This is a genomic window from Paenibacillus athensensis (assembly GCF_004514475.2).
GTDB classification, from domain to species: Bacteria; Bacillota; Bacilli; order Paenibacillales; family NBRC-103111; genus Paenibacillus_AL; species Paenibacillus_AL athensensis.
The window spans coordinates 57,324-114,994 of the sequence record NZ_MYFO02000004.1; the positions used below are offsets into that span (position 1 = coordinate 57,324).

Here is a 57,671-nt window from a genome sequence, read left to right on the forward strand (position 1 = left end):
CGAGCATTTTGACGCCGTCGGCGTTGGTGGCGACGAAATACGTCGGCTTGCGCGGATCGCTCGTTTTGGCTTTGGCATACGTCTCAGCCGTAAGCAGGGGCGACTCCTCGTGGTTGAGCTCCGGGTTGAGCTCGTGCAGCTTGCCCGCTTCATCGTAAAGCGCAATTGCCGTAAATTCATTGGCGCGCAAATTAAACGGCGCGTTCCCCCCGTCCTTGCCGCCGCGATGCTGGCCTTGACCCTGGCCCTGAGTGCCTTCGCGTTTCATCGGGCTGCGCCCGGCAGCATCGTCCATGTCGCGCGGATCGCCGGAATGGCCCTCCAACTGCTCCTCCCAAGCTTCGGGCGGGATGGAACGCAGCTGGCTTTTAAGCCCAGCCGCCTTGTCGCGGTACGCATATTGCTGAATCAGCACATATTGGGAAACCCCGATCAGCAGCAGCAGCACCGATAAAATCAGCAGCGAGCGCGACAGCAGCTGAAAATGCAGCGAATGCGGCGTCACGAATTGTCTGAATCGGCTCAGCCACCGGGGCGCGCGCCCTTGCGGCCGGGCACTCATAACAGCTCCACCCGGTAACCGGCTCCGCGAATTGTGCGAATGACTTTATGCTCCTTGTCCTGGAGCTTTTCACGCAGCGAGCGGATGTATACCTCCACGATATTTTCTTCGCCGCCAAAATCGTATCCCCACACCTTGTCGAGAATCATCGCTTTGCTGAGCACAATGCCGTGATTGATCACCAGGTATTTCAGCAGCTCGTACTCCGTGGGCGACAGCTCCAGGGTACGCTCGTTATAGACGATTTCCCGGCGCTTGTCGTCAATCCGTATCGGTCCTAACGTAACCTCGCTCAGCAGGTGCGGAAACTGGTTGCGAACGCGGGCAAAAATACGCGCCAGCAGCTCCTGAAAGCTGAACGGCTTGGCCATATAATCGTCGGCGCCCAGCGTCAGGCCCTTGACGCGGTCTTCGACTTCTTCGCGCGCTGTCAGCATAATGACAGAGGCGTTGCCGATTTTTTTCAGCATCTGGCACACCTCGAAGCCGTCCATACCGGGCATCATCACATCCAGAATGACAACATGCGGATGAAAATCCTTGGCCAGCGTAATGGCCGCCATGCCGTCGGGAGCGGTAGCGACCTCGAAGCCTTCGTTTTGCAGACCCAGCTCAAGAAATTGCAGAATATGCGGCTCGTCGTCCACGAGCATGATTTTGATGCCTTGTGTTTGCTGCATGACCCATCACCTGCTTTTTAGGTTTGTGTCCCCATTATAATGGCTCATCTGCCAGCGAACAATTTGCCGGACGACATTTTCAGCAAACATTCAGTCAGCATTAAGTTGCGATTCAGGTAACGCGCCCATAATGAGAATCAGGAAACCAGCCCACGGGAGGGCTGATACCGGACCAACCCACGATCAGGGAGAGATGCGGCATGAAAAAATCAAAATGGACCAAATGGCAAGTCGGCGTAGGCGCCACCTTGCTTTTGATCGTCTTGTTTCAGCAGGTCAAAAGCACCCCGCAATTCGCCGCCGCCCGGCAAGCGGCAGTCGCTTCGGCGCAGCCGCAGCAGGAGCTGGCCGCGAGCAGCGAAGGGACGCTGCCGGAAGCGCCGACAGGCCGCGGACCGCGCCTGAATGACGGCGGGGACAGCGGGGACAGCGGTGCAGCGCAGCCCCAGCGGCAGGAGCGCATGGAGCGCGGCTCGCGCCGCGGCGGGTTTAACGCCGAAGGCGGCCGGCGCGGGGGCCGGAGCGAGCTTGGCGCGCAGGGACAAGGCGGAGCCGGCGGCGATTCGCAAGCTGCGCCGCGCGGCGGCACGGGCGGCTCAAGCGATGAAGTGACGCCGCAGGCGCCATCCTCGTCGCAGTCGCAGTCGTCGACGTCGCACAGCAGAAGCCGGGCGTCTTAAACGACGATTCAATTAAGCAGCATCGCACAACAGCTGCATCGCCTGAGAGCAGCAGGAGGGATCGAGGAGGATGAGGATGGAAAAGCAGCTGGACACCATCGCATTCCGCGCCATGAACAGCGAGATGGAGGTCATAGCGGAAGCGGCTGAGGAACGCGATGAGCTGGAGCTGTATGCGCGGCAGTGGTTCGAAGCGGTCGAGCATCGCTTCAGCCGCTTTCGCTCCGGAAGCGAGCTGTCGCGGCTCAATGCAGCGGCTGGCGCACGGTGCCTGATTTCGCAGCCGATGCTGGAGGTGCTGCGGCTGGGCGAGGATTACCGCGCCTTGACCGATGGCGCGTTCAGCTTGTTCGTGCACAATGCGCTGCACGAAGCCGGGTACGCCGAATCGTTTGAGCGGCTTGCAACAGCGGCTGGTTCTGCACCGGCATCCGTGCCGGCTGCCGCGCCTGCGCCTTCACCGGCGTCGGCGCCGAGCGCGAGCCTCGCGCTCGACCCGGCCATGCGATCGCTGCGCATGGCCCCCGGCTGCCGCCTCGATGTCGGCGGCATCGCCAAAGGCTGGGCGGCACGCCAGCTCGCCGCCGGACTCAGATCGCAGTGGGGCATGGACCGGGGACTGGTCAATGCCGGCGGCGATCTGGAGGCGTGGGGCGGCTCGTCTGCCAGCGAGCCGTGGATAGTCGCCGCGGCCGCCCCGTGGCCGGGCGCGGCGGAGGCTGAGCCGCGCCTGCGGCTGTGGCGCGGCGCTGTCGCTACCTCCAGCGTGCTGCGCCGCCGCTGGAGCACCGAGCGCGGGACGATGCATCATCTGATCGACCCGCGCACCGGCCGTCCGGCCGCCAGCGGCGTTGTGCAGTCCACCGTCATCGGCAGCGATCTTGTCGAATGCGAGATTTGGGCCAAGACGATGTGCATTGTCGGTCTGGAGGAAGGGCTTGCCCATCTGCGTCGCAAAACACGCGGCTTGGAGGCGCTGATCTATACGGAGGACGGTCGTCTGCATTATGCTGGCGAGCGGTCTGCGGACCGCGAACGCTGGGTGCATTTGCCCGCCGATCATCTATACAAGCTGCAGGAAGCATAAGCTGCCGGCAAGCTAGAGGAGGACAACCCAATGGAATCATTTTTTCATTTGCCGGTGTGGGCGCTGATCCGGGGCCTCGGCCTCGCCGCCTATGTCAGTTTGTTTGCGGGAATGGCCTGCGGCATCATGTTCAGCTTCCCGTTCTGGATCCCGAAAGAAAAAGCCCGCCTGCTACGCTGGCATAACGCCGCCAACTATACGGGCACCGCGCTTGCGCTGCTGCACGGTCTGCTGCTGTCCATCGATGCGTACGTCACCTTCTCGTGGCGTGAAATTTTCGTGCCGTTCACAGCGGCGAGCCATCCGGTTTTGAACGGAATCGGCACCCTTGCCATGCTGGGGCTTGTGCTCGTCCTGCTGACGACCGATTTGCGCAACAAGCTGAAGCGGGCGCTGTGGCTGGCGTTTCATTTATTGTCTTATCCCATTTTTCTGCTGGCGCTTGCGCATGGGCTTTTCCTTGGTACGGACAGCGGCAATACGCTCGTAAAAAGCATGTACATCGTCACCTTTGCCGCTTTGCTGCTGCTGACAGCTATGCGGATGATATGGCGGGTGCGCAAGATCAGGCCCCGGATCGGGCATGTGAATGAATTGTAAACGACAGCCGCGTCGCGTTTTGCTAAAATGGAAGGCGCAAGTTTTTATTTGAAGCAAAAGGAGCGTGCAGCCGGTTGCAGCGGATTTCGGCAACAACGATATTTTGGACGGCTTTGCAGTTGGGCTTGACCTCCTTTGGCGGGCCTGTCGCCCATTTGGGCTATTTTCGTGAAGCGTATGTGGTCAAAAAGCGCTGGCTCGACGAGGCCGACTTCGCCGAGTTGGTGGCGCTGTGCCAGTTTTTGCCCGGCCCGGCGAGCAGTCAGGTAGGCATTGGCATCGGGCTGTTGCGCGGCGGCTGGGCGGGCGCAGGGGCCGCCTGGCTCGGCTTTACGCTGCCATCTGCCGTCGCGCTTGCCTTGTTCGCCTGGCTCAGCGCGGGCTTGGGCGGCACGGATTTTGCCGGCACAGGCTGGCTGCACGGATTGAAAATCGCCGCCGCCGCTGTAGTGGCGCAAGCCGTTTGGGGAATGGGCCGGACCTTTGCGCCCGACCGCAAGCGGCTTGTCTTTGTGTTCGCCGCCGCAGCGGCGGCGCTGCTGGGGAGCTCGGCCTGGCTGCAGCCGCTGCTCATTGCACTGGGCGGCTTGGCCGGCTGGCGCTGGTTGAGCGCCGGGCAGCCTGAGATCGCTGCCGCCCCTCCCGGCCGGCCGCCCGCCTCCGCGCCGCCCGCCGCGCCGCCTGTCCCGGCCTCCGTCGCCGTGGCTCCTGCCGCGCCCGCTGCCGCCCCTGCCGTTGTCACAGTGGCCCCCGAGCCGGCCCCCGCGCCCACAGCCGCGCCGCCCAACTCCGCCGTTGTCGTTCCAGCCGAGCGGCCCGCCCCCGCCTCCGCCGTTGTCGTTCCAGCCGAGCGGCCCGCCCCCGCCTCCGCCGTTAGCGCCCCCGCCGAGCCGCCTGCCCGCGCCTCACTGCAGCCGCCGCATTCGCGCCGCACCGGCGCGGCGCTGCTGCTCGTGTTCGCGGCGCTGCTGGCGGCGCTGCCAGCAGCCAGCGCCCTGTCAGGCGCGGCCTGGCTGGCGTGGGCCGACGGCTACTACCGCGCCGGAGCGCTCGTCTTCGGCGGCGGGCACGTGGTATTGCCGCTGCTGGAGCAGCTGACCGTGCCCGGCGGCTGGGTGACGCACGACCAGTTTCTCGCCGGCTACGGCGCAGCACAGGCAGTGCCGGGACCGCTTTTTACATTTGCCGCCTATCTGGGTTATGCAACCGGCGGCTGGTTCGGAGCGGTCGTTGCGCTGGCTGCAGTGTTTCTCCCAGCCTTCCTGCTCGTCGCAGGCGCGATGCCGTTCTGGAGCCGGCTCAGTGGCCGCCGCGGGGCGCGCGGAGCTCTCGCAGGCGTCAATGCGTCTGTCGTCGGGCTTTTGCTGGCGGCGCTGTACGATCCGGTCTGGGTGTCGGCTGTCCGCTCCCCGCAGGATGCGGCCCTTGCGCTGACTGCGTTTGCCCTGCTGATGTACGCCGCAACGCCCCCTTGGGCGGTCGTTGCCTTTTGCGCGCTTGGCGGAGCAGCCTTTTCCTGGCTTTCCTGAGAGCGCCGGCTGGCGGACCGGATGTGTTTTCCGCGCTGCTGCGATATAATGGATAACACTGGCAATCGAGGGGAGAGAAAGTGTGCAATGAACGATACCATAGCGCTGCTGCTGCAGCACCGATCGATCCGCAAATTTACCGCCGATCCGCTTGCGCCGGAGCAGGTTGGTCATATCATCGCTGCCGCGCAGCACGCGTCAACCTCCAGCAATATGCAAGCCTACAGCGTTATTGGAGTGACCGATGAAGCGGTCAAGCGGCAGTTGGCCGCGCTGGCCGGGAATCAGGGCTATATTGTCGAATGCCCGCTGTTTCTCGTCTGGTGCGCCGATCTGTACCGCTATGCCCAAGCGGCCGGACGGCATACGGATACGCCGGTGACCGGCAACGCCGAGAATTTGATCGTCGCTACCGTCGACACGGCCTTGGCTGCGCAAAATGCCGCCATCGCCGCAGAATCGATGGGGCTTGGCATCGTCTACATCGGCGGCATCCGCAATCAGCCGGACGAGGTATCGGCGCTGCTGAAGCTGCCCGAGCTCGTGTATCCGGTGTTTGGCATGTGCGTCGGCGTACCCGATCAGGAGCCGCTGTCCCGACCGCGTCTGCCGGAGCAGGCCGTCTATCACAGTCAAGCGTACAATACCGAAGGACAAGCCGAGGCCATCGACGCTTACGATCAGACTATAGCGCAGTATATGAGAGAACGGACGCGCGGCAAGATCGCGACGTCGTGGTCCAAGGAAATGGCGGCCAAAGCGGCGCGTCCCCGCGAGCACATGCGCGCTTTTTTGCAGAAAATGGGCTTTGGTCTGGAATAGCCGGCAGCGCGACTTGCGTTCATAATTGATGAACTTGTCTCATATACATGGGACAGGGAAGATCAGTTGGGCGAAAGGAGTGCTAATCCGTGAAAGGGCTGAAAAACGTCGTGTTTATGAGTCTCGCGCTGGGCATGCTGATCTATTCGGTGCCTCAGCTTGACTTCCGCAACGGCTCGACCTTGCAGACGGCGTTTAGCGTGGTCTGGGCGATCATGTCGCTGCTGGTTGTCGCTGCGCATCTGCATCAGATTTTGGGTGTGGACGAGGAGACGAGAAAAGAGCTTCGCCGTATCAACAGGATGAAAAAGTGGCAGATCGAGCAGGCGCTCGGCGGCCGCCGAAAAATTTTGCAAATTCGCAAATAACCTCCGCGCAAGCTCCGGCCCTCAGGGACCGGGGCTTTGTTGATTGTTTTGGCAAAACGTTCCGGGAGTATGCACCTGACGTCGCTTGACCGCTGCGAACCGGCTGCGTTCAGAAAATGTCGTTTTACGCCATAAATTTGTGCGTAACCTGCTTTACAAACGATTTCTTGTGCTGTAAAATAAAAACATAACGAACATTTGTTCTTAAATGGTGCGAATCGCATGTCCCCGTTGTTCTGCGCACGTTCAACCACTATAATAGTGACACGGACGAATACAGAAATTCAGGTCGGGGTGTATGAATGACTACGATGGATGATGAGGATTCGCTGACGAAGCATGAGCAAATCTTGCGGCATATTGAAAGCCTTGCGCTCGGCAGCCGGATTTCTGTCAGGAAAATCGCCAAGCATCTGGATGTAAGCGAAGGAACCGCGTACCGGGCGATCAAGGAAGCGGAGAGTCAAGGACTTGTCAGCACGAAGGAGCGGATCGGCACCGTTCGCGTTGAGAAGAAGCTGCGCCAGAACATTGACAAGCTGACGTTTGCCGAAGTCGTCGACATGGTTGACGGCGAAGTGCTCGGGGGCGCGTCCGGGCAGCAGAAGACGCTGCATCGGTTTGTCATCGGCGCGATGGAGCAGGATGCCATGATGCGCTATATCGAGGCGGGAAGCCTGCTGATTGTCGGCAACCGGAACGAAGCGCACATTTGCGCGCTGGAGCAGGGAGCGGGGGTGCTGATCACGGGCGGATTCGATACGAGCCCGGAGGTGAAGCGGCTGGCCGACCAGCTGGAGCTGCCGATCATCTCCAGCAGCTACGATACGTTTACCGTTGCCTCCATGATCAACCGCGCCATTTACGATCGGCTGATCAAGAAAAAGATCATCATGGTCGAGGACATCCTTGCATCGGGAGCGCCGGTTGCTTCGCTGAAGGCGAACAGCACCTGCAAGGACTGGAAGCGGTTGTCCGAGCTGACCGGCCAGAGCCGGTTTCCCGTCGTCGACGAATGGAACAGGATCATCGGCGTAGTTACCGCCAAGGATATGGCCGGGGCCTCCTCCGAACAGCCTGTGGACAAGCTGATGACACGCAATCCGCTTACCGTGACCCTCCAGACGCCGGTAGCTTCTGCCGCACATATGATGGTGTGGGAGGGGATCGAGCTGCTGCCTGTTATCGATGCCAACCGTAAAATGATCGGCGTCCTCAATCGCGGGGAGGTGCTGCAGGCGATGCAATACATCCAGAAGCAGCCGCAGAACGGAGAGACGTTTGAGGATCTGATCGGCTCTGGCATGGAAGAGGTGCGCGACGCCCAGGGTGGCTTGAGCTTTCGCGGCGTCATTACGCCGCAGATGACGAACCATCTGGGGACGGTGTCCGAAGGCGTGCTGACCACGATGATGAAGCAGGCGGCATTTCGCATCGTCCAGGAGCAGAAGCGGGGCGATCTGGTCATGGAGAATATGTCCACGTATTTTCTGAAGCCGGTCCAGCTTGACAGCCGAATCGAAATAAGGCCCACCATCATAGAGGTGAGCCGGAAATTCGGTAAAATCGACGTTGAGATTTATCACGCGGATGCGCTCGTTTGCAAGGCGATGCTGAACGCCCAGGTCATCGAGCAGATCTGAAGGATTCGCAGCGAAGGTCGACTACTCCGGCATCCGCTGGAAATGGCTGTAGTTGCGAATTCCGGCAAACAGATTGAACAAGCCGATCAGCAGAAAGATCGTGCCGAACGTGCGGCGCAGCGTCGAATCCGTAAAGAAGAACAACTGTGTAACGGCAAGCAGGACAAGCATCAATCCCATGCACATGTTCATTCTGGCCGAGAACAGTCCGCGTCTTTTGGGATCGCGTTCGCGGCGAAAGCGGAAGCTGAAATAAATCGAAAGCGCGAGCATAAGCACAATAAGCAAAAACATTCCAACCTGAACGGTTTCCAGCATAAATCAAGTACCACCTTTGACGTTTATTCCTTATTAACTCTAGCGAGTTTTGCACGGAAATGCAATGCGCCGCACCTGTCAGGCAAAATAAAAGCGCCGGCTCCGGACAGCGGGAGCGGCGCAATTAATTGGGACGGCGTTGTTCATCTATTTTTTTCGAAATGGATTCCCAGCTCATCTTTACGCTAATCTCGGATAATCGAAAAGCGCCTTCGAAGCTCTCGTGCACGGCTTCTTCAAAGAGGTGTTCAAACAGTTCTTCCAACTTGTCTTTAGCCATGTGTTATTCTCCTATGCTGATGTTTTGGATAAAAATGTATACTTTTATATTATCTTTAAACGTGAAAAAGTTCAGCGCAATTTTTGTTGCGCACGAACGCAAATAAATTGCGCGGGAGGAGATTTTATCGAGTTTCGAGTGCAAGTTTGGATGGAGAAGATCATTCAGAGCTATTATCCGACGCAGGATTTGCAAGAGCTGCTGCTGGAATGCATCGCCGACAAGGCTGCCGAGCCTACGCTATGGTCGGGCATGACGCTGCTTGTCCACCGCATGCTCGGCGGAAGCAATCCCCATATAGACCGACTATGCGCGCTCACAGAGCTCGCTATTTTGGCGTTGGACATCATGGACGATCTACAGGATCAGGACAATTTGCAGAAGGTGTGGATGCAGCGGCCGCAGCCTTATGTGCTGAATGCAATGGTCGGTCTCTTGATGGCGGTGTCGGCGGAATTAAGCGCGCTCCGCGCCGCTGATCCGCAGCAACGTTTTCCTGATGCCGGCGAGTTCGGGCGTCTGATTGCTGTTGCGATTAACGGGCAGCAGACCGATCTGGCGCTGACGGTGCAGACTGAGCACGAATATGTGGAGATGGTTCATAAAAAGTCATGCATGCTGATCCGCATCGCTTTTTATTTCGGTCTCGGCGCGTTACCCAAGGAAGCGGTCGACGAAGATAAGGAGCAAAGCTTGTACCAGATCGCCGACCATATCGGCTTGATGGCGCAAATCCGCAACGACACGGCGGATGTGACGCGCTGCGACACCAAAAACGATTTGCTTGGCAAGAAACGGACCTTGCCGATTTTGTTCATGCTCTCCGATCCCGAGCTGGAGTTGCCGATTTTGGCCGATTATTATGCAAATACGGTCAGCCGGGAGCAATTTGCCGAGCAGTTGGATGCGTGTCTGGACTATGTGCAGCGTTCCGGCTGCATTCCGTATTGCGAGTTTATTCAGCAGTTGCAGTACAAACGCGCGTTGGACATTTTGAAGCAGCTGCCGCTTGTTGCCCCTTGGAAGACGAAATTTCAGACCGAAGTGCTGGATATGTTCGGCGGTTAGGGAACGTTTCGGCACAGCGAAGGAGCAGCCGCTTGGTTCGCCGTGCCGGCGTTTTATGTACGTTTTTCTTTTGCCGTGATCCAGATGCTTAGCTCGGTTTGCACGAGCACGATCGATTTGACTTCGATGACATAATTTTTTTCATGAATGCTGTACAATTTTTGATGAATCAGCTGCTCGTACAGAGGCCGCGCGTCTCGAACAGAGGCGGCTTTTTGTCCTATGACAAGTTTAAGATCGTTTTTGACGTTGCCTTCAATTTCCTTCTGGATGTCCTCGCTGGGCAGCTCTTCGAGCTCACCGGGTACAAGATATACATTGACGACGTTGATCAACGCCATTTTGTTGCGCGTCTTGTTCAGCGCATCGACATCGCGCCGCAAATCGGCATTCTCTTCCATATATTTGTGGAGCTGGACGTACAGCAGGTTATAGTTGTGCTGAAAAATACTCATATAAACCGCGCTGCCGATGATCGCTCCCGAGACGAGCAGGCCGAATCCGGCCAGCAGCCGGCGATATCGCTCGAATTGCGGCACCCTCAAGGCTGCTGCCCCCCTTTGCAGATCATCTGAATCAGCGAGGTGCCTAAGTGAGCCCCGATAAAGGCGACAACGATCAGCATGATCTGCTTGATCGCCGGGCTCAAGTGTCCTTCGGCAACGTGGCTTTCGATGTAGCGGATCGGATCGATTGTACCGCCGACGGCCGCGACCATTGCCCAGATTTTGATATTTTCCGAAATGGCGAGCATTTTTTCGCTGGGTGATTGCAGTGTCAAGACGGCTCCAAGTCCGCTTAACATGCTGCCTCCGAACACGACGCCAAACGCCACGCAAAAATAGACGACCATATTGCCCCAAAAGCTGTACATCGCTTCTCATCGCATCCTTCCGCTTTGCGGCCCTTCAGCGCCGCTGCATCTGATACATTGTATGGGAAACCATGTCCACAATATGATAAAATAGTGGGAAATGCTGCGAGATTAGGAGGAAGTCCATGAGTTCATTTGTCCATCTGCACGTACACAGCGAATACAGTCTTCTGGACGGCGCAGCGCGCATCGACGATCTTGTCGACAAAGCGGCCGCACTCGGGATGACTTCTCTCGCATTGACCGATCACGGCGTCATGTATGGCGCGATTTCGTTTTACAAGGCGTGTCGCGCTCGCGGCATCAAGCCGATTATCGGCTGCGAAGCGTACTACACGGCGGGCTCGCTGCGGGAGAAGGTCTCCCGTCAGGAGCAGCCGATTTATCATTTGATTTTGCTGGCCAAAAATCTCAAGGGCTATCAAAATCTGATGAAGCTGATTTCGATTGCGCATCTGGAGGGCTTTCATTACAAGCCGCGTCTGGACCATGAACATTTGGCCCGTTATGCGGAAGGGCTGATTTGCCTGAGCTCTTGTCTGGGGTCGGAGGTGTCGCAGCATTTGCTGCATGATCGTCCGCAGGAGGCGCGGGCGGCGGCCGAGCGTTACCGGAGCATTTTCGGGGACGATTTTTTTCTGGAGCTCCAGGATCACGGGCTGCTGGAGCAAAAGAAGGTCAATCTGGCGATGGTCGAGCTGAGCAAGCAAACCGGCATTCCGCTGATTGCGACCAATGACGTGCATTATGTCCAAGAGCCGGATCATGTTGTACAGGACATTCTGATTTGCATCGGCACCGGCAAAACGGTGGACGATACCGAGCGCTTGCGCATGGGTACAAGCCAGATGTATTTGAAAAGCGGCGAAGAGATGCAACGGTTGTTCGCTTACGCGCCGGAAGCTTTGAGCAATACGCTGGCGGTTGCCGAGCGCTGCGAGCTGCAGCTGGAGTTCGGTCAATCGATTCTGCCGCGCTTTCGTCCGATTCCCGAAGCGATGACTGCCGGCGCTTACTTGCAGCAGCTCTGCTTGGACGGGCTGGAGCAGCGCTACGGAGAACGCGCCGAATGGCGGGACGAAGCGTCGGGGCAACGCAAGCTGGCTGAGGAGCGGCTGCTGTACGAGCTGGGCGTCATTGAACGGATGGGCTTCTCCGACTATTTCCTGATCGTCTGGGATTTCATCCGTTTCGCTCACGAGCGCGGGATTATGACCGGACCGGGACGGGGCTCGTCGGCCGGGAGTCTTGTCGCTTACGTGCTGCGAATCACAAACGTCGATCCGCTGGGCTACAAGCTGCTGTTTGAACGTTTTCTCAATCCGGAACGGATCAGCATGCCGGACATCGACATTGACTTTAGCGACGAGCGGCGCGATGAAGTCATCGAATACGTCGTGGGCAAATACGGACGCGAGCATGTTGCGCAAATTATTACGTTCGGGACGATGGCGGCGAAGGCTGCGGTTCGCGATGTCGGACGGGTGCTCAATATTCCGTACGGCGAGGTGGACCGCGCTGCGAAGCTGATCCCGCATCAGCTCGGCATGACGCTGGCCGAAGCGCTGGAGATAAGCCCCGAGCTGAAGGCGCTCGCCGTCAAGCAGCCCAAGACAGGGGAACTGCTGGACATGGCCAAGCGGGTGGAAGGCATGCCGCGCCACGCTTCGACGCACGCCGCCGGCGTCGTGATCTCGCGAGAGCCGCTGACGGAATACGTGCCGCTGCAGGCCGGAACCGAGCAAACGGCACTGACGCAATATACGATGGAGCATCTGGAGTCGATTGGCCTGCTCAAGATGGATTTTCTCGGGCTGCGTACCTTATCGATTATCGAGCGCGCGCTCAAGTGGATTGAGGAGCAGCGGGGTCAGCGGATCGATTTGAACCGGCTGGATATGGACGACGATGCCGCGACCTACGAGCTGCTGACTCGCGGGGAAACGACGGGGATCTTTCAAATGGAGTCGGCGGGCGTGCGTCGCGTGCTCAAGGATTTGAAGCCTTCGGCGTTTGAAGACATTATTTCCGTGCTTGCGTTGTACCGGCCGGGCCCAATGGAGTTTATTCCCAAATTCATTATGGGCAAGCACGGCGAAATCGCTATCGAATATCCGCATGCGGCGCTGGAGCCGATCCTTCGCGATACGTATGGCATTATCGTGTACCAGGAGCAGATCATGCAGATCGCTTCCACGATGGCCGGCTTCAGCCTCGGCGAAGCGGATCTGCTGCGCCGTGCGGTATCCAAGAAAAAACGCGAGGTGCTGGACGAGGAACGGACGCATTTTGTCGCCGGCAGCGAGCGCATGGGCTATGCCGCAACCGATGCGAACCGCGTCTACGATATGATCGTGCGCTTTGCCGACTACGGCTTTCCGCGGGCCCATGCCACGGCTTATGGCGTGCTGGCGTTTCAAACCGCCTATTTGAAGGCGCATTATCCGGTTTATTTTATGGCGTCGATGCTGACGGCTGTGATGGGCAACCACCGCAAGGCAGCGGAATACGTCGACGAATGCCGACGGATGAAGCTGGCGGTGCTGCCGCCCGACGTCAACGGCAGCGGCGTCGTTTTTACGCCGGATGGCAGCGGAACGATCCGCTTCGGGCTGGCCGCGATCAAAAACGTCGGCACGCATGCCATCGAAGCGATTTTGCAGGAGCGTCGCAACGGGCCGTTCGAGAGCCTGCTCGATTTTTGCCGGCGCGTCGATTTGCGCGTCTGCAACAAGCGGGTGATCGAGTCGCTCATTCAGGGCGGGGCGTTCGATTCGCTTCCCGGTCATCGCGCGCAGCTGCTGGCGGTGCTGGACGAGACCATCGCATCGGCGACGAAGTGGCGCAAAGAGCGCGATGACTTGCAGCTCCATCTGTTTGGCTTTGTCGAGGAGCCGAATTGGGAGGTCGAATTTCCCGACATTCCGCAGCTTGCTCAGGCCAAACAACTGGAGCTGGAGCGCGAGCTGCTCGGCATGTATATTTCCGGGCATCCGCTGGACGCTTACCAGGAGCGGCTGGCCGCGCTGGAAGCGGACAAGCTGCACGAGCTCGGCGAGCTGGCCGATCACAGCGACGTGCTGGTGGCCGGAATGGTGCTTGCCAGCAAAACGATCGTCACGAAGAAGGGACAGCCGATGGCGTTCATGGAGCTGGAGGATCGCATCGATAAAGTCGAGGTCGTGCTGTTCCCCGAGACGTGGAAAACGGCTGCGCCGTATGTGCAAAAAGGGCGGCTCCTGCTCGTGCGCGCCAAGCTGCAGCTGCAGGATGAGGATCCGCCCAAGCTGCTCGCGGAGCAGCTCGCTCCGCTGGACGACGCCGACGCCGTCCAGCGCTTGCGCCGGCCGCCGCAGCGCCAGGCGGCGAGCCGCCCGGCCGCGCCAACGCGCGCGGCCAAACCGGCCGCCGACGCCGCAGCGCGGCCCGGCGGCGGCGGCCCCGCGGCCCCGGCTGCGCAGCCGGGCCGCCAAGCCCCGCGCGCGCAGGCAACGCCCGCGCGCGACGCCGCCCGCGGCCCCGGCCAAGCCGGGCCGCGCAGCTCCGCCGGCCGCGGCACGGCCGGGCCGGCGTCGACGCCGGCGGCCGCATCGGCTGCGCCGGCCGCCGGACGTACACCCGCTGCCGCGCCGGAGCAGCGGGTGTACGTCAAAATCTCGGCTGATAGCGAACAGCCGGACAAGCTGCTGCAGCTCAAGACGCTGCTCAAGCTGCACCCTGGCCCGCTCGCTGTCGTGCTGTTCTACGAGCAAAGCGGCAAGCGGCTGGCGCTGAGCGACAGCTATCGGGTCAAGCCGTCCCCGGAGCTGCTGCGAATGATCGAGACGATCATGGGCAAAGATTCCGTCAAAGTGAAATAATGCCGCATCCCCGCGCATACAATTCAGATACCCGAAGTATTCGGAGATGACATGCAAAAGCCGGGGAGGATATCGATGACGGAACAGCATATGATCCAACTGTTGAACAAACGGGGAGTCACACTGGAGCAAATCGCGGAAATCGTCTGGAAGCTGCAAAGGCCCTACAACGACAAGCTGACCGTGGAGCAATGCGCCGAAAGCGTACTGGCCGTGCTGGGCAAACGCGAGGTGCAGTATACGCTGTACACGGGCATTGCGCTCGACGAGCTGGCCGAGCGCAAGCTGCTGCCGGAGCCCCTGCAGGCGATTCTCGATGCCGACGAGCCGCTGTATGGCGTCGACGAGACGCTGGCGCTTGGCATCGTCCATGTCTACGGGATGATCGGGCTGACGAGCTTCGGTTATTTGGACAAGGATAAGCCGGGCGTCATTCGCGAGCTGAATGACAATCGCGCCGCCGTGCACGTCTTTCTCGACGATCTGGTGGCCGGGCTGGCGGCAGCCGCTTCGGCGAGAATCGCCCATCAGAATGAGGCCGCTCCCGACTATACGAGCCGTTCCGGGCCCGAATAACGGCATTTTCGGGCTTGTTTGCTTTTTCAAACTGGTTTGTTGCGGGAAAAAGAGGAGTTATGATATCATTAATCCATTGTGTATGCCTATGCCTATAGGAGGTTTTTTTTCATGTGGACGGTGATTTACATAGCTCCTACCGCAAAAATAGCCGAGCGGATCAAGCAGAAGCTGACTGAAGAAGGCTTTCTCGTGCAGGTGCGCGGAGTCAATCTGTCCAAGAATCACTATGAAATTCAGGTACCCGAAGGCGAGTTGGAGGAAGTCCAGGAAGTGCTCAATACTATTTTACATAGATAGCTTTTGATAAAAGAGGACTTGGCTTGTTAGCTTCACGATAAAAGCCGGCGAGGTGGAACAGGTGTCTATAAAGGATTTATTTCAGAAACGCAAATACGCAACGATTCCTTCCGAAAGAACAAAACGGGAAATTCCCGAAGGACTTATGAATAAATGTCCCAAGTGCGGAACGATTCAAACGAGCAAAGAGCTGGAGAAGAACCTGAAGGTATGTACGGCGTGTGGCTATCATTATCGGCTGAACGCGCTGGAGCGCATCCAGATGACGCTGGATGAGGGCAGTCTCGTCGAATACGACAGCGATATGATTTCCGAGGACCCACTGGAGTTCCCGGATTATATAAACAAGCTGGAGAAAGCGAAAAGCACCACGAATCTCAAAGATGCGATTGTGACAGGCGAAGGGACGATCGGAGGCTTTCCGGTCGTAGTTGCGGTCATGAGCTTTGACTTCATGGGTGGCTCGCTAGGCGCCGTTGTCGGAGAGAAAATCACGAGAGCGGTGGAAAAGGCGCTGGACAAGCAATGTCCGGTTATCGTTTTTTCGACCTCCGGCGGGGCACGGATGCAGGAAAGCATTCTCAGCCTGATGCAAATGGCCAAAACAAGCGCGGCGCTGGCCAAGCTTGGCGAGCAGGGCGGGCTGTTCATTTCCGTGATTACCGATCCGACCTTTGGCGGCGTTTCCGCCAGCTTTGCGATGCTGGGCGATATCATCATCGCCGAGCCGGCAACGTCGTTCGGCTTTACGGGCCGACGCGTCATCGAGCAGACGATCAAACAAAAGCTGCCTGATAATTTCCAAACGTCCGAGTTCAACCTGGAGCACGGCCAGTTGGATAAGGTCGTTGCCCGCAAGGAGATGCGGCCGACGCTGATCCGGCTGCTGGACATGCACGGCACGAAGGAGGATGCGAGCTATGGCGGGTGAAATGCCGTTTGAGCAGCCGCTTGCGGAGCTGCGAAGCAAAATTGACGAGCTGCGCAAATTCGGCAGCGAAAAGCATATTGATTTTTCGGAGGAAATTCGTCGTTTGGAGGAGCGGTACGCACAGCTGGAGGAGGAGTTGTACAACAATCTCTCCTCGGCCAACAAGATGCAGCTGGCGCGGCATCCGCAGCGTCCGACGACGATTGACTATATACAAGCGATTTTTACCGATTTTATCGAATTTCACGGCGATCGGCTGTACGGCGACGATCTGGCGATTGTCGGTGGTCTGGCCAAGCTGAACGGCATTCCGGTTACGGTCGTGGGGCATCAGAAGGGCAAAGACACCAAGGATAACATTGCCCGTAACTTCGGCTGTCCGCATCCGGAGGGCTTCCGCAAGGCGCTGCGTCTGATGCGGCAGGCGGACAAATTCAAACGCCCGATCGTGACGTTTATCGACACGAAGGGCGCTTTTCCCGGTAATGCTGCGGAAGAGCGTGGGCAAGGCGAAGCGATCGCCAGGAATTTGCTGGAGATGGCGTCTTTTCGCGTGCCGATTGTTTGCGTCGTCATTGGCGAAGGCGGCAGCGGCGGCGCACTGGCGCTTGGCGTAGGCAACAGGGTGTTAATGCTGGAGAACGCCATCTATTCGGTCATCAGTCCCGAAGGTGCGGCCTCCATCTTGTATAAAGACGCTTCCAAATCCCTGCAAGCGGCAGAAGCGATGAAAATTACAGCCGATCACATTCAGGAGCTGAACGTGATCGACGGCGTGATTCCCGAGCCTAAGGGCGGGGCTCATCGCGACCCGGCGGCGCAATCGGAATCCATCAAAGCCGCTGTATGGGAGCATCTCCAAGCGCTGCTTGGGATGTCGGAGCAGGAACTGGTCGAGGATCGATACCGAAAATTCAGAGATATCGGTAGGTTCACATTCATTCAGGAGGGAAACCATGCGTAAAACGAAAATTGTCTGTACGATTGGACCGGCAAGCGAATCACTGGAAAATCTGAAGAAGCTAATGGAGGCGGGGATGAATGTCGCCCGTTTGAACTTCTCCCACGGCGACTTCGAGGAGCACGGCAACCGAATCCGCAACATTCGTCAAGGCTGCAAGGATACGGGCAAAACCGTAGCGATTCTGCTTGACACTAAAGGTCCGGAAATTCGTACCGGCAAGCTGAAAGAAGAGCCGATTGAGCTCGTGCAGGACAACCACATCATTTTGACAACCGAAGAGATTTTGGGCGATGCCAATCGGGTTTCCGTTACATATAAGGACTTGCCGCGCGACGTGAAAGTCGGTTCGACGATCCTGATCGACGACGGCTTGATCGGCTTGACGGTTGTCGAAATCCGCGGCAACGATATCGAATGCCGCATTGTCAATGGCGGACCGATCAAAAGCAAAAAGGGCGTGAACGTGCCGGGCGTGAAAATCAGCCTGCCGGGCATCACCGAGAAAGACGCCAACGACATCATCTTCGGCATCGAGATGGGCGTAGACTTCATCGCCGCTTCGTTCGTCCGCAAAGCGAGCGACGTGATGGAAATTCGCGAGCTGCTGGAGCGTCACAACGCTTCGCACATTCAAATCATCAGTAAAATCGAAAACCAGGAAGGCGTGGAAAACCTCGACGAAATCCTTGAAGTTTCCGACGGTCTGATGGTGGCGCGCGGCGATCTCGGCGTAGAAATTCCGGCTGAGGACGTGCCTGTCGTGCAAAAACAAATGATCAAAAAATGTAATCAAGCCGGCAAGCCGGTCATCACCGCCACCATGATGCTCGATTCGATGCAGCGCAACCCGCGCCCGACTCGCGCCGAAGCAAGCGACGTGGCGAACGCTGTATTTGACGGCACGGATGCTGTCATGCTGTCCGGCGAAACCGCTGCGGGCAAATATCCGGTAGAATCGGTACAAACGATGTCCCGCATCGCCGAGCGCGCCGAAAGCGCGCTGGAATATAAGGAAATTTTCCTGCGTCAAGCGCAGGCGCAGCAAACGACGGTTACCGAAGCGATCAGCCAAGCTGTAGCCAACTCCGCGCTGGAGCTGGGCGCGAAAGCGATCCTGACGGCAACGGAAAGCGGCTATACGGCAAGAATGGTATCCAAATACCGTCCGAAAGCGCCGATTGTTGCTGTAACGCCAAACGAACAAATCATTCGCCGCCTGTCGCTCGTCTGGGGCGTCATTCCGGTGAAGGGCGTAGAAGCCAAAACAACGGACGAGCTGTTCAACCTGGCTGTTGACAGCAGCATTCAATCCGGTCTTGTCACACTGGGCGATATCGTTGTCATCACGGCTGGCGTGCCGGTTGGCCGCTCCGGAACGACAAACCTGATCAAAGTTCACCATGTCGGCGAAATGATCGCCAAAGGTACAGGCATCGGCACGCAAACAGCTACGGGCAAAGTCGTAACGGCCCGCACGCCGGAAGAAGCGGCAGCGAAAATGACCGACGGTGCCGTTCTCGTTACCGTGTCGACGGACCGCGAATACATGCCTTCGATTCAACGTGCAGCTGCTCTGATTACGGAAGTGGGCGGCATTACGTCGCACGCCGCAGTCGTGGCGCTGAGCCTTGGCATCCCTGTCATCGTTGGCGTCGAGAACGCAGTAGAAGTGATTCAGGACGGCGTCGAGGTATCGATTTATCCGGAAGTTGGCGTGATTTACTCCGGTCGCGCGCGCGTACTGTAAAAGCGAATTGGCATCCGAGTGAAGCGAGAGAGTTCCTTTCGCTTCACTTTTTTCATTTAGTGGAGTATTCGGAAACGGAAGGGGAGCATGGAGATGTCAAGCTATCGCTGGTTTCGCCAGCAAGTGCGGGTGCGCTACGAGGAAACCGATCAGATGGGCGTCGTCTATCACGCCAATTATTTAATCTGGTTCGAAATTGGCCGGACCGAGCTGATTCGCCAAATCGGTTATCCCTACCATCGGCTGGAGGAGCAGGGAATGCTGCTGCCTGTGGTCGAAGCCGAGCTGAAATACAAGCGTCCGGCGCGGTATGACGATGTCATCAGCATATATACCCGCATAGAGACGCTGAAAGGAATCCGCATCGGCATGGCTTATGAAATTCGCCGCGAGGAAGAACTGGCTGCGCCGTGGGAGGAAGGAAGCGAGCCGCGAGGCGAGCTGCTGGTGGTTGGCTCTACGCTGCATACGTTCATCAACAAGGATTGGAAATTTGTCAACGCGGAAAAGGAAGCGCCTGAGCTATGGGCGCGGCTGCGGGACGCGGCGCAGTTGTAGTAACCGCTAGATAGCATTCAACGGAAACGGGGACCGCAGGGTCGTCGGTTATCCGGGGATGCTTTTTTTTTGCAGAATATTTCCAAAAAGCGTATTGAGATTAATATTTTAAGGAAATTAATAATTTACACATTTTTACTAGCTAAACTTTTTTTCGTATATACTAAACAATTGTTAGGAGATATCGATGAGAGAAATTTATACGGGAGGTATGGCTGTGAGCAATGATCATTTGCGGATCACGAATGTTGCGAAAGGCATCTTGAATACGTCATACGGTGCATTTTCGCTATACTGCTTTTCTATGATCAACGATTTTGAGCATCAAGGAAGGGTTACAGAGCATTTGGCTTTGGTGAAAGGTGAAGACAAGGGCTGGGTCGGTCCCGTATACTACCGTTTGAATTCTTCGTGCATTACTAGCGAGGTGTTTGGCTGCGAACGCTGCGACTGCAAATGGCAATTGGATAAAGCGATAGAGTATATAGCGGAAAAAGGCAGAGGAATTATCACGTATCACACGAGCCACGAAGGAAGAGGTTTCGGTCTTGCAGCCAAGCTGGAATCGTATAATTTGATGGATTTGGGAATTCGCTCGTCAGAATCCTATATTCAGTTGGGATTGGGGACTGAAGATCGAAGAGATTTTCGGGTGGGCAGCAAAATATTGCAATATTTTGGCGTTAACGAAGTAATCCTGCTTGGAAATAACAAAAAAAAGCTCGATGCGCTTGAAAATGCCGGTATTAGCGTCGTACAAAGAAAATCTTTGATTTATGACGGTAATCAGGAAAAGGTAAAGATGTATCTCCGACATAAAGCTCATGATCCAGAGCAAGATTTATTGAAAGTAATTGGCGGAGGCAGCTATTGAAAACAATATTAGTAACAGGAGCCAACGGAGATATCGCGGCTGCCTGGATATCACGACTTGAACGTCAGCATCACCGAATTATCGGAATGGATCTAAAGCCGAGCCGTTATCCGTACCTGCAGACATTTTTGTGCGATTTATCTGACGAAAACGAAATTATCAACTGTCTGCGGCAGGGAGAGGGCGGTTGGTTGGAAGAAGTTGATGCCATTGTCCATCTGGCTGGTCTATATCCCAACCTACCCTTGGAAAGTTATGATAGCCAGCTCTGGGATCGTGTCCATGCAGTCAATGTGAAATCGTTGTATCTTATCGTTCAATACATGGTTGCTCGTCCATGTGTCAAGTTGCAAAACATCGTGATTACGTCTTCTACGGCCGCCAAAACGGGCAGCAGGGACCCGGCATACGCTTCATCCAAAGCGGCTTTGATTGGTCTGGCCAAGAGCTTGAGCGTTTCCCTTGCTGATCGACATATTCGGGTGAATACAATCCTCCCCGGCATTATAGAAACGGCAATGTCTCACGTACAATCCGAAGAGAGAAAACAATTTCACAAGGAACGGACACTGGCGAAATATATCGGACAGCCTGAAGAAGTAGCGAATGTCATTTCATTTTTACTGGACGAGCAATCTTCCTACATTTGGGGAGCAGCAATTGATATTAATGGAGGAATGACCTTATGAGCAGTTTGTTAATCGCGTTGTGTGGCCTGGACGGGTCAGGAAAAACAACGCAAATCTCCATGTTAAACCGCTGGTTTCAGGACAACGGCGAGAGAAGTTTGGTAACGAAGCAGCCAACCGATTACTATCGGCATGACCCGCGAGTGCGAGCATATTTGGATCACGGTATTTGTCCCAGTATGGAGACGATTGCGTTGTTGTCCGCGGCGGATCGTCAATGGCATATGGCAAGTGAAATCGAACCAGCTCTTTCCGAAGGAATTCATGTAATTTCGGACCGGTATATATATAGCTCTTATGCTTTTTTTAAGGCCAGAGGGCTTGATTACAGCTATTTGAATCATATCTATGGAAGCTTGAGGACACCAGACTTAACGATTTTCCTGGACCTGCAGCCGGAAGCGACCTTAATGCGTGTTATGCAACGGGATGGAAAAGAACAATTAAAATATGAAGAACAAGGTACGGAGGTTTTTGAAAAGGTTCGTGCTGCGTTTATCGACGTGCTTCCACAAGATACGTTGATGATCGACGCTGAGCAAAGACCCGATGCGATTCATGAGCAAATTGTGCAGCGAGTTAAAGCGCTACAGAAACGGAAGGTGACGGCATGATCAGCATGAATGATTTCATGAGCCGTATTGTTCAGACCGGAGCGTTAACCGATCCGAGCCAACAAGCAAAGCTGTGTCGGTTTGTTCAAGAGCATGCCGATCTGGAACAGGTATTAAATTGGTTGGATCAGATTGTCACCAGTTCTGACGAGGAGCAGTTACAAAAGTTGTCGACCCTTATGGAAGTACATCCGCTCGGCTTTGAGAAATACGTCATTTGGAACGAGCAGTTGGATGGTCCCCGTATGAGACTGCATTACTGGCCGCAAAACAAATGGCCGTTTGAAAGTATCCACGATCACCGTTTTCACTTCTGTTCCACAATTTTATGCGGCAGCTACACCCATGAAACCTATGAGGTCAAACAAACCGATGGCGAACAAGTCGAGCTTGAACTGACAAGCAGTACGATCATGTGCAGCGGGGATGTGTATTATTTTCCGGCGGGCCACTTTCATCGCGTTTTGCCAAGTGAAGAACTGACGTTATCGTTGATTATCAGAAGCGAAGCGGTGCTGCCTTATTCGAGAGTGATTGACCCGAAAACGAGAATCCTGCGAAATGCGTTGGGGGCAAAAACTAAATTTTGCAATAAACTGAGAAATTTAAGTGTGGAATTACAAGTAAAGGAGCAGATATAGATGGAAACGCATCGTGAGCTTTGCCGGGAGCAGCAGTTGATTATTTTATTTAGCCGCCTTACGTTTACGCCAGAACAAACGGAGCGGGTCGCCGAGTTGATTAGCGAAGGCATTGACTGGTTTTTGCTGTTGCGGTATTCAGTGAAAAACAAAGTATTGCCGCTGGTGTGGCATCATTTGCAATCGCAAGGCTACAGGCAGGAGGTCCCGTTGCGTCTGGGACAGATCATGAATTTCTATAAGCTTGGCACAGCGGAGCGTAACCAAGTGTATTTGCGCGAGCTTTCGCTTGTCGCGTCAGCGTTTGGGAAAAACGGTATCCCTTGTGTCCCTCTGAAGGGGGCATACTTGATCCCGCAGATGTATAAGGATCGCGGCATTCGAACGGTTAACGATATGGACTGTTTGATTCGAAAAGGTGACGTCAAAAGCGTGCGTTCGATTATGCAGGGGCTAGGTTATGTCGAAGGTGAGTACGACAAGAAAACAAATACAATTACTCCGGTAAACCGCGAGAGAGCCCTTCTTTGGCAAACGAATATGAATAATTTATTGCCGTTTCTGAAGCTTCACGACTCGGAATACGCTCCGGTCACACAAATCGATTTTTCTTTTAGTCTGGATTTAGAGCTTCAGAAAGAGCCTGTTGAAATAATGATTACAGGGGCGGTCAAGGATGCGGATTCCGGTTTTCATTATTTAAATCCCGCCCATTTTTTTATTCACCAATGCTGCCATCATTACAAGGAAGCAAGCAACGCGTCCTGGGTGGCTTTGAATAGCGATTTGAATCTGATTAAATTTTGTGATGTCCGCGAATATATTCTTCGTTTTATGAATGAAGAGCAGTTGCGCAACGCCGTTGCTTTTGCCAAAGACACCGGTCTGGAGAAGGCCGTTTATTTCACCTTGTATTATCTTAAAGAAATTTTCGATGACGGCTATGAAGAGCAATTGCTGCAGGAATTTGAATTTAGTGATACAAGCTTTCTGTATACCTACGGACAAAAGGATTATGGGCATACCGTCGCTTGGAAAAAAGGCTTCTGGGAGAGGTTGTTCTCAGATACGAATAAAGACGAGCTGCAGAAGGATGCCAAGTATGCCGCCATTCTGCAAGAATCGTAAGGAGATCACGAATATGCCATCTTTTCTTTTCGCGCAGCCGGATTGCGTTACCGTCCAGCAAACGGCGACGACTCTCCATCAATTGTTTATCGACCAAGCTGGCCGGACTCCTGATCAGATTGCGGTGCAATTCGAAGCATCGACGTTGACCTATGACGAGTTGCATCGCAAATCGGATCAGCTGGCCCAGCAGCTACAACAATGCGGGGTTGGTCCAGAGTCAGTGGTCGGTATAGTTTGTTATCGTTCATTGGAAATGATCGTAGGGTTACTGGCCGTTCTTAAAGCCGGAGGGGCTTATGTGCCGCTTGACCCTGATTATCCGGAAAATCGCCTTGCTTTTCTGATTGCCGACAGCAAGCCAACTGCTATTTTATGTCAAAAACGGTTGAGAGGCAAAATAAAAGCTCCAGATGCTCGCGTTATTTGCTTGGAGCAAGCCGGAACAGCAGGTCCCGCTCCTTTGGTTTCTGCAGCTCAGCCGAACAATCTGGCATATCTGATATACACGTCCGGGTCGACGGGAGTGCCCAAAGGTGTAATGATTGAGCATCAGTCGATCGTCAACACGATTGCCTGGAGAAAAGCGTACTACTGTATGTCATCTGTTGATGTTGTGCTGCAGCTGCCGTCAATTTCCTTTGACAGCTCTGTTGCCGATATATTCACCGCTTTGGCGTCAGGCGCGAAGCTACTGCTGATTAACCAAAGTCAGCGATTGAACGTTAAATATATGCAAAAGCTGATCGCCGATGAGAGTGTTACTCACTTTTTGACGGTGCCGTCTTTTTATAAAGCTTTGCTGAATGAAAACAGTCATCTGTTGGAGCACATGAGATTTGTGACGATTGCAGGGGAAGATTTTACCCCGCATCTGGTTGACGAGCATTTTCGCAAATTGCCGCAGGTTCAGCTTTATAATGAATACGGTCCGACGGAAAATAGCGTATGTTCCACCTGTTATCAATTTCAACAGCATGATGGAAACGGCATAACGATCGGCAAGCCTATAACCTATACGGAGGCTTTGGTACTCGATACCGATGGGAATCAGGTGGGAGAAGGCGAACTTTATTTGTCCGGGGCAGGTTTGGCGCGCGGTTATTTGCGTAACGCCGAGCTCACCGGAGAAAAGTTCATTGCTCATCCTTTTCAACCCGGCGCGCGTCTGTACCGGACAGGCGATTGGGTCAGACGATTGCCTGACGGTAACTACAAATATTTAGGCAGAATGGATCATCAAATTAAAATCCGCGGTTTTCGTGTTGAACTAAAAGAAATCGAGTATCACATGTTAAAAAGTGGCCTTGTCAAAGATGCTTTTGTTACTATGCGGGTGAATGCTGAGGGGAACAAAGCTTTGGTCGCGTATGCGGTTGCGGACGCTGCTCAAGGCGGAGCCTTATTAGCGGCGCTTCAGGCCAATCTGCCTGAATATTCGATACCTTATCATTTCATCTACGTGAACGAGTTGCCGTTAACGCCTAACGGCAAAATCGATATTCAAAGTCTGCCAACCCCGGAAACTCGCTTTCTTGCCGATTCGTCTGCCGATTCCTTTTCTCAAAAAACGAAGCTGGAAAACATCATAGGCAGCATGACTGGGAGGGCTGTACGGCTTGACCCCGCAAGTTTGCATCAAGACCTGATCAAACTTGGTGTTGATTCATTGGCTTATATCAAGCTTTTGGTGCAAATTGAAAATGAATTTGGCTTCGAATTCGATTATGGCGATTTGATGTCCTCTGCGAATGTAACAGCTGGCGACCTTCTGTCTATTATCGAACGTAATGCTGCGCAGAAATAGTTCAATTCCAGAAATGACCCTGATACAAAACAGACGGTCTTGCCACCAGCGGATGCTACCTCCTTCTTGTCTGGATGATTCCTTGGCCACTTTGGCGACGTGGTTGGGTTCAGATTATCAAGGTATGTTTATTGAATCATGGGAATTCCCTTATGTAGGTTGGTCAGCTTCATTCCCGGATTCATTTGCTTGGGCCAACAACAAGTTGAAACTTCTGGCGCGTTTTCACCAGCTTCAATTCGTTCGATATCAGCGGAATAACTCGCACGAATCAACATTATCCCTGCTGAAAAACGCAATATCCGCCGGTTATCCGGTTATTGCGGCCGTTATGATTTCTTGGGTCCCTTGGGACTCGAATTATGGAAAAAAGGTTGAACGGATACATCATTTTATTGTTACGCAAGTGGACAGAGTCGGAGGGGTGCTGGTTGGTCTTGATCCTTACCACGGCCAAACGCGGGTGCAGATGACTATGGAACAATTTCTGGCAGGGTATCAAGCTGTCATTGTGTATGAGGGGCGCATCCCTTGTAACCAGTCCAATACGTCTTCCGATCCCTTCAAACATGTTCTGATAAGTCGGCTGGCGGAAACATTCGCTTATATTGATCGCATGCGGCATTTTCGTCATGATATCGATTTCTACGGCGGGATTGTCAGCGACCATGCCGGCTTGATGTATCCGTTCAGTAAAATCGCATCCGGGCGGATCGAGTTCACGATTTTATTGCAATTCTTACTGAATGCTGGGCGAATAGGTTCCGGCGTGAAAGGGTTGATTTCTGATTTGCAAAGCGCGGCAGAAAAATGGAACTTGATCGGGGTTTTGTTGCTCAAGCATGCATTGCTTCAAACTCACGGTTTACTTCATAAGACGTTGGATAACATCGACGAGGCCATTTGCATGGAGTCCCAGCTCGCCCGCTATATGATACACGCAGAGGACGATTTTTGGAATTGATGCTTCAAGGGGGATTCATATGGAACAGAACACTCAGATTACTAGGTTGGTTCAACAAATTATTAAAAATGAAAACTTTGCGTATCGGGATAATTTGGAGATGTACGGATTAGATTCCGTTCACACGATTCGCATTGCCGTGGAACTGGAGACTGTATTCGACATCACTATTCCTGACGATGAACTGCTGCTAAATAACTTTATATCGATTGAAAAAATGGACTATTTGGTCCGCATGTGCAAACAGTTGTAGGACAATGGAAAAGGAGCATATCGCACACAAATAAACATGTCCCCTGTTCAGACGACAAGCTTGGCTTGTGCTGTCTGCATAGGGGACATGTTTATTTGTGGCGGAGCGATTGCCGGCAGAACGGGAAATCCTGCGATCTCAATCGCCAGCCAATCGGTATTCGGAAGGAGTGAGAAAATGAAATCTTTTAAATATAGAGCTGAATTGCGCTGCAGATCCAAATCCGGTCAAAGCCGCTATTTCTTTGATGCTCAGGTTGGACTTCAACAACAATTCCTTGGCTTTCCTTATGCGTAGTATGTTGATATGTTGAATAGGGGAAATATTGAACACCCGCGAATAGGAGTTGCACAGATATGCGGGATGTACGCCGATCAATTCTGCCAAGTCGCGAAGAGTGGTGGGTGTTTGGAAATGAGCTCGAATGTACCTGTGGATTTTAATTAATCGGGCATCGACCTGATTGTTACAGGCTGTCTGTTTTTCCATCTTTGATAGCGATTCATAAATAAATTTGCGAATGTCATATAAATATTTGTTGGAATGAAATACTTTTGAGTCATCCAGTAAAGGCAGAATGGGCTGGAGTTTATCGTTTTCTCCCAGAGTTATTTGGGTAGCAATGGCATGCAGGCTCGGATTTTTTTTCAGGGAAACCATAAGTCCCTTAATCATGGCGATTTCTTTATCTTTGTGAACAATCGACATGCAGCCCTGAAAGCCAGCCATGATCATCAAGTGATTGGCGGGCAATAGCAAGTTCTTGCGATTATACATTACTTCAATGTTGGCATTGGACCATAATACCAATCCATAATGCTTATCCATATGCCACTTTTCCAACATTCTCGGCATTAAATAATCGATTCTTTTAAGTATGGTCATAGTTCACTCCGCTCGCATGAAAAATACATGATATCGTATTAATGCCAGCTTACTGAGACTTTACGGCTCGGGCTGTCGGTTACCTGGTTATACGACTACAGATACGCAGTTGCTGTTGAATGCCGGCTTCGAGTTCGAAAAGCTTCCTGCACAGATCGGTAATATCAATATCCTGCTTGCCTTGCTCTTTTCTGTTTTGGATTAACAGCACCATGACTTTTAATTTGTCCAATAAACCGCTGCAAGCCAGTAATTGTGCAATAACAGAAGCATAACGCGGTTCGTCAAGCTTTTTGAGGAAATGGGCGAACAAGTAGCGGGAACCGCTGATGATGTGAACGGATTGCTCAAGATAATAAATCAGCGAGGAGTCCTCTAAAAAAACTTTGTCTTTGATGACTTGGTTTGCGATGTCATAGAACTTTAGCGTATCGCTAAAGCTGGAGAAAAATTCAGAAAATTTCCCTTGAATGCACGTATTAAGATTTTCCGGAGGCTGTTTGTCCCAATGGAACAGCCGTAATTCTTTCCTGCCGTGTTCGAACGCATCTTTAAAAACGGATGTTTCGTAAGCATAATGTGAAAACCCCGGATACATATCGTCCATAACATATAAGCGATGGATATCGGTATGGAAGCTTTCATAACCGGTGACCAGAATGAAATGAAACAAGTGATTCTTTTCAAAATCCCAGGGGCGATGTGGCAGGAAAAACGCGTCACAGTGCATGCTAACGACCTTCCCCTGATCGATTTCATTTTGGATTACAGTGAGTCCGTCCAGGTAGTTTGAGCAGGAAACGTTTTCGATGCGAACGCCGATAAGTGACAGGTCCGCTTCTTCCAGACAAGCTGTGCGGTAAGACCAACTGGGCTTTTTGCCATGAAGTATATGGGACAAGATGTTATCGGTGCTTTCGTACACGTTGTAAAGCAGTAGATCAATTGGAAGCCCGACATGTCTGATATAGTGATACAATTGCGTCTTGTAGCAACCGAAGTATTTAATGTCGACTCTCTCCAAGGAAACCAGATTATCTTTGCTCAAAATGAACTCCCCTTTACTTTTGAAAAAAAGTGAAATATACAAAATGTTTAGAAATAGAATGTAGCATATATACAACAAAAATACAAATTCGGTTAAAAATGAAAAAGGCGCTTCGCAATAAGGAGGGCCTACATGCGAAACGCCTTGCTCTATGGCTATAAGGTTGGGTCTACCAAGCGAGCTTGTTGGATAAAGTCAGATTGTGATTAATATCTTCATTCATGGTTAGCGCAGCTTTTCGGATCATATCCGAAATTGTACCTTCGTCTGCATGGATTTGTGTACCGAATGCATAGTTGATGCTTCTGGAAGCGCTGATTAAAGCGCCGTAGCCATCTTCGTTAAAAGCGTGAGAAAGATTGGCGCTGAAATTGCCTTGGGTCCCGTACCCTGGCACGAGAAAAATGCTGCGCGGCAATTTTTTTCTGAAATAGGCTAAGTCTTCGGGATAAGAAGCGCCGACTACGGCTCCTACTGAGGAATAAGCATGTGTTGTTTTCTCCGTCTCCTGTAGTGACAAAATGAATTGGCTGACTTTGTCGGTCATCTTCAATCCATTGTCGAGCCGCAGATCCTGCAGGTCCCCAGCGGAAGGATTGCTTGTCTTCAATAAAATGAATGTTCCTGCCGCATGGGTATTTGCGGATTCGATAAACGGGAGCAGACTGTCACTGCCCAAATACGGGTTAATCGTTAAGGAGTCAACCCACTGGTCGGGAGATTTCCAAGGGGAGGATTTGCTGAAAAATGCTTGCGCGTAGGCATCGGCTGTCGAGGAAATATCGCCGCGTTTAGCATCGGCAATGACGAGCATGCCCTGCGAATGTGCGTATTCGACCGTTCTCCAGTATGCTTCAATGCCAGGTGCGCCGAATACTTCGTAATAGGCTAGTTGGGGTTTGACGATGGCCGCTAAATCCGACACGGCATCAATAATTAATTTGTTGAATAAAAGAAAGGCGTGAGCGGCGCCTTCCGAAGTTTTACCGTAAGCGTCTATCGCTTTTTGAACAAGGACAGATGGAAGTTTATCGATCACCGGGTCCAGTCCGATAACGGCATGGGACTTTTTTAAAGCAATCTGTTTGCACAATCGTTCCGCAAAGCTTTGCTGAATGGTATTCAACGTGATACTCCTCCTGAATTATAAATGATCTGATCAACTGATTGTATCATGTTAACCTGCAAAATAATGTATAGTCAAGAAAAGTTTTGGCAGCTGCAGCTGCCTGCTGTCGATTGGAAAGCCGTTCCTTGCCGTTCATCGCGGTTCTTTTACAAAATCTTCATATTTCAAAAAGGGGTTCCCTGCATTGTCGCCTTTCGGGCGGCATAGTACAATAGCAATATAAGCCATATGGAGACTGATGAACGTCAATCGGAGGGTCTATGAGCATAGCGAGAGATGCGATCGAGAAGGATTTCAAGGAACAGAAGGAGCAGGTTGACGCGCGGGAAGCCCGCGAGGTTTCCACGATGTATTTGAACCGCGATTTGAGCTGGATTGAGTTCAATTGGCGCGTGCTGCAGGAGGCGCAGGATCCGGGAACGCCGCTTTTGGAGCGGGTGAAGTTTCTGGCGATTGTGTCAAGCAATCTTGACGAGTTTATGAGCGTGCGCGTGGCCGGGCTGAAGGATCAGATGAAAGCGGGCTACAATAAAAAGGATTTTACCGGCTACACGCCGGCCGGCTTGACCAAACGCGTCATGAAGCGCACCGCCAAGATGGTGAGCGAGCAGTATAAGACGTATCGCGAGGTAACGCGCCTTTTGATCAAGGAAGGCATCGTTTTTACGGAATACGAGGAGCTTAACGCGACGCAGAAAAAGGCGATGGACGCCTATTATCACGATATTATTTTCCCCGTGCTGACGCCGATGGCGGTCGATCAGAGCCGGCCGTTCCCGCTGGTGCACAACCAGTCGCTGTATTTGGCGGTCGTGCTGATCCGCGAGGGCGACGATCCCGACGATGAGCCGTATTTTGCGATTGTGCAGGTGCCGAGCAACCTGTCGCGTTATATTCCGGTGCCTTCGCGTCAGAACAGCAAGAAGCACGAGTTTATTTTGCTGGAGGAGCTGATCGAGCACCACATTCAGTCGTTGTTCAGCGGCTATACGCCGCTTGCCGTTCACGCGTTCCGCATGACCCGCAACGCCGACCTGACGCTCAATGAAGAGGGCGCGGAGGACTTGCTGGAGGAGATTGAAAAGGAGCTGCGCCGCCGGCGTTGGGGCTCGCCTGTGCGGCTGGAGATTCAGGAGGGCATGCATCCGTATGCGCTGACGCAGCTGATGGACGAGTTCGAGATTACCGAGCAGATTTTCGAAATCGACGGACCGCTTGATCTGACGTATTTCATGAAGCTGGCCGGCAGCCTGAACGGCTACGAGCATTTGCGCTATCCGCGGATCGAACCGAAATATCCGGTTGAATTCGAGGATTCGAATGATTTGTTCAGCGTGCTCAAGCAGCGCGACGTGCTGGTGCATCATCCGTATGAATCGTTTGACGCGGTGACTGATTTCGTTGTCGATGCGGCATACGATCCGCAGGTGCTGGCGATCAAGATGACGTTGTACCGGGTCAGCGGCAATTCGCCGCTGATTCAGGCGCTGGCGCACGCTGCCGAATCCGGCAAGCAGGTGACGGTCGTGGTGGAGCTGAAGGCGCGATTCGACGAGGAGCGCAACATTGCCTGGGCGCGCAAGCTGGAGAAGTCGGGCTGCCACGTTGTATACGGGCTGGTTGGTCTCAAGACGCACGCCAAGATTACGCTGGTGGTGCGGCAGGAGGACAGCACGCTGCGGCGTTATGTGCATGTAGGCACGGGCAATTACAACGACAGCACGGCGCGGCTATATACGGACGTAGGGCTGTTTACGTCGCACAGCATCATCGGCGAGGACGCTTCGGCGTTATTTAATGAAATTACCGGCTATTCCGCGCCGCATGATTGGCAGGCGTTTGCGGTGGCGCCGACCGATTTGATGGATAAGCTGCTGGAGTTGATTGAGCGCGAGGCGGTGCATGCGCGGGAAGGGCGTCCGGCGCGGATTATCGCCAAAATGAATTCGCTGTCCAACCAGCAGATGGTTGACGCACTATATGCGGCTTCGCAAGCCGGGGTCAAGATCGATCTGATCGTCCGCGGCGTCTGCTGCTTGCGCCCGGGTGTGCCGGGTCTGAGCGAAAACATTACGGTGCGCAGCATCGTCGACCGTTTTCTGGAGCATTCGCGCATTTATTATTTCGAGAACGGCGGCCAGGTCGATATTTATTTGTCTTCAGCCGACTGGATGACGCGCAATCTGACGCGGCGGATCGAGCTGATGTGTCCGGTGTTCGACAAGCGGCTCAAGGGCATGATGATCCAGATTCTTCGCCAGACGCTGAACGATAACGTCAAGGCGCGCGAGCTGATGTCCAACGGCACGTATGTGCGGGTAAAAAATGAACTGACTCCGTTCCGGAGCCAGTTCGAGGCGATGGAGTTCAGGGCCTGGAAGAAACTTCAACGCGACACTTGATGCGCCGGCCCCAAATTTTATGAAATTCTTTTTCCTGTCCGGCCAGCTCCGCGAGCTCGGCGGCTGGAGGATGCGAGCACTGGAGCGTAAGCTCCAGTGCTTTTGCGTGCGGTGCGGCTTGCAGCTCGCGCACCGGCTGCGTCTCGCTGCGGTCCAGCGCGACGGCGAGCTGCAGCAGCGTGCCAAGCCGCGCGATCAGCTCTTCGTCGCCGGGCTCGTTCAAAACGTCCTTGTAAGCGAGCGCGTTTTGATGGGCGCGGCTTTTCGTTTTGTAAGCGGCGATCAGCGAGATCAGCGCGATTTCGCGGTGCGTACAGCCGTCAATGCGCGCTTGGGCGATGATGTACTGCGTATGCTTCGCGTACTGGTAGTAGCTGACCGTGGCGCCGATCCGGTGCAGCAGCGCGGCAGCGCGCAGGCAGTGGCGATCGCGTGCGCTCAAGCCGTGCGCGGGGCCCAGCGCGTCGAACAGCGCCAGCGCCAGCCGGCTGACCTGGCGCACGTGTGCCGCGACGCCGCCGTGATGAAGCAGCAGCAGATTCTCGATGCTGGCTTCCAGCACATCGTCGACAACCGGCTGCTCGGGGTGCAGCGTCTCGCGGACGAGCCCGTCGCGCAGGCCGGAGCCGCTGACGATCAGGTGGGCCGCTCCGGCGGCGGCAAAGATCGCCTGCAGGATCGCAAGGCCCGGTACGATCAGATCGGCGCGATCCTTGGACAGCCCGTCGACCTTCTTCCGCTTGTCCAGCGGCAGGGCGGCGAGCTGCTTGAGGAAGGCGTCCAATTCGCCGGCTTTCAGCTCGTAATTATGGGCAAGCGGCAGCGAGTGCTTGCGCCGGCGCTGGCTCATCTTGCCGAGGTTGCGGATCGTCCCGCCGAGACCGATCAGCGGCAGGCCGGGGGCCGAGCCGATCCACGGCTGGCTGGCGACCGCTTCGCCGACCATCTGGCGGATCGCCGCCAGCCCTTGCTCGGTGATGACGCCGCCGCGGGCATGCTGCCGCGTCGTATTGACCGAGCCGAACGGGAACGAGACGCTGTGCAGCAGCGTGCGGCCGCGAAACAGCGTCACCTCGGTGCTGCCGCCGCCGATGTCGACGATGAAGCCGTCCTGCACATCGATGGCGTTAATGACGCCGAGAAAGCCGTAGCGGCCTTCCTCGGCACCGCTGAGCACCTCGACGACGATGCCGGACCGCTTCGTCAGCTCGGCGGCGATCTCGGCGGAATTGGCGGCATTGCGGATGGCGGCGGTGGCGACGGCGCGCACCTGCGCGACCTCGTAAGCGCTGCAAATGAGCGCGAACTGCTGCAGCAGTTCGACCACGGAGTCAAGCTCTCCGGTCGGCAGGCGTCCGTCTGCGCTGATGCGCTCGCTCAAGCGCGCGGATTGTTTGTGCTCGGTGACGACTCGACAGCCGCCGAGGGCATTTTGCTCGTAAATAACCAGCCGGATCGAGTTCGACCCGATATCGATGATGCCGATGCGTTGCGGGATGCTCATAAGCGGCTCCTTTTGTCGGAAATTCGCGCGCACATCGGGCGCGATGCGTTCAATGACTGCCTATATTGTACCAAGCGGCCGGCGCCGGAGACAAATTTTTTGCCGCTTGTCGACACGATTTTTTCGCGGGTGTGATGATTTTCGAAAATATGGGAATCCTTAAAAATGGCGCAAAACGGAGAAAACATGCAGTCTGGTAGAGAATATAGCACATAGCAATAGTTTATGGTGGTGAAAGCAAAGTTTTATGCCCTGTTTTGTTCACTTACGGCGCGAAATCCTTTATGATTAAAATAAGGAAAACTATTTTTTGCTAATTACAGTAGCTAAGGAGAGATACCCATGTCTGCAACAAAAGGTTTGGAAGGCATTGTAGCCACAACCTCCTCGATCAGCTCCATTGTAGATGGCGTGTTGACTTATCGCGGAATCGACATCGACGATCTGGCTGAAAACGCTACATTTGAAGAAGTAATCTACTTGCTTTGGTTTGGCAAGCTGCCTAGCCAGTCGGAGCTTGAGAAGCTGCAAAGCGACCTGAACGCCAGCAGCGCGGTTCCGGCGGAAGTAATCGACCAGCTCAAGCTGTATCCGAAAGGCGCCAACTCGATGGCGGCGCTGCGTACCGCTGTTTCCAGCCTTGCGCTGTATGACGAGGAAGCAAACGATATGAGCCCGGAAGCCAACGTCCGCAAAGCAATCAAGCTGCAGGCGCAGGTGCCGGCGATTGTTGCTGCCTTTTCCCGCATCCGTCAGGGGCTCGAGCCGCTCGCTTCCAAGGGCTATCCTTCGATTGCCGCGAATTTCCTGTACCAGATGACCGGCAAGGAGCCGGACAAGATTGCGATTGAGGCGATGGACAAAGCGCTGGTGCTGCACGCCGACCACGAGCTGAATGCTTCGACGTTTGCTGCTCGCGTCACGGTCGCAACGCTGACCGACATTTACTCCGGCATCACTTCGGCGATCGGCACGCTCAAGGGGCCGCTGCACGGCGGCGCGAACGAAGCGGTTATGGCGATGCTGGAAGAAATCGGCACGTTCGACAACATCGTTCCTTACATCAACGGCAAGCTGGAGCGCAAGGACAAGATCATGGGCTTCGGGCATCGCGTCTACAAAAACGGCGATCCTCGCGCCAAGCATTTGCAAAAAATGTCGCAGGAGCTCGGCAAAATTACCGGCAACATGAGCTGGTACGACATGTCGATTAAAGTCGAGGAGCTGGTCACGGGTCAAAAAGGGCTGAAGCCGAACGTCGACTTCTACTCGGCCTCGGTCTACACGTCCCTGGAAATTCCGCGCGATCTGTTCACGCCGATTTTTGCGATCAGCCGCACATCGGGATGGACAGCGCACATTCTGGAGCAATACGAGAACAACCGTCTGATCCGTCCGCGCGCCGAATACACAGGTCCGGTCAATCAGAAATACATTCCGATCAGCCAGCGTTAATCGCATAGATGCAAGCAGCTGAAAGTACGGGCTGTTCGGCTGCTCCCCAAGCCAGTCTGCGGGGGGCGGCTGCAACTCCCGTCGCTTTTTTGCGCGCGCCGACATGCTGATGCTTTTGATTATAAAATTCAGGAGGGTATATCATGCCACAATTCGAATCTTATGCATTGCCAACGGAAGGTCAACAAATCACTATCGATAACGGCGTTCTGCAAGTTCCCAACAACCCGATCATTCCTTACATCGAAGGCGACGGCACAGGCCCGGACATCTGGGCAGCTTCCGTACGCGTACTGGACGCAGCAGTAGAGAAAGCCTACAACGGCGAGAAAAAAATCGCTTGGTACGAAGTGTACGCCGGCGAGAAAGCGTTCAACAAATTCAACAACTGGCTGCCGAACGACACGCTGACGGCCATGCGCGAATACATCGTTTCCATCAAAGGACCTCTGACGACGCCAATCGGCGGCGGTATCCGTTCCCTGAACGTAGCGCTGCGCCAAGAGCTGGACTTGTACGTCTGCTCGCGTCCGGTTCGTTACTTCAACGGCGTTCCGTCCCCGGTCAAACGCCCTGAGCTGGTTGACATGGTGATCTTCCGCGAGAACACCGAAGACATCTATGCGGGCATCGAGTGGGAATCGGGCTCCGAAGCTGTAAAGAAAGTCATCAAATTCCTGCAAGATGAAATGGGCGTCAAAAAAATTCGCTTCCCAGAGACTTCCGGCATCGGCGTTAAACCGGTTTCCTCCGAAGGCTCCGAGCGCCTGATTCGCGCCGCGATTGAATATGCCATCCGCCACGGCCGCAAAAGCGTTACGCTGGTACATAAAGGCAACATCATGAAGTTCACCGAAGGCGCGTTCAAAAACTGGGGTTACGAGCTGGCTGAGCGCGAATTTGGTGATAAAACGTTCACTTGGGCACAATATGACCGTATCAAGGAAGCCGAAGGCACGGACGCAGCCAACAAGGCGCAAAAAGAAGCGGAAGCTGCCGGCAAAATCATCGTGAAAGACGCGATTGCCGACATCGCCCTGCAGCAAGTATTGACCCGTCCAACCGACTTCGACGTCATCGCTACGCTGAACCTGAACGGCGACTACCTGTCCGACGCGCTGGCTGCGCAAGTAGGCGGCATCGGCATCGCTCCTGGCGCCAACATCAACTACCTGACGGGCCACGCGATCTTCGAAGCTACGCACGGCACGGCTCCTAAATACGCAGGTCTTGACGTGGTAAACCCTGGTTCCGTGATCCTGTCCGGCGTTATGCTGCTGGAGCACCTGGGCTGGCAAGAAGCAGCGGACCTGATCTACAAAGGTCTGGAAACTTCGATCAACAACAAAACGGTCACTTACGACTTTGCCCGTCTGATGGAAGGCGCGAAGGAAATCAAGTGCTCCGAGTTTGCGAACGAAATCATTAAAAATATGGCTTAATCTCTCGGGAGGTATACGTTTATGGCTATCCGCCGTAACAGGATTACCGTAGTGGGAGCCGGGTTCACCGGCGCTACGACCGCTTTGATGCTGGCGCAAAAGGAATTGGGAGACGTCGTATTGCTCGACATCCCGCAGCTTGACAATCCGACCAAGGGCAAGGCGCTCGATATGCTTGAAGCCAGTCCGGTGCAAGGTTTCGACAGCAACATCACGGGCACGTCGAATTATGACGACGCGGCCGGCTCCGATATCGTCATCATTACAGCGGGCGTAGCCCGCAAACCTGGCATGAGCCGCGACGATCTGGTCAACACGAACGCAGGGATTGTCAAATCCGTTTGCGAAAACGTGAAGCGCGTCGCGCCCGAATCGATCGTCCTTGTCCTGAGCAATCCGGTCGATGCGATGACCTTTGTCGCTTATCAGACGCTCGGTTTTCCCAAAAATCGCGTCATCGGCCAATCCGGCGTGCTCGATACGGCCCGCTACTGCACGTTTATCGCGCAGGAGCTGAACGTATCGGTTGAGGATGTGCGCGGCGTGGTGATTGGGGGACACGGCGACGATATGGTTCCGCTTGTCCGGTATACGTACGCGGGTGGCATTCCGATCGAGAAGCTGATTCCGGCAGAGCGCATTGCTGCCATTGTACAGCGGACGCGCACCGGAGGAGGCGAAATCGTCAATCTGCTCGGCAACGGCAGCGCGTATTATGCACCCGCTGCGTCGCTGGTCCAGATGGCGGAAGCAATTATTAAAGACAAAAAGCGCATTATTCCGACAATCGCCTTGCTTGAAGGCGAATACGGCTACGACCAGCTGTTCATGGGCGTGCCGACCGTGATCGGCGGAAACGGCATCGAGAAGGTGCTGGAAATCGAGCTGACGGCTGAGGAAAAAGCCGCTCTCGACCAAACCGCCGGCTCGGTCCGCAGCGTGACCAAAGTCGTAACCGTGTAAGGCTAAATGCCCGAAAAACCAGCCCTTTACCAGGTAAAGAGGCTGGTTTTTTGCGTGTATGGATAAACATACAGCACAAAATGCAAAAATGGACTAGATTTCCAGCCGAATGTATGTTAAATTGATGAAAACTAGAAATTATTGTAAGCGTTTTAGAAAGGGGGTGGTGGAACTAGAACCATGAGTCTAATTAACCAAATAATGCATGGGATTTGAAAAAGGCAAACTTGTCGAAAGGCAAGGACGCAAAGCCGCGGATCTACTGTTCACCTACAATGATGGCCGGGCTACCAAATTGCAAACGGAAATGCAAGCTCCTTTCCCAGAAAGGGGTTCTTGAGTATTCCGTTTAAGGAGAGGGATTCGATGATCGTACTAACCAAGCCGTACGTGTCCGATGTTTTAGCAAGTACCATGCGCAAGCTTCAGCTACCCGTCGTCAAAGCCGACGACATCGCATTGGTCAACGAGCAAGAACTGAATCTTTTGTCGGAACAAGATTTCTACCACTATTTCCAGCAACACGATACCCCTTCCATTTTGTGCAATTCCGAAGCATCGCTGCAGTATGTATGTAACAGGCTCCACAATCACCCGATTACCCATGCGGTTAACCTGTTCAAGAACAAAGCGGAGTTCCGCCGGTTTATGGCCGCCGATTATCCGGATTATGACTACCGGGTCGTTCGCGCGAGCGAGTGGGAATCGATCGATCCCGCAAGCCTGCCGTATCCGGTGATCGTCAAACCCGCTGTAGGTTATTCGAGCATCGGCGTTTATCGGGTTGAGCATGCCGGCCAATGGCATGAGGTCATGCGCAATGTACAAGCGGTTTTGTCCAAAGCCGCGCGCATGTACACGTCCGATGTCATCAATTCCGACGTGCTGATTATTGAAAAATGGATCGATGGCTCGGAATACGCGATTGACGCTTATTTCGACGCCGAAGGGGAACCGGTCATCCTCAACGTGTTCGCTCGCATGTTCGTCAATGACAGCGATACGAGCGACCGGATCTACTGCACCAACAAATTTATGCTCAGGGAGATGCTGGAGCCACTGAGCGAGTTCCTGGCCGGGATCGGCCGCAGGCTCAATCTGCGCAACTTTCCGCTCCATGCGGAGGTCCGGCGCACGAAGGCGGGACATATCGTGCCCGTCGAAATCAATCCGTTGCGGTTTGCCGGAATCGGCACCAACGAGCTGGGCGTTCATGCCTACGGCATTAATCCTAGCGAATACTTTTTTCTCAACATGAAGCCTGACTGGGGGAATAAATTACGAGAAATGGACGATTCGGTCTACAGCTTTTTCTGTGCCGAATACGATCTGAACGGTTATCAATCTATCCGGGGATTCGATCATGAAGGCTTGAAAAAATGCTTCCAGAACGTATTGGAGTATCGGACGATGCCGGACGAGTACAATACGTTTGCGGTTGTTTTTTATAAAAGCGTGACGTTTCTGGAGAACCACAGGTTGCTGCATATGAATTTGGCGCCTTATATTCTGAGCGAACAAATCGGTCTGGCGAACTAGACGTTTTGATCTCTTTCAGGTGCTGCAAAGCGGGTTTCCGCCTGTCTTTGCAGTATTTTTTCGAGGCGTTGGCGAAATTTGTAGATTAATGTCAAATAATGGTATTAAGCGGAAGGCAGGAGATTGTTGACATGAACCAACAGGGTAACCGTATACTTCGAGCGCTGAACATCAAGAAGTCGATCGTGTTAAAGATTTGTCTGGGAGCGGTTGTGCCGCTGCTGATCGTTTCCATCGCATTCAGCTTTGTGCTGTATAACACGTCCATGGGTATTATCAACAAGCATCTGATTCCGAGTTTCGAGCAGGTGCTCAAAACGAATATGGACACGTTCCACTCGGGCTTGGACGCCCAGTTGATCAACGAGGCCAAGACGAGCAAGGATAAGTATCAGCTGCTGAAAGAGCTGGTGGAAGCAGTCGCCAAGCACGACAAGGTGCAGCTCGTGTATATCATGAGCAAGGTCGACGGCAAAGACGTCATTCTGGTGCTGAGCGGAACCGACGATTATTTGACCGAATATCCGTTTACGCCGGAACAGGCGAAGACGCTGTCCGCACCGGACCAAACGATCTTCAGCGAAATTTACAAGGACGACTACGGTGTCCACAAATCGGTTTATTATGCGATCCCCGGAACGGATTCGATGCTGGGCATCGATATGGACGCAAAGTTCATTTTTGACCTGCAGCACCAGGTTCTGCTAATCAGCACCATTCTGACCATTGTGTTCGCTGTGCTGGGCGCCATCGTGACGTATTGGGTGTCGAGCCGGCTGTCGAAGCCGATTCTCCGTCTTCTGGACCACACGCGCGTTGTGGCGCAAGGCGATTTGAGCCGGAGTGTGACGGTGGACCGTCAGGACGAGATTGGACAGCTTGTGGCCAATTTCAACACGATGACCGGCCAGCTGCGGCAGATGATCGAGCAGGTGCGCGAGACGACCCGATATGTCGAGGCTTCCTCCGACGAGGTGTCGAACCGTACGAACCATTCGACTGAGATGATCTACGAGGTGGTGACGGCGATTCAGGAAATCGCCTCCGGCAACGAAGCGATGTCACGGGTTACGACGGAAAGCTCGCGCGCGATGCAGGAGATGACGAGCGGCATGCAGCACATTAACGAATCGATCTTTGACGTATCCGAGGAGTCGGTGGTGACGGCGCAGGAGGCCGGTCAAGGCGAAGCGATCATTGCCAAAGCGGTCAAGCAGATGGCGGCGATTGCCAATTCCGTCGCCCATTCCACGGAGCTTGTGCGCCATATGAACGAGCGTTCGCGCGAAATTAACGGTGTTGTCGATATGATCAAGGACATTGCCGGTCAAATTAACCTGCTGTCGCTGAATGCAGCGATTGAAGCAGCGCGCGCTGGCGAGCACGGCAAGGGCTTTGCGGTCGTATCGAGCGAAATCCGCAAGCTGGCCGACCAGACGTCGACGTTCTCGGATGAAATTTTCCGCACGATTCATGCGATTATGGAGGATACGGTCCGCTCGGCGGATGCGATGGGTGTCGTGACCGAGGAAGTGAAATCGGGCATTTATTCCGTTAACGCTGCGGGCGATTCATTCAAACGGATCAAGGATTTGACCGTCAAGGTGTCGGACAAATTCCAGGGCGTCTCCTCTGTGACCGAGGAGCTGTCGGCGGCGATGCAGCAGGTTTCGGCCAACGTAGAGAACGTATCCGGCATTACGCAAAAAGCGGAAGGCAACAGCAAGAAGGTTGCCGCTTCCTCGCAGGAGCAGCTGGCCACGCTGGAGGAAACGGCGCAATCGGCGGACGAGCTTCGCGGCAAAGCGGCTCGATTGAACGAACTGGTTAGCCAATTTAAACTGTAGGCGGCAATTGAAGACAGGTCCCTCTCCCTGAAAGCAATGCGGTAGCAGTGACGAATAGCAGCAGCCCGGCGCTCCGGACAAGCGTCGGGCTGTTTGATTTGGAAGGAAGCGCCGCTATGGCGCTTTTTTGGCGTATTCGGCTGGCGGAGCAGGTCGAATCGACCGGAGTGGCAGGCATCCCTCTAGCTTGCCGCTAGGACGTTATACGGTGCCGCCCGTGGGCTTACAGCTCGTGCGAAATGGCAGGCGATTGAAGCCGGGTATCCGTGATTTTATTTGTAAACGCTCTTTTGTGTGAATTTAATGTAACTTATATTGACACAAATTTCGGTTGAACGTATGATAATGGATATAAAAAGCTTATTTTCAGACTTTTCTTAAAATTTATGTTATTTATATGTTATATAATGTTACATTAAATAGATCGATAAGGGATGGGATGTCTATGTCCAAGGTTAATCGCGCCGCTCATGCGCCTTATGCGCTTGGCTCCTTCTACGATGAAATGTTTGGCGGCGAGCAAGCTGTGCGTCCGCATTACAGTCAGGCGCATCGACTGTTCGCAGGTATGAGTCCGGCCGAGCTCGCGGTCAAGCAAGCGGCGATGGAGCAGCGGATGTTGGAGGAAGGCATCACCTTTACGATTTACAAGCCGGAGCAGGTGCAGCCGCTGGAGCGGACGATTCCGTTCGATCTCATTCCGCGCATTATAGCCCGAGACGAATGGGCGGCGTTGGAGGCCGGGCTGCAGCAGCGGGTCAAGGCGCTGAACCGCTTTGTCCACGACGTCTATCATGAGCAGCGGATCGTTCAAGACGGCATCGTGCCTCGCAGGATGATTGTGGCCAATCGGTATTTCCGGCCGGAAATGATGCGCGTAGACGTGCCGGGCCAAGCGTATGTAACGACTTCGGGCATCGATTTAATCCGCGACGCGGCCGGGGAATATTACGTGCTGGAGGATAATTTGCGCTCGCCTTCGGGTTTCTCGTATTTGTTCAAAAGCCGCTCCCTGATGAACGGCGTTTTCCCGGAATTGACGTTCTCCTGCTCGCTCCGCGATGTGGAGCTGAGTCTGAACCATTTCCTGACAACGCTGCGCAGCTTGTCCCCGAACGCGAAGTCCGAGCCGGTCATTGCGCTGCTTACGCCCGGTGAATACAATTCGGCGTATTACGAGCACGCCTTTCTCGCACAGCAAATGGGCATTCATTTGGTCGAAGGCCGCGATTTGACCGTGATCGACCATAAGCTGTATATCCGCAGCTTGAAGGGGCTGCTGCAGGTTGACGTGTTGTATCGGCGTATCGACGACGATTACCTCGATCCGTTGGCGTTCCGGCCCGATTCGTGTCTGGGCGTTGCCGGCATCATGAATGCGTACCGCGCCGGCAATGTGGCGATCGTCAATGCGCCGGGCACAGGCGTGGCCGATGACAAGGCGATTTATGTCTATGTGCCGGACATGATCCGCTATTATTTGAACGAGGAGCCGCTGCTCAAAAACGTACCGACCTACATGACCGGCCGCAAGGAGGAACGCGAATACGTGCTGGAGCATATTCACGAAATGGTCGTCAAGGAAACGTCCTTGTCCGGAGGGTACGGGATGCTGATCGGTCCAGCCGCTACAGAGGCGGAAATAGCCGCTTTCCGTGAGCAGATCGTCAAGGAGCCTGAGCGCTATATTGCCCAGCCGACGGTACAGCTGTCACGAGCGCCGATCATCCAGAACGGCCAGATGACGCCGCGTCATATCGATTTGCGGGCGTTCGTGCTGATGGGGGCCGACGAAAGCATGCACGTCGTTCCCGGCGGCCTGACGCGGGTAGCGATGAAGATGGGATCGTTGGTCGTTAATTCGTCGCAGGGCGGAGGCTGCAAGGACACCTGGGTGCTCGCGTAGCGGGCGAATTTTACAATGGCATTAAAGGAAAGATCGGCTGGCAATCAGGAAAGGGGACGGTAGCGGTGCTGAATCGGAATGCAGAGGCGTTGTTTTGGGTCGGCAGGTATATGGAACGGGCGGAAAATCATGCGAGGTTGATCGATGTGCATTATCATATCCAGCAGGAGCGGGATTTCCATCAGGAGGATCACAAGTGGTTCCGGTTGATTGACGCGTTCGGAGCGCGGGCGGAGTACGGTCAGCAGTTCGATGCCTTCACGCAAAAGGATGTGCTGTCGTTCATGACGCTGGACCGCGGTTATGCCAATTCGCTGTTCGCTTGCGTCAGTCAGGCGCGCGGTAATTTGCGTTCGTTGCGGGAGAAGCTGCCGAGCGAGATGTGGGATGTGCTCAACGGGTTTTATTTGTGGCTGGGGGAGAAGCAGGTCGACGACATTTTGCAGGAAGGTCCGCATTTGTTTTATAAGATGATCAAGGAGCGCACGGCGATGTTTTACGGCGTCCAGCAGTCGGTGATGGCCCGCGAGGCGGAATGGTATTTCATCGAAAGCGGCCGGTATCTGGAGCGGGCGGAAAATACGGTGCGCATCCTGCAATCGGTCATCCGCGCGATCCGTGAGGATCAGGCGCCGCCGTACATGTATCTGCTGGCTGTGCTGAAATCGGTCAGTGCGAGTCAATCGTTCCGCCGTACGTATGCCGACGAGCTTTCCGTCGAGCATATTGTGGAGTTTCTCATTGGCAGCGACGCGTTCCCACGTTCGATTCACTATGCGTTTTCACGTCTGGAGGAGTGTCTCGACAAGCTGCAGCTGACGCCGCAGGAGCTTCAGGTAACGCGGGAACGGCGGATCCGGCTGGCCGGCAAGGTCAGGGCCGATCTGGCTTGCCTTGATTGGGAGGAGATGACGCTCGGCGAAGCGCAGCCGCTGCTGGACGGGTTGATGCAGGCATGCCAGCGGCTGGGGCAAACGATTGAAAGCTCGTTTTTTCGCGTCGAGGGGGCTACGGCATGATGAAGCTGGAAATACAGCACGTGACGCGCTATATGTATGCGGAGGCGGTGGCGGACAGTGTCAATGAGGTGCGGCTGACGCCGCGCACGAATTACCGTCAATCGTGTTATCACCATGAGGTGACGGTGGAGCCGGCTGCATCGCTGTTAACCTATGAGGACTACTTTGGCAATCGGGTTCATGCGTTTACGGTGAATCAGCCGCATCGCGAGCTGGTCATCAGGACGCGGGCGACGGTGGTGACGCGCGAGAAGGACCCCGGTGCGGAAACGGCTCCGGCGATTTCGATGCGGGAGGAGCTGGAGCTGCTGGCGGGCGAACGGGTGCAGAACCGTTATGTCGAATATTTGCTGCCGACGGAATATACGAGCAATACGGAGCAGGTGCAGGATTACGCCAAGCTGTATCCGTTTGGCGAAGCGGGGCTGGTGGCGTGGGCCAAACGGCTGAACAGCGGGATTCACGGCGATTTGACCTATGATCCCGAAGCGACGCACGTGCATACGACGGTTGGTCAAACGCTGGAGCTGCGGCGCGGGGTGTGTCAGGATTACGCGCATTTGATGATTGCGGTGTGCCGCAGTCTGGGCGTTCCGGCGCGCTATGTGAGCGGCTACCATTTCGTCGGCGATCTGCAGGGCGGCAGCGCCGATTTCGAGCAGGCGTCGCACGCCTGGGTGGAGGTGCAGCTTCCCGGCACCGGCTGGGTCGGCTTTGATCCGACGAATAATGCCGAGGTCGGCTGGCGGTATGTCAAGCTGGGACACGGGCGGGATTACCAGGATATCGTGCCGGTCAAGGGGGTGTATCGGGGCACGGCGAACCAGCGGCTGGAGGTGAAGGTGGATGTGCGGCTGCTGTAGCCGGGGACGGCGCTCCTTGCGGCAGGCGGTGAAAACGGGGCTCCCGATTGACAGGGGCTCCGTTTGCTTTTTTAAGATAATGTAAAGTTTATTCACATATTTCGACGGACATTGATAGATTTTCGTGTTTTTTTATTGAATTTACCCAGAAATTTCGGTAGAATGTGGTCAATATAGCACCCGTCAGATGGTGCGTGTTAGATAAATTGTCATATGACCATGACAAGTTGGGATGGTGCAGCTATGTTTGACTGGCTAGGTTTTAAAAAAGGTCTTCCTTTATGGTGGTCCTACCGTTTGAACCGGGAGATGAAGGAGGACGTCGAGGAGATTTTTGAGGGCATCGCGCATACGCGCATGCAAATATTGAAAACCTGGGTAGAATCGAGCTGGTCGCATCTGGAGCGGCTTCAGCCCGGCGTGTGGAATCCCGGCGGTTCCGAAGGCGCAGGAAGCTGGAATGAAGCGGCAGCGAATCAGGCACTGGAGCAAATGCGCAGACGGGCCGTCGATTTCTCCGAGCTGTTTGTGCTCGACCAGCAGTTGACGGTGCGTTATTCCACGTATGCCAAGCATATCGGCCGTTCGTATGTGAGCGGCGGCGATTGGAAGCGGGGGCTCGATTACGCCCGAGAAGGCCGCAAATGTCTCTACGGCCCGTTTGTGGACGCGTTGACGCTGGAGATAGGTCCAAGCAGCTCCTCGTTTCACGATGCGGTGACGCTGCTGTTCCTGCTGCCGCTGATGGAGGGCGGCGTATGCAAAGGGCTGCTCTGTGGGCGCGTGCCCAACGACGTGCTTGGCGACTTGATTCAGCGCGAGTCGGGGCATGTGTATCCCGATTCCGGAGACAATTATATTTTCATGGCTCAGGCTCATCTTAATACGCATATTGCACCGGGCACGGCATTGTCGCGCAGCCGGTTTGAGGATATGACTTTTACGCATGGCGACAATTTGAAAGAAGGCGTTCGCACGGATTACGGGATTGTCAGTGTCAAGCACCATACAGAGCTGGAGCTGCGTTTCACCGATCCGGCGACCAAAGAGCTTCATCCCGGCGTAGCCAATACGATTGCATCGGGAAGCAATTTGTTCGTGGCGTTTCCCGGCTATTCCGATTATCGCCACATTCCCGTCATTGGCAAGGGGGTAACGTTTCAACTGCCGCATTGCCCGGACGTGTGGGGGATGATGTGCGAGGGCGATCTGGAGGAGGTTTACCGCATTCGCGGCTTGTCCTGGAAGCTGACCCGTATGCAGCTATGGATGGGACTCGGGATGATTGCGCTCAATGGACTGGCGGTCTGGGCCGCTTCGCAGATGTCGTCGCTCGTTCTGACTGAGCTGGGCGTTGTTTTGCTCAATGTGATTTACGGACTGTTCGGGCTTATGTTGACCCGTCGGGGCGTGATGCGTCCTGCTGTCGACCGCATCCACAAGCTGAGCCGGTTCATCCGCATTAACGCCGAAGGCGAAGGCGATTTGACCCAGCGGCTGGCGATTGCGCAGTTTGATAATGACGAGACCAAAGAGCTGGCCAAATGGATCAACAATATGATCGATTCGCTCGAGGGCATCATGCAACGCGTCAAGCAGGCGGCCGGCGACGTGCAGGCAAGCCAGCAGCTGCTGGTGGAATCGACGGAATCGACGGAAGCGTCCAGCCAGCGGATGAACGATAAAATCCACGGCATGATTCGCGGCATTCGCTTGCAGCTCAAGGATCTGGACGTGGCCAAGGACGTATCGCGGAATATGAGCGGCACGCTGCGCGATCTGGAGCTGAAGGCGGGCGAGCAAATCGCTGTGGCGCAAGAGGAAGTCGAACGGATTGGCGGCAAAATGCAGCATATCCAGACCAAGGTTGAGGAAACGAACCGGACGATCCACAGCTTCCTGCGGACGACGGAGGAAATCGGCGGCTTGCTGCGGACGATTGAAGAAATTTCCGCCCAGACGAATCTGCTGGCGCTGAACGCCTCGATTGAAGCGGCGCGGGTCGGCGAGCACGGCAAAGGCTTTGCCGTAGTAGCCGGAGAAATCCGCAAGCTGGCCGACTTGACCAAATCGACGACCACGCAAATTACCGAAACGCTGCAAATGATCGGCAAATCGGCGCAAGAGGCGTTCGAGTCGATGGAGGAAGGCACGCGCGTCGTTGCCGAGGGTACGGAGATGGTGGCGACGGCCTCGGATATTTTGCAGCAGGCCGGATCGGGCGATTCGCTCAAGACGCAGGTGGTGGACGAAATGGTCGAACTGATGGAAAAAATCGCGGCGGTCAGCATCGAGAACCGCAAGGTTTCCGCCGAGGTCGAACGGACGGTGCAGGAGCTGCAGCAGGACATGCAGCACGTGCGGGGGACGTCGGGCAATGTCGATTCCATTACGCGCTCGCTGCTCTTGCTGGTCAATCAGTTCCGGCTGACGGACAAGCGCCGCAGATAAGCAGGCTGCCTTCCGGCTATGCCGATTGTTGGCCCGGAGTCATTTTATATGGAGATATCGTGAACGGGGCCGAATAACGGCTCCGTTTTCTTGTCCGCACGGCGCGATTTCGCTATACTGGAAGAAACCAAGTCAAGTCGAGGATATGGAGGCGTCTCATGAACAACGTTTTGTTATTTTTGCATGTGCTCAGCGCTTTGCTGCTGGGATCTTACGTCGTATTTCCATTTGTGGCGGGACGGGCGGCTTCGTTGTCCGGCGCTGCGCAAACGGGCTTTCTTGGTCTGTTATCCACATTGAACCGCATCGGTCAATTTTCGCTGATTGTGGTGTTTCTGACGGGCGGAGGTATGATCCATGCGTATGAGCCTCCGGTATCGTGGATGATTACGGCCGTTGTGCTGCTGTTGATTATCGGTGCGGTGACCGGCATGATGGGTTCGCGAATCAAGAAAGCGCTGACAGCCTCCAAAGCGGGCGGCAGCATTTCGGCTGACGCGGGGAAAGTGCGCACCTACAGCTGGATTGCGGCGATTGCTGTCATTGCGGCGATTTTCGTCATGACGAACAGCTCGCTGTTCTAGGTCGCTGTGCGCTGCCGAAAGGGGCATGGAGTCCCCGGGCTCGGCGGGAAATCGGAAAATTTCGCGGAAGCGGATTTTCCGATTTTTTTATGTTCATATTTTAGAAAAAGCAAAGAGCCGGAAGCTCACTGGAGAGCGTTCCGGCTTGTTTGCGGAGTACGGCTGGAGATCAAGCCGACAAGGAGCGTTGCCCTTGCTCGGCTTGCGCCGGGGATGCAGCGCTTTGCAGGCGCTGGTCGGCTTGTTTTTGCAGCTTATCCTTATCCTTGACGATCACGGCGCCCGGAATCGCATCGGGCAGGATGTCTTCCATATAACGCAGCGGACGGTAGCGCAGACCGGCGAAGCCCCAGATCAGCAGAATGATGCCGATGGACGAGATCAGGAAGCCGATGCCGCTGCCCGCACCGGAGCCAAATAGCGGCTGCAGCAGGCGGGCCAGAGGGGAGCTGCCGCTCATGAACGGCGCGAACCAACGGTCGGCGAGCGGTCCGGCGACGACAAAGCTGAGCGGGCGCATAATAAATGCCAGCATCATATTGGTAGCGAACACGCGACCTTGGAGCTCCAGTCCGACCTTCGTCTGGATGATGGACTGCCAATGCGTTTCCAGCACCGCGAGCGCGAAGCCAAAGCCGGTCATGCCGATGAAGGCAAGAACCGGAGATTGCAGCAGACCGACGACGGCTACGGAGAGGCCGACCAGCACGACGGAGCCAACCATGCCGGTCGCCCGCCGGGTGAAGCCGCCCCAAATGCTGATCAGCACAGAGCCGACCAGCGCGCCGACGCCCCAGCCCGAATAGATGATGCCAAGCACATCGGCGGAAGAAAACTTCATCACAAATGGTGTAACGAGCACATTAAACAAGGTCATAAAAAAGTTCGTGATCATGAAAAAGAACACCATTGCGATCAGGCTTTTGCGCTTCATGATATAGTGCCAGCCGCCGAGCATTTCCTTGAGAATCGGTTCTTCGGCGCGCCGGAACATCCGGTTCGGGAATCGGATCACAAGCATGGCGGCCAGACAAAAGCTGAACGAAACGATGTCGAGCATCAAGAGGCCGCTCAAGCCAATCGTGACGACCAATACGCCGCCGAGCACGGGAGCCATAATCCCGCTGATGGAGCCGGTGATGCCGTTAAAGCTGTTGGCCTGCACGAGATATCGCTTGGGCACCAGCTGGGTGACTGCCGCTTGCGAGGCGGGGCCCATAAACGTTCCGGCCATCGAAGCAAATACGGCCGTAGCGCACAGATGCCAGAGCTGCAAGCTGTCGGTCCAATACAAGGTGCCGATGAACACCGTTGTAACCAGCGCCAGCGCTTCGGTGATGATCATAATTTTGCGTCGGTCGTATCTGTCGGCAATCACGCCGGCTACAGGCAGGAGCAGCAGCCCCGGCACCATTGCAAACACGGAGATGATGGCAAAATCGCCGACGGAGCCGGTCGCTTGATATACCCACAGTCCAAGCGCAAAGCCAAGCAGGTTGGAGCCGAGCATCGACACGAGCCGCCCGATGGAAATGACGAAAAACGCGGCCATACTCGGTTTGATGCGCTGTACGACCGGCTGGGCAGGCGAGCCCTGCGCGCTGTACACAGCGGCATAGGTGCCGGCGACAGCTGTGCCGGAAGCTGGCGCGCCAGTTGCGTCCGCAGCAGGGACAGGGACCGTGGCCGTGTAAGGCAAGGCGACTGTGGTCGTGCCGGAAAGCGGCGCAGTGGCCGCGCTTGAAGCCTTGCCGGAGCTGCCGGCTGCCGGTGCGTCCGGATTGTGAACCGCCGACAGAGCTGACGGCTGCGTGATGGCGAGCGCGGGCGCTTCGCGGCCGGCACGGGCTCTTTTCCAAATCGTATTTTGCTCGACGAGATGGTCGGCCAGCTCCTCCGGCTGATGCTTTTGAAAATAATGACCTGCCTCGGGAATGACGCGCAGATGCACGGTGTCGGTAAAATCGGCCCAATCGAGATATTGCTCCTCGTAAAATTCGGTCATCCGGTCCGCGCCCCCAACGATGCAGGCGATTGGCGCTTTCAGCTTGGGGCAGTTGGGCATCGCGTACAGCGCCGTGTAATAATCCTCAGCTTCGCGAGCGTCATGGCGCAGGCTGCGCAGCATGAAGTTTTGCTCGGCTTCGGAAATGCCGTTATCGAGCCCGCCGAAGGCCAGCAGGGTGTCGCGGAATATTTTGTTTGAAATCATTTTGTCGCGCGGAAAGAGGCGATGCCACCATTCGAACAGCTTGCCTGGCAAGCGCGCTGCCGGGAACGTGCCGGCCATGACCACGCCGCGCAGCTCGATGCCCTCCTGCTCCAGCGCAAAAGCCAGCCGCAGCGCAGCGGCGCCGCCGAGACAGTGGCCGTATAAAATGACCGGACCTTTGACGAGAAATTTGATTTGATCGATCAAAAGCTCGATGGCGTCCGCCAGCGGCTCCAGCGGCTCGTCCGGCCGGCTGAAATCGTGCCCGGGCAAATCGACGGCATACAGGGAAAAGCGCGTCGGGAGCGCCTGGGCGAGCGCTTGATACGAAATGGCGCTGCCGCCGCCGTAAGGCAAGCAGATCAGATTGGCTTCCTTGAGCGCCGCCGGGAGCGGACGGGTCAATTCATGCAGCAGCCATTCGCCGTCGTTTTCGCGTTTGGCGGACAACCAGTCGGACAGCTCGCGGATGGTCGGATGCTTGAACAAATCCATAACGCTGAGACCGTTGCCGAGCTTGCGCACGAGCTTGATCGCTTTGAGCGATTCGCCGCCGATATCGAAAAAATGATGATCAATGCCGATCAGCGCAGCGTCAATGCCGAGCACGTCGGCCCACAAAGCAGCCATCTCCCGTTCGGCCTCACAACGCGGAGCTGCGTAGACATTTTCCGTCTCGACCGCAGCAGGATCGGGAGCGGGCAGAGCGGCGCGGTCGAGCTTGCCGTTGGCGTTCAGCGGCAGCTTGTCCAGCGCGACGAGAGCTGACGGGACCATGTAGTCGGGCAGCTTGCCCTTCAGAAATTTACGCAGCTCCGCAGGGGCGTAAGCGGCCTTGTCGAGCGGTACGACGTAAGCGGCCAGACGCTTGTCGCCCGGCGTATCCTCGCGAGCGATGACGACAGCATCGCGCACGGAGCCATGACGCAGCAACACCTGCTCGATTTCGCCGGTTTCGATGCGATAGCCGCGGATTTTGACCTGAAAATCGGCGCGCCCGACGAATTCGAAGCTGCCGTCGGCAAGCAGCCGTACCAGATCGCCCGTGCGATACAAGCGACTGCTTGGCTCGCTGCTGAACGGGTCGGCGATAAAACGCTCCGCAGTTTGCTCCGGCTGCCGGTAATAGCCGCGCGTTACGGTTGGGCCGCCGATATGCAGCTCACCGATGGCGCCGATCGGCACCGGAAGGCCGTAAGGGTTCAGCGCATAGGTGCGCACGCCGGCGAGCGGGCGTCCAAGCGGCAGCGTCGCTGTTTGCGGCCGGGCGTTGTGCAGAGGTACGTCGTAGGTCAGCACGGAGACGGTCGTTTCGGTCGGCCCGTAATGATTGTGAATGGTGCAGCCCGGCTGCAGCTTGCGAATCGCTTCGACCGTTTCCCAGTGCGACGCTTCACCGGCAAAGATCAGCCGCTGCCGGGGCAATATATCGCGCGGTTCGGCGACCCCGAGCAGCGCTTCGAAATGGCTGGGCACCAGCTTGATGCAATCGATCGGATGGCGGCGAAAATAAGCGGCTACGGCGTCGGGATCGGCGGCTTGCTCATACGTAATGACGTGCAGCGTCCCGCCGGTGCAGAATGCGCCCCAGAGCATCGTCGAGCCAAGATCGGCAGCGAATGTGCTGACCATTGCATATTGCCAGCCGGGCTGTAATGCAAGCCGGGGCAGGATGCCGGCGATGTAATGGGCCAGTTGGCGATGCTCGACCGCAATGCCCTTGGGCTTGCCGGTCGAGCCCGACGTATAGAGCACATAGGCGAGCTGCTCCGGCGCGACCGGATAGTCCGGATTACCGGGCTGCTGTCGTTCGACGGCTTCGGCGGCGCTGCCGACGTCGAGCACGACAGTGCGGACGCCGGGCAGGTCGAGCATCTCTTCGGCCAGCGCCGCTTCGGTGAGCAGCAGGGTGACGCCGGCTTCGCTCAGCACGCTTTTGATGCGGTCGCCGGGATTTTTCGGATCAAGCGGCACATAGGCGCCGCCGGATTTCATCACGCCTAGCAAAGCCGCGACCAGCTCCAGCGAGCGGTCGAGGTACAAGCCGACGACGGTTTCCGCCTGCACGCCAAGCTCGTCGCGCAAGTAGCGGGCGATCCGGTTCGCCTTGGCGTTCAGCTCGCGATACGTCAGCGCCTGCTTGCCACAGCGGGCGGCTGGCTGCTCCGGCGTCAGCTCGGCCTGGCGCTCGAAGCGCCGGAAGGGCGGTTCGGGGACTGGAGCGGCTTCCGGCGAGCCGGGCGCAGGCGCTTGGGCAAGGGCCGGAGCGTGCGTTAGGGCAAGGGCCGAAGCGGGAGCCGAGCCTGGAGCCGGAGCGGACGCTGAGTCGGGAGCCGAAACAGACGCTTGAACAAGAGCCGGGCCGGAGGCCAGAGCAGTCGCTGGAGCCGAAGCGCTAATCGAGTTGAGAGCCGAAGCAGTGGTCGGGTCGAGAGTCGAAGCGGACACACGTGCGGGAGCTGAGCCTGGAGCCGGAGCAGGCGCTTGAGCAAGAGCCGACGCCGACGCTTGTTCAAGAGCTGAGCCTGGAGTCTGAGCGGACGCATGAGCAAGAGGCGAGTCGGTAGCCGGAGCCGGATCGGCTGCAGGCTCGTCTTCGGCATTCGGCTCAGCGCCTGTTGCGAGGACAGACGTTTTTGCCGCTGTGGTCACATCAGCCGAAGCTTGCGCGGCATCACTCTTGAGCCTATTTGTGGCATAATGCTCCGGAGGGCTTTGGCCGCCGTTCCACTCGATGACGATTTTGCGATACTCCTCGTCCGGCAAACGGCAAATATCGTGCAAGGGCGCATCCGGGTTGCTGACGGCCCGTTCGAGAATCGCCATGAAATGGCGGTGCCAGCGGCAGACGGTACTTTCCCAAAAAAGCGCCGGGTTATAGCTCAGCGTACCGGGAAACGCCCCTTCGCCGCCGTCCCACAGCGTCAACGTCAGATCGAAGCCGCCGCGCAGCCGCGAGCCCTCCAGAGCCGTCAGCTCAAGGCCCGGCGTCACCGTTGCCGTCTGGGCGGCCTGCTCCAGCAAAAACATCGTTTCCACGAGCGCTGTGCGCGTCGGATTGCGGTCGGGCCGGATCGCTTCCACCAGCTTATTGAAGGGGACGTCCTGATGGTCGTTGGCTTCCAGCACCGTTTCCTGCACCTGCGCGATCAGGCGGCGGAAGCTGGCTTGCGGATCAAGCACAGTGCGCAGCGGCACGGAATTGGCGAAAAAGCCCAGCACATGCTCGGTCTCCATTCGCGTGCGGTTGGTCACCGGCGAGCAGACGAGCAGATCGTTTTGCCCGGTGCAGACATGCAGCAGCGCTGTATAGGCAGCCAGCAGCGTTGTATACAAGGTACTGCCGGTTTCTTTGGCAAGTAATCGAACCTGCTTCATCAATCCGGCGGGCAGCTGAAATTCCAGCGCTTCGAACACCGGCTGCTCGTTCATATGCCGCCGTTCGCCGTCCGTGGGCAGCTCCAGCAGCGGCAGCGGTTTGGCCAGCTTGCGCTTCCAATACGTCAGCTGCCGTTCATATTCCGGTCCGCGCTCCCAAGCCCGCTGCCATGAGGCGTAATCGGCGTATTGTACAGTCAGTCCGGGCAGCTGCGCCTGCTCGCCGGCTGCGGCGCTGCGATAAAGTGCCAGCAGCTCGCGCATGAACACGGCGGACGACCAGCCGTCATACAAAATGTGATGCGTCGTCCACAGCAGGACGTGCTCGTCCTCGCCGAGCCGGTACAGCGCAGCCCGGACCAAGGGTCCTTCGTGAAAATCAAACAGTGTCTCGGACGCTTCTTTCAGCGTTTGCTGCAAAAGCGCTTCATCGCGGAACGCCGTTGCCGGCTCCGGCACGATCAGCGGAACGCTCAGGCGCAGCGCAGGCCGGATCAGCTGCACAGGCTCTTCGCCTTCATAGCGGATCACAGCGCGCAGCCCTTCGTGCCGCTCGACGATGGCATTAATGGCAAAGCGCAGGGCGTCGTGTTGCAGCGGTCCCGCAAATCGGTAAGCGACAGCAAAATTATAGCGGGGAGTTCCCGGGGAAACATTTTCGTAAAACCAGATCCGCTCCTGCGCCGAGCTGAGCGGAAATGCTTGCGCCTGCGGTACGCCCGCAGCGTCGACAAGCCTTGGCAGGACGGGGATTTCGCCCGCTGGTGCGGTGCCCTCCTGCTTTTTTGTCCGGCTGAGCCGTTCGGCGAGCAGCGCTTTTTTCTCCGGCGAAAGCCGGTCCAGCTTATCCAGCAGTTGCTGCGTCATGAACCGACCACCTCTTCCTGAGCGCGCCGTGCTTGCAGCAGCTGCTGGACGAGCATGGTGCGCCGCCGGGCGTCGAGTGATGGCGCAGTGCTGCCCGTGCGGCCGGTCTGGCCGTCGGGCTGCTGCTGCCGGCAGGCCGCGTCGTAATCATCGGCTATGGCTTGCGATGAAATCGCGTACGCAGCTTGGCCGACGGCGGCTTCTACAGCCGTGCAGGCAACGTCCATCGCCTCGGCTTGCCGCAGCGCCGCCTGCATATGCAAGCAGCGCGCCTTTACCTGCGGCGTGCCGATGCGCTCCAGCGCCTCGGCGATGTGCTGCGGCTTCCAAAGCGCCGGCGGCAAATAGTCGCCGAGCCCGAGCCGCTTGATGCGCTGGGCGTTGTCGGGCCGGTCGGTGTCGGCGGCCAGCGCGAGCTGCGGCAGTCCTGCCGCCATCGATGCGCTGACTGTGCCGATGCCGCCGTGATGGATGATGCCGCCCAGCAGCGGATAGACACCGGCGAGCGGCAGCACGCGGTGGTATTGGATGGTGCCGGGCAGCTCGCGCGGCACCAGCTCTTCATGGCGGGTGACGAGAATCGCCCGCCGGTCAAGCAAGCGGCACGCTTCGACGCAAACCTCGTAGAACCGAGGTTTGAGCAGCTTGCCCGTGCCTCCCGTAATCAGCAGCGGGGGAGCGTCGCTGCTGATGAACTCGAGCAGGCGCTCCGGCAGCGGCGCCAGCTCGGCTTCGTCGGCTGCGGGGAAGCCGACGGCCTCAACCGCGAGCGGCCAGCCAGGCTCGCGGGGCGCGAACAGCTCGGGCCAAAAGCCGATGTGCTTGCCGGCCGCTTGCGCCCAAGAGAGCCAGTCCCGTACCGGGGACAGGCCGTGCAGGGCGCGAAAGCGGTTGACAATCGACATCGAAAAATCATGCCCGAGCTCGGACCACGTCGCCAGCTGGACGACGTAGCTGGGCGCAAGGAAAACGGAGACGAACGGAAGCCGCCGTTTTTCTGCAACCATCATGGCGACGAAGGCGGAGCGTTCGCGGCCGATCAGCACGGTGTCGGGCTGTGCGCACAGGCTGTCCAGCACATCGTATTCGTGCTGCAGCTTTTCCGGTGCGTAGTAGCGACGCTCGTATTCTGCGTACAGCTCGGGCTTGCGCAGCGGATCCTCCAACAGCTGCAAATCCTTCATGATGCCCGTATAAGCCTCGGGCGGGTCAAGCTCCCGAAAGCCGATGCCGGCTTTTTCCGCCAGCGGGCCGAAGGCTCCGTGCGTAACGAGCGTCGCTTGATGCCCGCGCTTGCGCAGCGCAGCGCCGAGCCGCAGCAGCGGCAGCACATCGCCGTTGGTCATATGCGCGCTTAAAACAAAATTAGCCAATGTAAATTCCCTCCTCTATCTCTATCCGAAAAATATAGGGTGACGCTGGGAAAGATGCCCAAGCACGTCCCACGCCGCCGCACCGCTCAGTCGAAAGGCCCAAGCGCGTCCCACGCCGCCGCACCGCTCAGCCGCCAGCGTCCCAAGCGCGTCCCACGCAGCCGCACCGCTCAGCCGCCAGCGTCCCAAGCACGTCCCCCGCCGCCGCACCGCTCAGTCGCCAGCGACCAAGCACGTCGCTCGCCGCCGTACCGCCCAGCCGCCAGCGACCAAGCACGTCGCTCGCCGCCGTACCGCTCAGTCGCAAGCGTCCAAGCACGTCGCTCGCCGCCGCACCGCTCAGCCGCAAGCGGTCCATAACATGGCCCGCTTATCCGCGCTTGTTGCCGGCGAGCAACGCTTCCGCTTCCTCGTCGGACAGCTCGTCCAGCTCCAGCAGCAGTGCGGTCAGCTCGTCGTCTCCAGCCTGCAGCAGCAGCGCATCTTCGACGAGCCCGGCTAGTGCGGCAACCGTCTGCCCGCGCGTCAGCATGTCGCGAAAGCTGACGCGAATGCCGTACAGCTGCTGGAGCCGGGAGAGCACCTGCGTGGACAGCAGCGAATTGCCGCCCAGCTCGATAAAATCATCCTCGGCGCCGACGCGGTCGAAGCCCAGAATGTCGGCCCAGACGACGGCGATTTCCCGTTCAATTTCCGAAGCGGGGGCTGTATAGGGCAGCTCGATGCTCATGCGCGTCAGGCTCGGATTCGGCAGGCTCCGGCGATCGATTTTTCCATTGGGGGTCAGCGGCCAGCTTTCCATTTCCACAAAAGCCGACGGCACCATGTATTCCGGCAGCCTATTCTGTAAGTAAAGGCGCAGCTCGCCGGCTCCCGGGGCGGGACTTGCGCCCGCAACGGGCAAAATATAGGCAGCGAGACGGGTTGCGCCGGACGCTTCCTCACGGACAAGCGCAACCGCTTGCCCGACGGAGGGATGGCTTTCAAGCGCCGCTTCGATTTCTCCGAGCTCGATGCGAAATCCGCGCACCTTGACCTGAAAATCATTGCGTCCTGCGTACACGACGCTGCCGTCCGGCGCATAATGCGCCAAATCGCCGGTGCGGTACATCCGCTCCCCGCTGCCGGCAGCGAAAGGATCGGCAGGAAAGCGCTCGGCGGTCAGCTCAGGCCGGTTCCAGTAGCCGCGCGCCAGTCCCGAGCCGGCAATGCACAGCTCGCCGATTGCGCCGGCTCCGCTCGCCAGAGCGCCGTCTTCGCCAACGATATAAATGCGCGTGTCCCCGATCGGGTATCCGATTGTCACCGTATCAGCGTGCGTAACCTCCTGCACAAGCGACCATACTGTCGTCTCGGTCGGGCCGTACATATTGAACAGCTTCGTATCGTCCAAATCCTGCAGCGTCTTCAGCAGGCGGGAAGGCAGCGGCTCGCCGCCGAGCAGCAAGGTCCTTACAGCCGCCAGCGATGCCAGGCCCGGGTCTTCGCCAACGAGCAGCTGCATGCGCGAAGGCGTCATTTGCACCAGATCGATCCGGCTCCGCTGCAGCAAATGGCTCAGCGCCGTCATGTCCGTTTGCTCCATGCGGCTGGCCAGCACGACCGTCTTGCCGCAAGCAAGCGGCAGCCACGTTTCCAGTACAAAAATATCAAAGGATATGGTCGTTACGCACAGAAATTTTTGCGCGTCTGCTACAGGCAGCGCCGCTTGCATCGCTTCGATAAAATGAACGACGCTGGCGTGCTCCAGCATGACGCCCTTAGGTTTGCCGGTTGAGCCGGAGGTGTAAATGACATAAGATAAGCTTCCGCTTGCAGCAACGGGCTGCAGGTTGTGCGGGGGAAATTCCGCCAGCTCGTCGCCCCGCGCCGTGAGCATCAGCAGCTGAGCCCCGGCGGGCTCCAGCAAGCCGCGGAAGCGTTCCTCCGTCAGCACCAGCTGCGTTGCGGAGTCCTCGATCATGAACGCGATGCGCTCAGCCGGATAGTCCGGGTCGATCGGCACATAAGCGCCGCCAGCCTTCAGAATACCCAGCAGCGCGATCAGCAGCGTTTCCGTACGCTCCAGACAAACGCCAACCAGCGTGTCCGGCCCGATGCCGAGCGTGCGCAGCTGATGCGCGAGGCGGTTCGCCTGCGCGTTTAATTCCGCATACGACCAACTGCGATCCGCGTAAATCAACGCCGTTTGCTGCGGATTTGCCGCAGCTTGAGCCTCGAACAGCTCGTGAATACAGGAATGTTGCATCCTCTCATCCTCCATTTTTAGGAAATCGTTTTCCACTCTGCAAGTATAAAATAAAAAATGTTTCCGGCATGGGGGGATTTTTTCTACCCCTGCGCTGTGCGAGCCGTTTCGCACGCCAACAGAAAAAAGCCCGACAAGC

General features: G+C 56.0%; 48 protein-coding genes and 1 riboswitch (1 of these 49 only partly in view). Of the genes, 34 read left to right on the plus strand and 14 right to left on the minus strand.

All coding sequences use genetic code 11. The annotated features are described in order from the left end of the window. Positions 1-562, minus strand: partial view of a sensor histidine kinase gene (locus tag B5M42_RS08430; protein ID WP_134755297.1) — the 5' end (the start) only. It extends 1,028 nt beyond the left edge of the window; 562 of the gene's 1,590 nt are visible here — the first part of the coding sequence; it begins with the start codon at positions 560-562; its stop codon lies beyond the left edge, outside the window. Then, on the minus strand, positions 559-1,242 hold the full coding sequence (locus tag B5M42_RS08435; RefSeq protein WP_134755299.1) for a response regulator transcription factor: 684 nt from the start codon (positions 1,240-1,242) through the stop codon (positions 559-561). Before B5M42_RS08435 ends, B5M42_RS08430 begins: the two co-directional genes overlap by 4 nt. Positions 1,243-1,442: 200 nt before the next feature. Here B5M42_RS08435 and B5M42_RS08440 point away from each other — a divergent pair, with 200 nt between their 5' ends. The 7 genes from B5M42_RS08440 to B5M42_RS08470 all read left to right on the plus strand — a co-directional run bounded on the left by B5M42_RS08440 (position 1,443) and on the right by B5M42_RS08470 (position 7,971). Beyond that, positions 1,443-1,922 (plus strand): hypothetical protein, encoded by a 480-nt coding sequence (locus tag B5M42_RS08440; RefSeq protein ID WP_134755301.1) that lies wholly within the window; start codon positions 1,443-1,445, stop codon positions 1,920-1,922. 76 nt (positions 1,923-1,998) lie between these two features. Then, on the plus strand, positions 1,999-3,009 hold the full coding sequence (locus B5M42_RS08445; protein ID WP_167690131.1) for an FAD:protein FMN transferase: 1,011 nt from the start codon (positions 1,999-2,001) through the stop codon (positions 3,007-3,009). Positions 3,010-3,039: 30 nt separating this feature from the next. Beyond that, entirely contained in the window at positions 3,040-3,609 is a 570-nt protein-coding gene (locus B5M42_RS08450; protein ID WP_134755305.1) for a ferric reductase, read from the plus strand. Positions 3,610-3,683: 74 nt separating this feature from the next. After that, positions 3,684-5,138 (plus strand): chromate transporter, encoded by a 1,455-nt coding sequence (locus tag B5M42_RS08455; protein ID WP_167690133.1) that lies wholly within the window; start codon positions 3,684-3,686, stop codon positions 5,136-5,138. An 87-nt stretch (positions 5,139-5,225) separates the two neighbouring features. Next, complete coding sequence (gene nfsA, locus B5M42_RS08460; RefSeq protein WP_134755307.1) at positions 5,226-5,960, plus strand: oxygen-insensitive NADPH nitroreductase; 735 nt, start codon at positions 5,226-5,228, stop codon at positions 5,958-5,960. An 89-nt stretch (positions 5,961-6,049) separates the two neighbouring features. Then, positions 6,050-6,328: a hypothetical protein gene (locus B5M42_RS08465; protein ID WP_134755309.1), complete on the plus strand. Its 279-nt coding sequence runs from the start codon at positions 6,050-6,052 to the stop codon at positions 6,326-6,328. A gap of 311 nt (positions 6,329-6,639) precedes the next feature. Continuing rightward, complete coding sequence (locus B5M42_RS08470; RefSeq protein ID WP_134755333.1) at positions 6,640-7,971, plus strand: DRTGG domain-containing protein; 1,332 nt, start codon at positions 6,640-6,642, stop codon at positions 7,969-7,971. 21 nt (positions 7,972-7,992) lie between these two features. Here B5M42_RS08470 and B5M42_RS08475 read toward each other — a convergent pair whose 3' ends face one another. Together B5M42_RS08475 and B5M42_RS08480 are read right to left on the minus strand one after the other, a co-directional pair. Continuing rightward, positions 7,993-8,289, minus strand: a complete 297-nt coding sequence (locus B5M42_RS08475) for a YtpI family protein (RefSeq protein ID WP_134755311.1) — start codon at positions 8,287-8,289, stop codon at positions 7,993-7,995. A gap of 124 nt (positions 8,290-8,413) precedes the next feature. Continuing rightward, the gene (locus tag B5M42_RS08480) at positions 8,414-8,569 is read right to left on the minus strand and encodes a hypothetical protein (RefSeq protein WP_167690135.1); all 156 of its coding nucleotides are present in this window, start codon (positions 8,567-8,569) and stop codon (positions 8,414-8,416) included. 150 nt (positions 8,570-8,719) lie between these two features. Between B5M42_RS08480 and B5M42_RS08485 the strand changes: the two genes are divergently transcribed. Then, positions 8,720-9,637 carry a polyprenyl synthetase family protein gene (locus tag B5M42_RS08485; RefSeq protein WP_134755313.1) on the plus strand — a complete coding sequence of 306 codons (918 nt, stop codon included), beginning with the start codon at positions 8,720-8,722 and terminating at the stop codon, positions 9,635-9,637. A 53-nt stretch (positions 9,638-9,690) separates the two neighbouring features. Here the strand turns inward: B5M42_RS08485 and B5M42_RS08490 are convergent, their stop codons facing one another. Both B5M42_RS08490 and B5M42_RS08495 read right to left on the minus strand, forming a co-directional pair. Continuing rightward, the gene (locus B5M42_RS08490; RefSeq protein WP_134755315.1) at positions 9,691-10,182 is read right to left on the minus strand and encodes a hypothetical protein; all 492 of its coding nucleotides are present in this window, start codon (positions 10,180-10,182) and stop codon (positions 9,691-9,693) included. Further along, a complete protein-coding gene (locus tag B5M42_RS08495) occupies positions 10,179-10,511 on the minus strand; it encodes a YtrH family sporulation protein (RefSeq protein WP_134755317.1) in 333 nt (110 codons plus the stop codon). Before B5M42_RS08495 ends, B5M42_RS08490 begins: the two co-directional genes overlap by 4 nt. 125 nt (positions 10,512-10,636) lie before the next feature. Here B5M42_RS08495 and B5M42_RS08500 point away from each other — a divergent pair, with 125 nt between their 5' ends. The 15 genes from B5M42_RS08500 (at position 10,637) to B5M42_RS08570 (ending at position 26,417) form a co-directional block, all read left to right on the plus strand. Continuing rightward, complete coding sequence (locus B5M42_RS08500) at positions 10,637-14,371, plus strand: DNA polymerase III subunit alpha (protein ID WP_230632813.1); 3,735 nt, start codon at positions 10,637-10,639, stop codon at positions 14,369-14,371. A gap of 75 nt (positions 14,372-14,446) precedes the next feature. After that, positions 14,447-14,947, plus strand: a complete 501-nt coding sequence (locus tag B5M42_RS08505) for a phosphatidylglycerophosphatase A family protein (RefSeq protein WP_134749110.1) — start codon at positions 14,447-14,449, stop codon at positions 14,945-14,947. 111 nt (positions 14,948-15,058) lie between these two features. Continuing rightward, positions 15,059-15,247, plus strand: coding sequence for a glutamate decarboxylase (locus B5M42_RS08510; RefSeq protein WP_134749112.1), 189 nt, complete (start codon positions 15,059-15,061; stop codon positions 15,245-15,247). Between the two features lie 61 nt (positions 15,248-15,308). Then, positions 15,309-16,178: an acetyl-CoA carboxylase, carboxyltransferase subunit beta gene (accD, locus tag B5M42_RS08515; protein WP_134749114.1), complete on the plus strand. Its 870-nt coding sequence runs from the start codon at positions 15,309-15,311 to the stop codon at positions 16,176-16,178. Next, positions 16,168-17,142 carry an acetyl-CoA carboxylase carboxyltransferase subunit alpha gene (locus tag B5M42_RS08520; protein ID WP_134749116.1) on the plus strand — a complete coding sequence of 325 codons (975 nt, stop codon included), beginning with the start codon at positions 16,168-16,170 and terminating at the stop codon, positions 17,140-17,142. Before accD ends, B5M42_RS08520 begins: the two co-directional genes overlap by 11 nt. Beyond that, entirely contained in the window at positions 17,135-18,889 is a 1,755-nt protein-coding gene (gene pyk / locus B5M42_RS08525; protein WP_134749118.1) for a pyruvate kinase, read from the plus strand. The genes B5M42_RS08520 and pyk overlap by 8 nt, the downstream gene beginning before the upstream one ends. 93 nt (positions 18,890-18,982) lie before the next feature. Then, the gene (locus B5M42_RS08530; RefSeq protein ID WP_230632814.1) at positions 18,983-19,447 is read left to right on the plus strand and encodes an acyl-CoA thioesterase; all 465 of its coding nucleotides are present in this window, start codon (positions 18,983-18,985) and stop codon (positions 19,445-19,447) included. A 187-nt stretch (positions 19,448-19,634) separates the two neighbouring features. Further along, positions 19,635-20,321: a GTP cyclohydrolase II gene (locus B5M42_RS08535; protein WP_134749122.1), complete on the plus strand. Its 687-nt coding sequence runs from the start codon at positions 19,635-19,637 to the stop codon at positions 20,319-20,321. Next, positions 20,318-21,010, plus strand: a complete 693-nt coding sequence (locus tag B5M42_RS08540) for an SDR family NAD(P)-dependent oxidoreductase (protein WP_167689562.1) — start codon at positions 20,318-20,320, stop codon at positions 21,008-21,010. Before B5M42_RS08535 ends, B5M42_RS08540 begins: the two co-directional genes overlap by 4 nt. After that, positions 21,007-21,624, plus strand: coding sequence for a dTMP kinase (gene tmk, locus B5M42_RS08545; RefSeq protein ID WP_134749126.1), 618 nt, complete (start codon positions 21,007-21,009; stop codon positions 21,622-21,624). The genes B5M42_RS08540 and tmk overlap by 4 nt, the downstream gene beginning before the upstream one ends. Further along, entirely contained in the window at positions 21,621-22,265 is a 645-nt protein-coding gene (locus tag B5M42_RS08550) for a calponin homology domain-containing protein (protein WP_134749128.1), read from the plus strand. The genes tmk and B5M42_RS08550 overlap by 4 nt, the downstream gene beginning before the upstream one ends. After that, the gene (locus tag B5M42_RS08555; protein ID WP_134749130.1) at positions 22,266-23,393 is read left to right on the plus strand and encodes a nucleotidyltransferase domain-containing protein; all 1,128 of its coding nucleotides are present in this window, start codon (positions 22,266-22,268) and stop codon (positions 23,391-23,393) included. A 13-nt stretch (positions 23,394-23,406) separates the two neighbouring features. Continuing rightward, entirely contained in the window at positions 23,407-25,200 is a 1,794-nt protein-coding gene (locus tag B5M42_RS08560) for an amino acid adenylation domain-containing protein (RefSeq protein ID WP_167689564.1), read from the plus strand. A gap of 82 nt (positions 25,201-25,282) precedes the next feature. Continuing rightward, positions 25,283-26,164 (plus strand): cysteine peptidase family C39 domain-containing protein, encoded by an 882-nt coding sequence (locus B5M42_RS08565; protein ID WP_134749134.1) that lies wholly within the window; start codon positions 25,283-25,285, stop codon positions 26,162-26,164. Between the two features lie 19 nt (positions 26,165-26,183). Next, positions 26,184-26,417 carry an acyl carrier protein gene (locus tag B5M42_RS08570; protein WP_134749136.1) on the plus strand — a complete coding sequence of 78 codons (234 nt, stop codon included), beginning with the start codon at positions 26,184-26,186 and terminating at the stop codon, positions 26,415-26,417. Positions 26,418-26,555: 138 nt separating this feature from the next. Here B5M42_RS08570 and B5M42_RS08575 read toward each other — a convergent pair whose 3' ends face one another. The 3 genes from B5M42_RS08575 to pyrF all read right to left on the minus strand — a co-directional run bounded on the left by B5M42_RS08575 (position 26,556) and on the right by pyrF (position 29,476). Next, the gene (locus B5M42_RS08575; RefSeq protein ID WP_134749138.1) at positions 26,556-27,302 is read right to left on the minus strand and encodes a helix-turn-helix domain-containing protein; all 747 of its coding nucleotides are present in this window, start codon (positions 27,300-27,302) and stop codon (positions 26,556-26,558) included. A gap of 79 nt (positions 27,303-27,381) precedes the next feature. Continuing rightward, positions 27,382-28,350: a cysteine peptidase family C39 domain-containing protein gene (locus tag B5M42_RS08580; protein WP_134749140.1), complete on the minus strand. Its 969-nt coding sequence runs from the start codon at positions 28,348-28,350 to the stop codon at positions 27,382-27,384. Positions 28,351-28,519: 169 nt separating this feature from the next. Continuing rightward, entirely contained in the window at positions 28,520-29,476 is a 957-nt protein-coding gene (gene pyrF, locus B5M42_RS08585; RefSeq protein ID WP_209280646.1) for an orotidine-5'-phosphate decarboxylase, read from the minus strand. A gap of 263 nt (positions 29,477-29,739) precedes the next feature. Here pyrF and B5M42_RS08590 point away from each other — a divergent pair, with 263 nt between their 5' ends. Next, positions 29,740-31,881: an RNA degradosome polyphosphate kinase gene (locus B5M42_RS08590; protein ID WP_134749142.1), complete on the plus strand. Its 2,142-nt coding sequence runs from the start codon at positions 29,740-29,742 to the stop codon at positions 31,879-31,881. Here the strand turns inward: B5M42_RS08590 and B5M42_RS08595 are convergent. Beyond that, positions 31,847-33,385 (minus strand): Ppx/GppA phosphatase family protein, encoded by a 1,539-nt coding sequence (locus B5M42_RS08595; RefSeq protein WP_134749144.1) that lies wholly within the window; start codon positions 33,383-33,385, stop codon positions 31,847-31,849. The two genes, B5M42_RS08590 and B5M42_RS08595, sit on opposite strands and share 35 nt — an antisense overlap. 342 nt (positions 33,386-33,727) lie before the next feature. Here B5M42_RS08595 and citZ point away from each other — a divergent pair, with 342 nt between their 5' ends. The 10 genes from citZ (at position 33,728) to B5M42_RS08645 (ending at position 47,454) form a co-directional block, all read left to right on the plus strand. Then, entirely contained in the window at positions 33,728-34,840 is a 1,113-nt protein-coding gene (gene citZ, locus B5M42_RS08600) for a citrate synthase (RefSeq protein ID WP_134749146.1), read from the plus strand. 143 nt (positions 34,841-34,983) lie between these two features. Next, complete coding sequence (gene icd / locus B5M42_RS08605; RefSeq protein ID WP_134749148.1) at positions 34,984-36,282, plus strand: NADP-dependent isocitrate dehydrogenase; 1,299 nt, start codon at positions 34,984-34,986, stop codon at positions 36,280-36,282. Between the two features lie 21 nt (positions 36,283-36,303). Next, a complete protein-coding gene (gene mdh / locus B5M42_RS08610; RefSeq protein WP_134749150.1) occupies positions 36,304-37,245 on the plus strand; it encodes a malate dehydrogenase in 942 nt (313 codons plus the stop codon). Between the two features lie 210 nt (positions 37,246-37,455). Beyond that, a riboswitch (cyclic di-GMP riboswitch) is annotated at positions 37,456-37,540 on the plus strand. Between the two features lie 71 nt (positions 37,541-37,611). Beyond that, positions 37,612-38,784, plus strand: coding sequence for an ATP-grasp domain-containing protein (locus tag B5M42_RS08615; protein ID WP_134749152.1), 1,173 nt, complete (start codon positions 37,612-37,614; stop codon positions 38,782-38,784). 131 nt (positions 38,785-38,915) lie between these two features. Beyond that, positions 38,916-40,631, plus strand: coding sequence for a methyl-accepting chemotaxis protein (locus B5M42_RS08620; protein WP_167689566.1), 1,716 nt, complete (start codon positions 38,916-38,918; stop codon positions 40,629-40,631). Between the two features lie 445 nt (positions 40,632-41,076). After that, positions 41,077-42,537: a circularly permuted type 2 ATP-grasp protein gene (locus tag B5M42_RS08625; RefSeq protein WP_134749156.1), complete on the plus strand. Its 1,461-nt coding sequence runs from the start codon at positions 41,077-41,079 to the stop codon at positions 42,535-42,537. Between the two features lie 65 nt (positions 42,538-42,602). Then, entirely contained in the window at positions 42,603-43,556 is a 954-nt protein-coding gene (locus tag B5M42_RS08630; RefSeq protein ID WP_134749158.1) for an alpha-E domain-containing protein, read from the plus strand. Beyond that, a complete protein-coding gene (locus B5M42_RS08635) occupies positions 43,556-44,419 on the plus strand; it encodes a transglutaminase family protein (protein WP_134749628.1) in 864 nt (287 codons plus the stop codon). Before B5M42_RS08630 ends, B5M42_RS08635 begins: the two co-directional genes overlap by 1 nt. 243 nt (positions 44,420-44,662) lie before the next feature. After that, positions 44,663-46,870, plus strand: coding sequence for a methyl-accepting chemotaxis protein (locus B5M42_RS08640; protein ID WP_134749160.1), 2,208 nt, complete (start codon positions 44,663-44,665; stop codon positions 46,868-46,870). 158 nt (positions 46,871-47,028) lie between these two features. Then, a complete protein-coding gene (locus B5M42_RS08645; RefSeq protein ID WP_134749162.1) occupies positions 47,029-47,454 on the plus strand; it encodes a hypothetical protein in 426 nt (141 codons plus the stop codon). A gap of 169 nt (positions 47,455-47,623) precedes the next feature. On the opposite strand, the gene B5M42_RS08650 is transcribed toward B5M42_RS08645, so the two are convergent. From B5M42_RS08650 to B5M42_RS08665, 4 genes are all read right to left on the minus strand, one after another. Next, entirely contained in the window at positions 47,624-53,911 is a 6,288-nt protein-coding gene (locus B5M42_RS08650; RefSeq protein ID WP_134749164.1) for a non-ribosomal peptide synthetase/MFS transporter, read from the minus strand. Continuing rightward, positions 53,908-55,284: a glycosyltransferase gene (locus B5M42_RS08655; RefSeq protein ID WP_134749166.1), complete on the minus strand. Its 1,377-nt coding sequence runs from the start codon at positions 55,282-55,284 to the stop codon at positions 53,908-53,910. Before B5M42_RS08655 ends, B5M42_RS08650 begins: the two co-directional genes overlap by 4 nt. A 127-nt stretch (positions 55,285-55,411) precedes the next feature. Next, positions 55,412-55,642: a hypothetical protein gene (locus tag B5M42_RS08660; protein ID WP_134749168.1), complete on the minus strand. Its 231-nt coding sequence runs from the start codon at positions 55,640-55,642 to the stop codon at positions 55,412-55,414. 12 nt (positions 55,643-55,654) lie between these two features. Next, positions 55,655-57,532, minus strand: a complete 1,878-nt coding sequence (locus B5M42_RS08665) for a non-ribosomal peptide synthetase (protein ID WP_167689569.1) — start codon at positions 57,530-57,532, stop codon at positions 55,655-55,657. Positions 57,533-57,671: the final 139 nt, after the last annotated feature.

Coding starts and splice junctions, on each gene's coding strand:
- B5M42_RS08435 (WP_134755299.1), bottom strand. CDS start 1,242: ATGCAGCAAACACAAGGCATCAAAATCATGCTCGTGGACGACGAGCCG.
- B5M42_RS08440 (WP_134755301.1), top strand. CDS start 1,443: ATGAAAAAATCAAAATGGACCAAATGGCAAGTCGGCGTAGGCGCCACC.
- B5M42_RS08445 (WP_167690131.1), top strand. CDS start 1,999: ATGGAAAAGCAGCTGGACACCATCGCATTCCGCGCCATGAACAGCGAG.
- B5M42_RS08450 (WP_134755305.1), top strand. CDS start 3,040: ATGGAATCATTTTTTCATTTGCCGGTGTGGGCGCTGATCCGGGGCCTC.
- nfsA (WP_134755307.1), top strand. CDS start 5,226: ATGAACGATACCATAGCGCTGCTGCTGCAGCACCGATCGATCCGCAAA.
- B5M42_RS08470 (WP_134755333.1), top strand. CDS start 6,640: ATGGATGATGAGGATTCGCTGACGAAGCATGAGCAAATCTTGCGGCAT.
- B5M42_RS08475 (WP_134755311.1), bottom strand. CDS start 8,289: ATGCTGGAAACCGTTCAGGTTGGAATGTTTTTGCTTATTGTGCTTATG.
- B5M42_RS08480 (WP_167690135.1), bottom strand. CDS start 8,569: ATGGCTAAAGACAAGTTGGAAGAACTGTTTGAACACCTCTTTGAAGAA.
- B5M42_RS08485 (WP_134755313.1), top strand. CDS start 8,720: ATGGAGAAGATCATTCAGAGCTATTATCCGACGCAGGATTTGCAAGAG.
- B5M42_RS08495 (WP_134755317.1), bottom strand. CDS start 10,511: ATGTACAGCTTTTGGGGCAATATGGTCGTCTATTTTTGCGTGGCGTTT.
- B5M42_RS08500 (WP_230632813.1), top strand. CDS start 10,637: ATGAGTTCATTTGTCCATCTGCACGTACACAGCGAATACAGTCTTCTG.
- B5M42_RS08505 (WP_134749110.1), top strand. CDS start 14,447: ATGACGGAACAGCATATGATCCAACTGTTGAACAAACGGGGAGTCACA.
- B5M42_RS08510 (WP_134749112.1), top strand. CDS start 15,059: ATGTGGACGGTGATTTACATAGCTCCTACCGCAAAAATAGCCGAGCGG.
- B5M42_RS08520 (WP_134749116.1), top strand. CDS start 16,168: ATGGCGGGTGAAATGCCGTTTGAGCAGCCGCTTGCGGAGCTGCGAAGC.
- pyk (WP_134749118.1), top strand. CDS start 17,135: ATGCGTAAAACGAAAATTGTCTGTACGATTGGACCGGCAAGCGAATCA.
- B5M42_RS08530 (WP_230632814.1), top strand. CDS start 18,983: ATGTCAAGCTATCGCTGGTTTCGCCAGCAAGTGCGGGTGCGCTACGAG.
- B5M42_RS08535 (WP_134749122.1), top strand. CDS start 19,635: ATGAGAGAAATTTATACGGGAGGTATGGCTGTGAGCAATGATCATTTG.
- tmk (WP_134749126.1), top strand. CDS start 21,007: ATGAGCAGTTTGTTAATCGCGTTGTGTGGCCTGGACGGGTCAGGAAAA.
- B5M42_RS08550 (WP_134749128.1), top strand. CDS start 21,621: ATGATCAGCATGAATGATTTCATGAGCCGTATTGTTCAGACCGGAGCG.
- B5M42_RS08555 (WP_134749130.1), top strand. CDS start 22,266: ATGGAAACGCATCGTGAGCTTTGCCGGGAGCAGCAGTTGATTATTTTA.
- B5M42_RS08560 (WP_167689564.1), top strand. CDS start 23,407: ATGCCATCTTTTCTTTTCGCGCAGCCGGATTGCGTTACCGTCCAGCAA.
- B5M42_RS08570 (WP_134749136.1), top strand. CDS start 26,184: ATGGAACAGAACACTCAGATTACTAGGTTGGTTCAACAAATTATTAAA.
- B5M42_RS08575 (WP_134749138.1), bottom strand. CDS start 27,302: ATGACCATACTTAAAAGAATCGATTATTTAATGCCGAGAATGTTGGAA.
- B5M42_RS08590 (WP_134749142.1), top strand. CDS start 29,740: ATGAGCATAGCGAGAGATGCGATCGAGAAGGATTTCAAGGAACAGAAG.
- B5M42_RS08595 (WP_134749144.1), bottom strand. CDS start 33,385: ATGAGCATCCCGCAACGCATCGGCATCATCGATATCGGGTCGAACTCG.
- citZ (WP_134749146.1), top strand. CDS start 33,728: ATGTCTGCAACAAAAGGTTTGGAAGGCATTGTAGCCACAACCTCCTCG.
- icd (WP_134749148.1), top strand. CDS start 34,984: ATGCCACAATTCGAATCTTATGCATTGCCAACGGAAGGTCAACAAATC.
- mdh (WP_134749150.1), top strand. CDS start 36,304: ATGGCTATCCGCCGTAACAGGATTACCGTAGTGGGAGCCGGGTTCACC.
- B5M42_RS08615 (WP_134749152.1), top strand. CDS start 37,612: ATGATCGTACTAACCAAGCCGTACGTGTCCGATGTTTTAGCAAGTACC.
- B5M42_RS08620 (WP_167689566.1), top strand. CDS start 38,916: ATGAACCAACAGGGTAACCGTATACTTCGAGCGCTGAACATCAAGAAG.
- B5M42_RS08625 (WP_134749156.1), top strand. CDS start 41,077: ATGTCCAAGGTTAATCGCGCCGCTCATGCGCCTTATGCGCTTGGCTCC.
- B5M42_RS08635 (WP_134749628.1), top strand. CDS start 43,556: ATGAAGCTGGAAATACAGCACGTGACGCGCTATATGTATGCGGAGGCG.
- B5M42_RS08640 (WP_134749160.1), top strand. CDS start 44,663: ATGTTTGACTGGCTAGGTTTTAAAAAAGGTCTTCCTTTATGGTGGTCC.
- B5M42_RS08645 (WP_134749162.1), top strand. CDS start 47,029: ATGAACAACGTTTTGTTATTTTTGCATGTGCTCAGCGCTTTGCTGCTG.
- B5M42_RS08650 (WP_134749164.1), bottom strand. CDS start 53,911: ATGACGCAGCAACTGCTGGATAAGCTGGACCGGCTTTCGCCGGAGAAA.
- B5M42_RS08660 (WP_134749168.1), bottom strand. CDS start 55,642: ATGGACCGCTTGCGGCTGAGCGGTGCGGCGGCGAGCGACGTGCTTGGA.
- B5M42_RS08665 (WP_167689569.1), bottom strand. CDS start 57,532: ATGCAACATTCCTGTATTCACGAGCTGTTCGAGGCTCAAGCTGCGGCA.